General features: G+C 71.6%; 40 protein-coding genes and 1 pseudogene. 14 read left to right on the plus strand and 27 right to left on the minus strand.

From position 1 onward, the window contains the following. Window positions 1-43: 43 nt before the first annotated feature. On the minus strand, window positions 44-907 hold the full coding sequence (locus A6A25_RS36355) for a maleylpyruvate isomerase family mycothiol-dependent enzyme (RefSeq protein ID WP_241829105.1): 864 nt from the start codon (window positions 905-907) through the stop codon (window positions 44-46). A 48-nt stretch (window positions 908-955) separates the two neighbouring features. Beyond that, a complete protein-coding gene (locus A6A25_RS36360; RefSeq protein ID WP_143193642.1) occupies window positions 956-1,855 on the minus strand; it encodes a LysR family transcriptional regulator in 900 nt (299 codons plus the stop codon). Window positions 1,856-1,947: 92 nt separating this feature from the next. Between A6A25_RS36360 and A6A25_RS36365 the strand changes: the two genes are divergently transcribed. Further along, entirely contained in the window at window positions 1,948-4,086 is a 2,139-nt protein-coding gene (locus A6A25_RS36365; RefSeq protein WP_073898111.1) for a caspase, EACC1-associated type, read from the plus strand. On the opposite strand, the gene A6A25_RS36370 is transcribed toward A6A25_RS36365, so the two are convergent. Beyond that, window positions 4,079-5,233 (minus strand): DUF418 domain-containing protein, encoded by a 1,155-nt coding sequence (locus A6A25_RS36370; RefSeq protein ID WP_073898113.1) that lies wholly within the window; start codon window positions 5,231-5,233, stop codon window positions 4,079-4,081. The two genes, A6A25_RS36365 and A6A25_RS36370, sit on opposite strands and share 8 nt — an antisense overlap. A 67-nt stretch (window positions 5,234-5,300) precedes the next feature. Between A6A25_RS36370 and urtB the strand changes: the two genes are divergently transcribed. The 4 genes from urtB to urtE are packed head-to-tail and all read left to right on the plus strand — an operon-like array spanning window position 5,301 to window position 8,555. Beyond that, a complete protein-coding gene (gene urtB / locus A6A25_RS36375; RefSeq protein ID WP_274534378.1) occupies window positions 5,301-6,077 on the plus strand; it encodes an urea ABC transporter permease subunit UrtB in 777 nt (258 codons plus the stop codon). Then, window positions 6,074-7,114 carry an urea ABC transporter permease subunit UrtC gene (gene urtC, locus A6A25_RS36380; RefSeq protein ID WP_073898118.1) on the plus strand — a complete coding sequence of 347 codons (1,041 nt, stop codon included), beginning with the start codon at window positions 6,074-6,076 and terminating at the stop codon, window positions 7,112-7,114. Before urtB ends, urtC begins: the two co-directional genes overlap by 4 nt. After that, window positions 7,111-7,860, plus strand: coding sequence for an urea ABC transporter ATP-binding protein UrtD (gene urtD, locus A6A25_RS36385; RefSeq protein WP_073898121.1), 750 nt, complete (start codon window positions 7,111-7,113; stop codon window positions 7,858-7,860). Before urtC ends, urtD begins: the two co-directional genes overlap by 4 nt. After that, on the plus strand, window positions 7,860-8,555 hold the full coding sequence (gene urtE / locus A6A25_RS36390; RefSeq protein WP_073898190.1) for an urea ABC transporter ATP-binding subunit UrtE: 696 nt from the start codon (window positions 7,860-7,862) through the stop codon (window positions 8,553-8,555). Before urtD ends, urtE begins: the two co-directional genes overlap by 1 nt. A 7-nt stretch (window positions 8,556-8,562) precedes the next feature. Here urtE and A6A25_RS45060 read toward each other — a convergent pair whose 3' ends face one another. From A6A25_RS45060 to A6A25_RS36445, 12 genes and pseudogenes are all read right to left on the minus strand, one after another. After that, a complete protein-coding gene (locus A6A25_RS45060; protein WP_198932979.1) occupies window positions 8,563-9,783 on the minus strand; it encodes a hypothetical protein in 1,221 nt (406 codons plus the stop codon). Continuing rightward, window positions 9,780-10,538, minus strand: a complete 759-nt coding sequence (locus tag A6A25_RS36400; RefSeq protein WP_073898124.1) for a bestrophin-like domain — start codon at window positions 10,536-10,538, stop codon at window positions 9,780-9,782. Before A6A25_RS36400 ends, A6A25_RS45060 begins: the two co-directional genes overlap by 4 nt. Window positions 10,539-10,806: 268 nt before the next feature. Then, window positions 10,807-11,898 carry a hypothetical protein gene (locus tag A6A25_RS36405; protein WP_073898127.1) on the minus strand — a complete coding sequence of 364 codons (1,092 nt, stop codon included), beginning with the start codon at window positions 11,896-11,898 and terminating at the stop codon, window positions 10,807-10,809. Continuing rightward, window positions 11,895-12,218: a hypothetical protein gene (locus A6A25_RS36410; RefSeq protein ID WP_073898129.1), complete on the minus strand. Its 324-nt coding sequence runs from the start codon at window positions 12,216-12,218 to the stop codon at window positions 11,895-11,897. The genes A6A25_RS36405 and A6A25_RS36410 overlap by 4 nt, the downstream gene beginning before the upstream one ends. Further along, window positions 12,215-13,048, minus strand: a complete 834-nt coding sequence (locus tag A6A25_RS44420; protein ID WP_073898132.1) for a hypothetical protein — start codon at window positions 13,046-13,048, stop codon at window positions 12,215-12,217. The genes A6A25_RS36410 and A6A25_RS44420 overlap by 4 nt, the downstream gene beginning before the upstream one ends. Next, entirely contained in the window at window positions 13,045-14,115 is a 1,071-nt protein-coding gene (locus A6A25_RS36420; protein WP_073898134.1) for a hypothetical protein, read from the minus strand. The genes A6A25_RS44420 and A6A25_RS36420 overlap by 4 nt, the downstream gene beginning before the upstream one ends. Window positions 14,116-14,191: 76 nt before the next feature. Then, window positions 14,192-14,833, minus strand: a complete 642-nt coding sequence (locus A6A25_RS36425; protein ID WP_073898137.1) for a response regulator transcription factor — start codon at window positions 14,831-14,833, stop codon at window positions 14,192-14,194. Then, entirely contained in the window at window positions 14,821-16,350 is a 1,530-nt protein-coding gene (locus tag A6A25_RS36430) for a sensor histidine kinase (protein ID WP_143193643.1), read from the minus strand. Before A6A25_RS36430 ends, A6A25_RS36425 begins: the two co-directional genes overlap by 13 nt. Window positions 16,351-16,454: 104 nt before the next feature. Beyond that, window positions 16,455-17,753 (minus strand): FAD-dependent oxidoreductase, encoded by a 1,299-nt coding sequence (locus A6A25_RS36435; RefSeq protein WP_073898143.1) that lies wholly within the window; start codon window positions 17,751-17,753, stop codon window positions 16,455-16,457. A 217-nt stretch (window positions 17,754-17,970) separates the two neighbouring features. Continuing rightward, on the minus strand, window positions 17,971-20,205 hold the full coding sequence (locus A6A25_RS36440; RefSeq protein ID WP_241829106.1) for a fibronectin type III domain-containing protein: 2,235 nt from the start codon (window positions 20,203-20,205) through the stop codon (window positions 17,971-17,973). A 336-nt stretch (window positions 20,206-20,541) separates the two neighbouring features. Further along, window positions 20,542-20,859, minus strand: a complete 318-nt coding sequence (locus A6A25_RS46720; RefSeq protein WP_338013250.1) for a proprotein convertase P-domain-containing protein — start codon at window positions 20,857-20,859, stop codon at window positions 20,542-20,544. Between the two features lie 48 nt (window positions 20,860-20,907). Beyond that, window positions 20,908-21,708: pseudogene (locus A6A25_RS36445) on the minus strand (S1 family peptidase); the annotation flags it as partial. A gap of 218 nt (window positions 21,709-21,926) precedes the next feature. Between A6A25_RS36445 and A6A25_RS36450 the strand changes: the two are divergent. Both A6A25_RS36450 and A6A25_RS36455 read left to right on the plus strand, forming a co-directional pair. Next, window positions 21,927-22,499, plus strand: a complete 573-nt coding sequence (locus tag A6A25_RS36450; protein ID WP_073898148.1) for a TetR/AcrR family transcriptional regulator — start codon at window positions 21,927-21,929, stop codon at window positions 22,497-22,499. A gap of 242 nt (window positions 22,500-22,741) precedes the next feature. Beyond that, a complete protein-coding gene (locus tag A6A25_RS36455) occupies window positions 22,742-22,921 on the plus strand; it encodes a hypothetical protein (protein ID WP_143193644.1) in 180 nt (59 codons plus the stop codon). Between the two features lie 1,262 nt (window positions 22,922-24,183). Here A6A25_RS36455 and A6A25_RS36460 read toward each other — a convergent pair. The 7 genes from A6A25_RS36460 to A6A25_RS36490 all read right to left on the minus strand — a co-directional run bounded on the left by A6A25_RS36460 (window position 24,184) and on the right by A6A25_RS36490 (window position 32,227). After that, window positions 24,184-25,677, minus strand: a complete 1,494-nt coding sequence (locus tag A6A25_RS36460) for a hypothetical protein (RefSeq protein WP_143193646.1) — start codon at window positions 25,675-25,677, stop codon at window positions 24,184-24,186. Window positions 25,678-25,839: 162 nt separating this feature from the next. Further along, window positions 25,840-26,649, minus strand: a complete 810-nt coding sequence (locus A6A25_RS36465; protein ID WP_073898153.1) for a nitroreductase/quinone reductase family protein — start codon at window positions 26,647-26,649, stop codon at window positions 25,840-25,842. 423 nt (window positions 26,650-27,072) lie between these two features. Continuing rightward, window positions 27,073-28,380 (minus strand): ABC transporter permease, encoded by a 1,308-nt coding sequence (locus tag A6A25_RS36470; RefSeq protein WP_073898156.1) that lies wholly within the window; start codon window positions 28,378-28,380, stop codon window positions 27,073-27,075. Continuing rightward, a complete protein-coding gene (locus tag A6A25_RS36475; RefSeq protein WP_241829107.1) occupies window positions 28,377-29,114 on the minus strand; it encodes an ABC transporter ATP-binding protein in 738 nt (245 codons plus the stop codon). The genes A6A25_RS36470 and A6A25_RS36475 overlap by 4 nt, the downstream gene beginning before the upstream one ends. Continuing rightward, complete coding sequence (locus A6A25_RS36480) at window positions 29,111-30,094, minus strand: efflux RND transporter periplasmic adaptor subunit (protein ID WP_073898202.1); 984 nt, start codon at window positions 30,092-30,094, stop codon at window positions 29,111-29,113. The genes A6A25_RS36475 and A6A25_RS36480 overlap by 4 nt, the downstream gene beginning before the upstream one ends. A gap of 163 nt (window positions 30,095-30,257) precedes the next feature. Next, window positions 30,258-31,289 carry a GDSL-type esterase/lipase family protein gene (locus A6A25_RS36485; RefSeq protein WP_073898159.1) on the minus strand — a complete coding sequence of 344 codons (1,032 nt, stop codon included), beginning with the start codon at window positions 31,287-31,289 and terminating at the stop codon, window positions 30,258-30,260. Between the two features lie 275 nt (window positions 31,290-31,564). Then, window positions 31,565-32,227, minus strand: a complete 663-nt coding sequence (locus A6A25_RS36490) for a hypothetical protein (RefSeq protein WP_073898162.1) — start codon at window positions 32,225-32,227, stop codon at window positions 31,565-31,567. 153 nt (window positions 32,228-32,380) lie between these two features. Here A6A25_RS36490 and A6A25_RS36495 point away from each other — a divergent pair, with 153 nt between their 5' ends. The 5 genes from A6A25_RS36495 to A6A25_RS36515 all read left to right on the plus strand — a co-directional run bounded on the left by A6A25_RS36495 (window position 32,381) and on the right by A6A25_RS36515 (window position 36,105). Beyond that, window positions 32,381-32,752, plus strand: coding sequence for an ArsR/SmtB family transcription factor (locus tag A6A25_RS36495; protein ID WP_073898204.1), 372 nt, complete (start codon window positions 32,381-32,383; stop codon window positions 32,750-32,752). 132 nt (window positions 32,753-32,884) lie between these two features. Further along, window positions 32,885-33,064, plus strand: a complete 180-nt coding sequence (locus A6A25_RS36500) for a hypothetical protein (RefSeq protein WP_073898206.1) — start codon at window positions 32,885-32,887, stop codon at window positions 33,062-33,064. A gap of 132 nt (window positions 33,065-33,196) precedes the next feature. Next, the gene (locus tag A6A25_RS36505; protein ID WP_073898165.1) at window positions 33,197-34,210 is read left to right on the plus strand and encodes a GNAT family N-acetyltransferase; all 1,014 of its coding nucleotides are present in this window, start codon (window positions 33,197-33,199) and stop codon (window positions 34,208-34,210) included. A gap of 156 nt (window positions 34,211-34,366) precedes the next feature. Next, a complete protein-coding gene (locus tag A6A25_RS36510; protein ID WP_073898168.1) occupies window positions 34,367-35,527 on the plus strand; it encodes an L-histidine N(alpha)-methyltransferase in 1,161 nt (386 codons plus the stop codon). 5 nt (window positions 35,528-35,532) lie between these two features. Beyond that, window positions 35,533-36,105: a hypothetical protein gene (locus A6A25_RS36515; protein WP_073898171.1), complete on the plus strand. Its 573-nt coding sequence runs from the start codon at window positions 35,533-35,535 to the stop codon at window positions 36,103-36,105. A 127-nt stretch (window positions 36,106-36,232) separates the two neighbouring features. On the opposite strand, the gene A6A25_RS36520 is transcribed toward A6A25_RS36515, so the two are convergent. The 5 genes from A6A25_RS36520 to A6A25_RS45065 form a co-directional block, all read right to left on the minus strand. Beyond that, window positions 36,233-36,589, minus strand: a complete 357-nt coding sequence (locus A6A25_RS36520; protein WP_073898174.1) for a DUF6292 family protein — start codon at window positions 36,587-36,589, stop codon at window positions 36,233-36,235. Between the two features lie 111 nt (window positions 36,590-36,700). Then, window positions 36,701-37,213 (minus strand): hypothetical protein, encoded by a 513-nt coding sequence (locus tag A6A25_RS36525; RefSeq protein ID WP_143193647.1) that lies wholly within the window; start codon window positions 37,211-37,213, stop codon window positions 36,701-36,703. A gap of 547 nt (window positions 37,214-37,760) precedes the next feature. Continuing rightward, window positions 37,761-38,615 (minus strand): NAD(P)-dependent oxidoreductase, encoded by an 855-nt coding sequence (locus A6A25_RS36530; RefSeq protein ID WP_073898179.1) that lies wholly within the window; start codon window positions 38,613-38,615, stop codon window positions 37,761-37,763. 34 nt (window positions 38,616-38,649) lie between these two features. After that, window positions 38,650-40,140, minus strand: a complete 1,491-nt coding sequence (locus tag A6A25_RS36535; protein ID WP_073898182.1) for an amidase — start codon at window positions 40,138-40,140, stop codon at window positions 38,650-38,652. A 76-nt stretch (window positions 40,141-40,216) separates the two neighbouring features. After that, complete coding sequence (locus A6A25_RS45065; RefSeq protein WP_198932981.1) at window positions 40,217-40,390, minus strand: hypothetical protein; 174 nt, start codon at window positions 40,388-40,390, stop codon at window positions 40,217-40,219. 17 nt (window positions 40,391-40,407) lie between these two features. On the opposite strand from A6A25_RS45065, the gene A6A25_RS36540 reads away from it, so the two are divergent. Continuing rightward, window positions 40,408-41,052, plus strand: a complete 645-nt coding sequence (locus A6A25_RS36540) for a hypothetical protein (protein ID WP_073898185.1) — start codon at window positions 40,408-40,410, stop codon at window positions 41,050-41,052. Between the two features lie 469 nt (window positions 41,053-41,521). Next, a complete protein-coding gene (locus tag A6A25_RS36545; RefSeq protein ID WP_143193648.1) occupies window positions 41,522-42,454 on the plus strand; it encodes a hypothetical protein in 933 nt (310 codons plus the stop codon). Window positions 42,455-42,539: the final 85 nt, after the last annotated feature.

Consider the following 42,539-nt stretch of genomic DNA (forward strand, 5'->3'; position numbering starts at 1 on the left):
ATCATGATCTGCCGCACCGCTTCCCACAATTAGGAGACGCCGCCTAGTCGGTGGACAGCGGCACGGCGTTCGTCGGCAGCCGCACGGTGCACAGGAACGCGGGCAGCAGCCACGGCCGACGGCCGGTGACGCGCAGCTTGCCGGTCAGCGCGGCGCGCGTGCGGCTGACCCGGCCGAACAGGACCAGGTTCAGCACGGCCGGGTCGAACGTCAGGCGCACGTCGACCGGCCCGTCCGGGTCGAGCGACACCCGGCCCCGGTGCAGCACGAGCGTCCTCGGGGTGGTGTGGCGGGAGCGGAAGGCGACGGCGATGCGGCGGTCGCCGGTCGGCACGTCGCCGAGCACGCCGCCGGTGTCGTTGCGGATCATGCCGACGATGAACAGCTCGAAGAACACCGCGGCCTCGCGCGCCGGGATCGGCCACGGCGCGCCGACGCCGCGGGCGATGTCCCACCCGTGGACGAGCTGTTCGTTGACCAGGTGGGCGAGCACGCCCGCGACCGGCACCCGGGAGTCGCCCAGCCACGGCACCGTCCGGTCCGGGTCGGTGCCCGCGGTCGTCTCGAGGATCGTGGCCACCATCGACCGCAGTGTCGCGGCGAGCGTGGCGGGGTCGCGTTCGGTGAACCGCCGCAGTGCCAGGTCGTTCAGGTCGGCGACGGTGTCCACGGTGACGGCGGGGATGCGCGCGGCGAGGACGGGATCGGCGACCTCGGCGCCGTCCGGTGCCAGCAACGTGGTGTAGATGGAGGCGATGGCGACGACGTGCGCCGCCGTGTCGGCCACGGTCCAGTCGGGGGTGGCGAGCGCGCTCGGCTCGGCGGAGCGGACCAGGTCCGCGAACCGCCCGGTCACTTCGGACAGCACGTCCCGCACCACGGGCCACTGCTCGGAAACGTCAGCCACGGCAACTCCCCCAGTCGGCCCGCAAACCATAACAGTGTCAGGGTTCTTCTAGGTTGCGCTGCTCAGCCGCACCGTGGCGGCCACGAAGGCGTGCACCACCGGGTTGACGGTCTCCGACACCCACGCGATCGCGATCCGCAGCGGCTCGATGTCGGTGACCGGCCGCCACGCCAGGTCGGGGTGCGCGTAGTAGGCCGCCATCGACTCGGGGCCGAAGCACACCGCCGCACCGGTCGCGACGTGCTCCAGCATCTCGTCCACGTTGTCGTTCTCCGGTCCCCACACGGGTTCCCCGCCGTCCGGCCGCGGGTTGACCGCCCACCAGTCGACCCACTCCTTCGGCGCCTTGCGCGTCCACATCAGCGGCTCGTCGCGCAGGTCCGCGATGCCAACCGACTCCCGTGCCGTCAACGGGTGGTCACGGGCCAGGGCGACGTACCGGGCCTCGGTCGCCACCACGTGGGCGCGCAGGCCGTCGGTGTCCGCGGGCAGCCACACGAACGCCACGTCGACCAGCCCTTGCCGCAAGGCGTCCGGCTCGGCTCCCCAGTCGCACCGCTTCGGCTCGACCGTCACGTCGGGCCGCTGCTCGGCGAACGCCGCCCGGGCCCGCCGCGCCACGCTGCCACCGCCCGACACGACGAACCCGACCCGCAGCACGTTCGCCTCGGCCGCCGCCACCGACCGCACCACCCGCACCGCGTCGCGCCAGTCGTCCAGCGCCTTCCGGGCCGACGGCAGCAGCTCACCGCCCGCGGCCGTCAGTCGGACCTCCCGCCCGGTCCGCACGAACAGCTCGACGCCGAGATCGGCCTCCAACTGCCTGATCTGCCTGCTCAACGCGGGTTGCGAGACGTAGAGGTCACGGGCCGCCGCGGTGAAGCTCAACCGTTCGGCCACGGCCACGAAGTACCGCAGCACCCTGGTGTCCACGTCGAGAGGACTCATGCCGGAAGCGTAGGTGTCAGCGTCGTGAGCCCGTTCCGGTGATCGCGATGCGAATCGCGACAACCGGGAGCTGGGCTCCCTAATCTCGTCCTATGCGCCGAGCGTTGCTGATCGCCACCGACACCTACCGCGATCCGACCTTCGGTGCCCTGCGCGCGCCGCGCCTCGACGCCGCCGAACTGGACGCGGTCCTGAGCGACCCGGCGATCGGCGGCTTCGACACCGAGGTGCTGGTCAACGAGCCCGTCCAGCAGGTCCGCGAGCGCGTCGAGACGGTGCTCGGCCAAGCCGGGCGCGACGACCTCGTGCTGCTCTACCTCTCCGGTCACGGGGTCAAGGCGCGGCTCGGCGACCTGCACTTCGTCACCACCGACACCCGGCGCACCGTGCTCGCGACCACCTCGCTGGACGCGGCGTTCGTCCGCAGGCAGATCGACGACAGCCTGGCCGGACAGGTCGTGGTGTGGCTCGACTGCTGCTACGGCGGAGCCTTCCCCAGCGGGATGCTGCCGCGTGCGACCGAGGACGTCGACGTCGTCCAGCAGCTCACGGAAGGGCGGGGCTGCGCGGTCATGACCGCGTCCACGCACATCCAGTACGCCTACGAGCCGGTCGGCGAGCACGTCGACGACCGCGCTGAGCCGTCCGTCTTCACGAAGGCGATCATCGACGGCCTGCGGACCGGCGACGCCGACCTCGACCACGACGGCGAGATCAGCGTCCGCGACCTCTACGGCTACGTCTACGACCGCGTGCGCCGCACGAACCCCGACCAGACGCCGACGAGCAGCGGAACGCTGTCCGGCGACCTGCGGATCGCCTACGCGGGCACGCCGCTGCCCGCCGGGCTGCCGGACGAGCTGCGCCGGCTGCTGCGCAGCCCGGAGGACGGTTTCCGCCGGGCCGGCCTGCGGATACTGGACGACCGCGCCCAGGCCGGGGACCCGATCTCCCTCGCGGCCCTGCGCGCGCTGGAGGAGCGCGCCGACCACGCCCTCTCCCCTTCGCCCGGGACGTCGGCCCGACCCGCCACGGCCACCACGCCCGCACCAGCAGCCACCATGCCCGCACCAGCGGCCCCGGCACCTCCGGACAGCGGGCCGCCGGCCACGGAGGAGGCCGGTCGGTTGATCCGCATGCTGCTCCGGCGGACCGCGCCGGAGTTCCACGCCTCGGGCGTCGTCGGACGCGGGCACTCCCGGGTGGTGTTCAGCCACGACTCGTCCATGCTGGCCGCCGGCACCCGGGTGTGGAGCACCGACGGTTGGCGGACGATCTTCGACTTGCCCCACGACCACGTCGGGATCCTCGCGTTCAGTCCCGACGACCGCCTGGTCGTGGTCTCGGGTTCCGGGCGCCTCACCCTGTTCAGAACCGCGACGTGGGAACCACTGGCCGCCATCCCCTTCACCGAGCCCGTCGACCACGTGGGCTTCGACCACGACGGCACGCTGCTGGCGGTCACCGCGCAGCGCACCACCACGATCTTCCACGCCACCGGTGAGCACTGGCAGGCCCTCGACGAGCCGCGTTTCCGCGCGGTCCGCGACGCCCGGTTCTGCCCCGACACCCCGCGACTCGTGGTCGCGACGGACGACGGGCGCATCGAGCTGTGGGACACCCGGACCTGGACGCGGCTCGGTTCCACGACCCTCCGCGGCGTGCGGGTCGCCGCGGTGCGGTACGGGCTGGTGCTGGCCGCGGCGTCGGCGGACACCGTCGCGGTGTGGCGCACCGACACCTGGGAGATGGCCGCCTCCGCGCGCCTCGGCGACCCGACCCACCTCGGTCCGGTCGCGTTCGGGCCGGAGCTGAACGTCCTGATCTGCGACGGGTGGCACGGCTTGGAGCTGCGCGGCGTCGATGACGGGAAGACCTACCAGACGATCGCGAGCACTGTGCGGTCACCCGTGCTGAGCGGGGACAGGCGGTTCCTGGCAGGGCTCGCGCCGCAAGGGTCGCGCCGGAAGGGGTCGGAGGTCTGGGTCTGGGCTCGCGACCACGGGGAGGCCATCGGATTGGGGCCAGGGAGAACGCCACCCAAGGCTTCCACCGCGACGAGGAACGCGGTCCTGAGGTTGGTGGGGCGGTTCAGCGCGGTCGGTGGCGGGGTTTACGCGGCACTGGGCCTCCTGGCGAGCACCGAGTGGGCCACCGCGGCGGCCCTCGGCGCCGGCGGGGTGTTGGCCGCCGGCGCCTGGTGGGCGGTGGACCGGACGTGGATCACCTGACCCGGTCCGCCACTCCCGAGACCGGGACCGACCGTCGTTGCGGCACGCGGTAAGCCCAGTCCCACGCGGTTTCCACCGGGCCGCGCTCGAACCGCCGCATCCACCACGAGGCACCCACCACCAGCAGGACCGCGACCAGCAGCCACACGGCACCGGTGAACCAAGGTCCGAGGTGGCCCCACCGCTGTGCCAGGCCGAGGCCCCACTGGTAGCACAGCACCGACGCGAGCAGGTTCTGGGCGATGTAGCAGCTCATCGCCGACCGGCCGACCGCGGTGACGCCCCGGCGCACCCGTCCCGGCTCGGCCCGCATCCGGTTGACCAGCGCGGTGATCGCGCCGAGCAGGCCGAACGCGACCAGCGGCGCGCACACGTACCGGTCGACGGCGAACCAGTCACCGCCGGCGAGCGTGGTGGTGACGTTCAGCGGCACGCCGAGCCCGAGGCCCCACACCACCAGCCGCCGCTGGATCCGGGCGCCCCGCGCCGAGTCCTCCAGCGCACCGGCCTGGAACCGCCGCACACCGGCCAGGAACAGCAGCCCGCTCAACGGCAGCACCAGGAAACCCTCGGCGCGGAACACCGCGAGGTGCTCGACCCTGGCCCGCACACAATCCCACCAGCTGTCCGTGGTCAGCACGAAGCCGGGGTCGCCGGCGGTCGTGCCGCCGATCAGCAGCGCCAGCGTGATCAGGCCGACGATCGCCAGGTTCACCGAACCCAGCACCGCCATCCACGCGACCTGGACGCGTGGGCCGCGCCCCACCAGGTACGCGACCAGCACGGACACCACGGCGTAGAACATCAGCACGTCGAACTCGAACACCAGCACGTAGTGCAGCAGGCCCTCGAACAGCAGCAGCGCCGAGCGCCACAGGTACCAGCCGGGCCACCGCTGTCCCCGCCGCACGGCGGAGCGGTGCTGGATGGCCAGGCCGATGCCGAACATGATCGAAAGCAGCCCCAGGAACTTGCCGTTCGTGATCAGCTGCAGCAACGCCGTCACGGTGCCACCCGCGCCCGAGCCGAAGTCGGCCAGGAAACCCGTCACCCCTTGCGGGTGCGTGAAAGCCCACACGTTGGTCCCGAACGTGCCCAGGATCGCCACCCCGCGCAACACGTCCAGCGACGCGATCCGCCTACCCATGTCCGCCCCCCGATCCGTTTTCGCCACCGAACGTAGGACGAGGGGCGGTGCGCGATCGTCGGTGGGCGTGATCAACATGGCGCACGGCGAGTTCATCATGGCGGGCGCGTACACCGCGTTCCTGTTGCAGGGTGTCACCAGCCAGTCGTTCCTGATCGCGCTGCCGGTCGCGCTCGCGGTGGCCGGGCTGATGGGGCTGCTGCTGGAGTGGTCGCTGATCCGGCGGTTCTACGGCCGGCCGCTGGACACGCTGTTGCTGACCTGGGGCGTGAGCCTGGTGCTGCAACAGCTGGCGCGTGACCTCTTCGGCGCGCCCAACGTGCAGGTGACGGCACCGGGCTGGTTGGTCGGTGGCGTGGACGTGCTCGGCCTCCGACTGCCCTACAACCGGGTGTTCATCATCGGGTTGGCCGTGGTGTGCGTGGTCGGGGTGTGGCTGTACCTGACCAGGCTGCCCGCCGGTCGCCGGATGCGGGCGGTGGTGCAGAACCGGGAGCTGGCCGCGTACAGCGGCATCGCCACCGGTCGGGTGGACCGGTTCACGTTCCTGCTCGGCTCGGGGCTGGCCGGGGTGGCGGGTGTCGCGTTGACGCTCGTCGGCCCGGTCGGCCCGAGCCTGGGCACCTTCTACATCGTTGACGCGTTCCTGGTCGTGGTCGCGGGCGGGCTGGGCCAGTTGCGCGGCGCGGTGCTGGCGGCGGTCGCGCTCGGCTTCCTCAACGGCTACCTGGAGTTCTGGACGGACGCCAGCCTGGCGAAGGTGCTGGTGTTCGTGGCGATCATCGCGTTCCTCCAGGTCCGGCCGCAGGGCATGTTCGTGCTGAAGGGGAGGGCGTTGGTATGACGTGGGGTCGCATCTCCCTCGTGGTGTGCGTGGTGCTGCTCGCGTTGGCACCGTTGGCGCTGTCGCCGTTCCGCCTCGGGCTGCTGGCGAAGTACCTGTGCTTCGCGATCGTCGCGGTCGGCATCGCGTTGGCCTGGGGTCAGGGCGGGATGCTGACGCTGGGACAGGGCGTGTTCTTCGGCCTCGGCGGCTACGCGATGGCCATGTACTTGAAGCTGCAGGAAGCCGGGCCGGCCGGGTTGCCGGACTTCATGGTGTGGAGCGGGGTCGAGGAACTGCCCGCGCTGTGGAAACCGTTCGGCAACCCGGTGTTCGCGCTGGCGGCGGTGGTGCTGGTGCCCGGCCTGGTCGCGTTCCTGCTGGGGCTGCTGGTGTTCCGGCAGCGGGTGCGCGGCGCGTACTTCGCGATCCTGTCCCAGGCGCTGGCGGCGGCGTTCGTGATCCTGCTGGTCGGGCAGCAGGGGTTGACCGGCGGCACGAACGGGATGACGAACATCACCGGGTTCTTCGGGCTGGACCTCACCGACCCGAACGGGCAGCGGGCCGTGTACGCGATCGCGGCGCTGGTGCTGGGTGTGACGTTCCTGGTGGCGAAGCTGCTGGTGCGCAGCCGGTTCGGGCGGCTGCTGGTGGCGGTGCGCGACGGCGAGGACCGGGTGCGGTTCCTCGGCTACGACCCGGCCCTGGTCAAGACGATCACGTTCACCGTCTCGGCGGTGATGGCGGGACTGGCGGGCGCGTTGTTCGTGCCCGTCGTCGGCATCATCTCCCCCGCGCTGCTCGGGATCGTGCCGTCGCTGGAGCTGCTGGTCGGCGTGGCGGTCGGCGGGCGGTTCGTGCTGGCGGGCGCGATCGCCGGTGCGATCGCGGTCAACTACGCCAAGACGTTGTTCAGCGAGGACTTCGCCGAGGGCTGGCTGTACCTGCAGGGCGGGCTGTTCGTGCTGGTGCTGGTGCTCGCGCCGAAGGGGTTGGCGGGCGTGGTCGACTCGGTGCGGCACCGGTTCGGGCGCGAACCGGTGGAGGTGACGGCGTGACGGCACTGCTGGAGGTGCGCGGGCTGCGCGTGGTGTTCGACGGTTTCGCTGCTCTCGACGGGCTGGACTTCACCGTCGAGGAAGGCGAGCTGCGGTTCCTGATCGGGCCGAACGGCGCGGGCAAGACGACGTTGATCGACGTGGTGACCGGGCTGACCAAGCCGGCGGCGGGCAGCGTGCGGTTCGGCGGCCGGGAGCTGGTGGGTCGGCGTGAGCACCACATCGTGCGGCTGGGTGTCGGCCGCACGTTCCAGACCGCCACCGTGTTCGAAGAGCTGACCGTGGTGGAGAACCTGGACCTCGCGGACAGCTTCCGACTGCCGCTGCGGTCGTTGCTGCGGCGGCGGCGCGGGGTGTCCGACGCGGTGGCCTCGGCGTTGGAGGCGGCGGACCTGACGGCGTTGGCGGACAGGCCCGCCGGTGTGCTGTCGCACGGCCAGCGGCAGTGGCTGGAGATCGGGATGCTGCTGGTGCAGCGGCCGAAGCTGTTGCTGCTGGACGAGCCGGTGGCGGGCATGAGCCGGTCGGAACGGGAGCGGACCGGTGAGCTGCTGCACCGGATCGCTTCGACGCACACGGTGGTCGTGGTGGAGCACGACATGGAGTTCCTGCGACGGTACGCGCGCAAGGTCACCGTGATGCACCAGGGGCACGTGCTGCGCGAGGGTTCGGTCGCCGAGGTGCAGGAGGACCCGCGGGTGCGCGAGGTGTACCTGGGGCGGGCCAAGGGGAAGGCGGTGACGTGATGCTGTCGGTGTCCGGGGTGGACGTTTCCTACGGGCGGGCGCGGGTGCTGTTTGGCGTGGGGCTGGAGGTGCCCACCGGGTCGTTGGTGTGCGTGATGGGGCGCAACGGGGTCGGCAAGACGACGTTGCTCAAGACCGTGATGGGCACGTTGACGCCCACGGCCGGTCGCATCACGTTCGACGGTAGGGACATCACGCGGATGGCGACGCACCAGCGCGTGCGGGCGGGCATGGCGTACGTGCCGCAGGGCCACGTCTCGTTCCCGCAGCTGACGGTGTGGGAGAACCTCCAGGTCACGGTGGAGGCCACCGCGCACCGGGACCCGGCGGCGGTGGACGAGGCGCTGGACGTGTTCCCGGCGTTGCGGCAGTTCTTCAAGCGGCCGGCCGGGTTGCTGTCCGGCGGGCAGCGGCAGCAGTTGGCGATCGCGCGGGCGTTGATCACCCGACCGAGGTTGTTGCTGCTGGACGAGCCGACCGAGGGCATCCAGCCGTCGGTGATCGACGAGATCGAGGCGGCGATCGACCGGCTGCACCGGGAGGCCGGGCTGACCGTGCTGCTGGTGGAGCAGTACCTGGACTTCGCGGTGCGGCTGGCCGACAGCTTCGTGGTGATGGACGCGGGCGAGGTCGTGCACGCGGGCGCCGCGGCGGAGCTGCACGACGAGGAGGTGCGCCGGATGCTGGCCGTCTGACCCGGGGTTACCGCCGCCTGCTCGCGGCTTGGCGGGCGAGGGCGCCCGCGGCCAGGATCAGGATCATCACGGCCAGGCCCCAGCGGCGCTGGTCGCGGACGGCGTTGTTGGTCGGCGCCAACGTCTCCACCCGCCGGTCCGGCACCTCGATGTCGGCCGGCGGTGGCGGCTGGGGCGGTTCCGGCGGCACCGGTAGCTCCGGCGGCGGGGGTGGCGGCGGCGCGGGTGGCGGGGTGATCCGCGGCGGCGGGATGTTCGGCGGCGGGACCGCGGGTGCCGGGCGGATCGTGGTCGTCGTCGTGGTGGTGGTGATTCGAGGTGGTGTGGTTGTCGGTTGTGGTGGCGGGGTCGTCGTGGTGGTGGTGATTGTCGTCGGCGGGCTGGGGGTTGTCGTCGTGGTGCGTGTGGTGGTGGTCGTCGTCGTCGGTGGAGTGGTGGTGGTTGTTGTCGTCGTGGTCGTTGGGGTGGTGGTTGTCGTGGTGGGGGTGGTGGTCGGCGTGGGGATGTCCGGCAGGCAGCCCGACGAGTCGATGGTGTGCAGGGCCTGGCGCGACGAGATCTCGGTGACCACGCCGGAGCCGTCCAAGGCCACCCGCCACAACGTGCTGCGACCGCCGTGCCGGTTGTTGGTGGCGTAGAGCGCCCCGTCCGGTGCCACCGTCACCGCGCCGTAGCCGCCGCCACCGGGCAGCCGGCCGACCCCGGGCACCGGCCTCGTCCTGCCGGTGCGCGGGTCGATGCTGACCACCACGCCGTGACCGTGCTCGCGCGTGGCGACACCGTAGAGCAGGCCGTCGGCCGGGTTGAGGTCGAAGTCGTCGACCGTCACCCCGTGCCACGGCCACAGCCACGCCTCGTGCACGACGAGCCCGTAGGTCGGGCTGCCCGGGTCGATGTCGACCGAGTGCAGCCACGGCCCGGACCGCACGACCAGCCGCTCGCCCACCACCGCGCCCGCCGTCGCGTGCAGCAGCACGGGTGACGGGCGCGTCGGCTTGCCGACCACCCGGCCGGTCCGGTCGAGGGCGACGAGCCTGCCGCGCTGGTCCACGCCGTAGACGAGGTTCTGCCGGGCGGAGAAGCCGATCGCGTTCAGCCGCACGTCGAGGGTGGTGAGCGAAGCCGTCTCGCCGGACGGGAACCGCACCCGGAAGACGGTCGAGGGGCCGTGGGCCCCCGCCTCGACCTGGATGACGGTGCACACGACCTGCTCGAACGCTTCGATCATCCGAATCGCTCCACGGCGGCCTCGAACGCGTCCGGGCTCACCCCGGCGCCACCGCCGAACGGGTTCTGCAGCTGGTAGGTCGCGTACAGCAGCAGCGTGATGGTCGCGGCGAGGGTGGCCACGATGAGCACGTGCGTGCGGATCCGCGGTCCGCCGAACAGCAGCGGCAGGCCGACGGCCAGCACGCTGCCCGCGATCAGCACGAACCACACCACCGAGCTGACCCCGCCACCGGCCGCGTCCAGCCGTTCCTGCCTGGCCTGGTACACCTGCCACAGCTGGTTCGCGGCCTCGGTCTTGCGGTCGACCTGCCACTCGTCGTCCGCGGGCGCCTCGGCCACGACCTGCCGCAGCCGGTCGAGCTGCGACCAGCCGCTCGACTCGAACGACGTGCCGGCCACCATGCCCGGCCACTCGTCGTCGATCACGGTCTGCGCGTACGCGCGGGACAGCTCGCGCACCTCGGCACCGGCGCCACCGCCCAGCGTGTCGCTGGCCCACGTGGCGGCGACCAGCCCGTCCGCCTCCCGGTACGCGGCGTCACCCGCCTGGTTGACGGCGTCGAAGAGGGCGATGAGCACGAACGCCACCAGCACCGCGTGCAGGCCGCCCACGATCGTGAACACCTGGCCCGCGGCCTCGTTGTTCGCCGAACGGCCTTCCAGCTCGCCGTACCGGCGGATCAAGTAAGCCATGACGGCGGCCACGACGGCCGCGCCGCCGACCCACAGCAGACCTGTGAGGTAAATGCTCATCGACACCCTTTCGTCCCTCGGATGAATTCCACAGATCCGCCGATTTCACTCACACGCAAGCTAGTGATCGACCCGATCCGGTGAGAAGAACGTTCATCCGAGTGCCGGGAAACGCCAATCTGTCAGGTGACACACTCACCTCGCACCACGATGAACGCCGGTGCGAAGCCGCTGAACTGCGGTGAAATCCAGCCTATCGAGCTAATTACCTAGCCCGATCGAGGGGTTTGCGTCACGACAGACCGTCGCCGTCTCCCAGGGTAATAGCTCAACCCGCGAACAGCAGGGCCAAACCACCGGAGGTGTAGCCGACCATGAGCACCAGCAACGGGACCTGACCGGTCAAGTGCTTGCTCGGGGGCAGCAGCCGCAAGGTGCGGTCGTGCGCGGACACCACCGCCAGCAGGTGCCCGGCCAGCACCGCGCCCACCTGCACCGACGCCACCAGGACGGGTGAGGCGAGGGTGTCGTCCGGCTCGAAGCCGGTGGCACCGAACAGCAGTGCGACGGCGCGCTGGCCCTCCACGGCCAGCAGCGAGAAGTAGTGCGCCACGACGTACCCGGCCACGATCGGCACCATCGAGTGGGCGAGCTGCCCGCCGAACGACCGGCACGCGAGCAGGTAGCTGCCCGCGACCAGCGCCACGGCCGCCACCAGCCCGGCGGTGTCCGGCACGGACAGCCGTTCCCAGGTCGGGGTGGAGCCGATGCTGTCGAACGCGGTCGAGCCGAGCAGCACGGCCACCACCGCGACCAGGCCGGGCCGCACGGGCGTGGCGACGAGCGCGCGGAACGGGTTGCCGCGCAGCGGCGACAGCCTGCCCAGCAGCGTCGAGAACACCTCGAACCCGTCGGCGTGCTCGAACCAGGTGCGGCCGAACACCACACCGCCCGCGACGTTCACCACCGCGTACCCGACCAGGAACCACGGCAGCGCGTCCGGCGTCACCAGTTCGACCCAGGTGAACGCGAGCAGGCCGAGCGCGGCGGGCCAGTGGCCCAGCCGTTCCGGGTAGGCGCGGCCGAGCGTGGCGAGGGCGGCCAGGCGCAGCGGGTTGAGCACCCGCCACACCGGCCCGAGCAGCATCGACAGCACCGCCACGCCGACCCACAGCAGCACGAACACCAGGTGCGGCCACGCCTGCGCGGGCACGAGCGCCAGCCCGACCGCGACCAGCAGCCGCACCGGCCACCGGTCGCGGTCGGGACCCGGCTCGGCGGCGGTGAACCGGGGCTTCGTCCACAGCAGACCCAGCGCCAGGAACGACGCCAGCAGCGCGACCGCCGCGCCCTGCAGCACCAGGTCCAGCGGCAGCGGCAGGTCGTGCCGGGCGCCGACGCCGTGGGCGAGAGCGGTCACCGCACCACCAGTTGCACGAGCAGCGTGTCGGGGTGCGCCTCCACGTCGAACGTGCCCGTCCGGTCCACGGTGAACTCCAGCACGGCCGGTTTCCCGCGCTCGGCCTTGGCCAGCACGTCGACGCCGTGCACGTGCACGTCCACCGGTTCCTCGCTGGTGACGGTCAGCTCGACGGCCTGCCCGCGCACGGCCTCCACCCGCTGCGGCGACGCCTGGTCGACCGACAGCCGCAGCACCAGCGGTTCGGCCGGGGGCGGGGCTTGCGGCGCGGACGAACAGCCCGCGAGCAACGCGAACAACAGGGCGAAGAGGGTCCTCATGGGGTGGAACCAGTCCTTCTCAGGTAGTCGAATCCGCCCGCGGCCAGGCCGAGCCCGCCGCCGAGCGTGAGTGCCACGAGCAGCCGGTCCACCTCGGCCGGACCGGCGAACGGCAGCTGGGAGAACCGGAAGCTGTCGAAATCCGGTATCCCCGCCACCACCAGCATCGCGCCGACGACGGCCGCCACGAACGCGGTCGCGGGCTTGCGCCGGACGGCCGCCACCACGGCGACGACGGTCAGGGGCCACGCGACCAGGCCCACGCCGCTCGCGCCGAGCAGCAGCGGCACGAACGACTGGCCCGTCACGGCGAGCGTCGAGCCGACCGCGTGCCAGACGTGCCCCGCCGTCACCACGACCACGCCGACCGCGAGCAGTGCCCGTCGCCTGCCCAGGAAGTAGCCGCCGAGGGCGAGCGCGAGCGTGATCAGCAGCCACCACAACGGGTTCGGGCCCGGCGTGACGTCCACCCGGCCCTTGATCACCGACGTGCCGAGCGGGATTTCCCAGTGCGGCGCGGTGGTGCGCTCGTCGCGGAAGCGGTAGGTCTCGCCCGGTCCGATCACGTGGTCGGCGACTCGGGTCCCATCGTCGGCCCCGCCGACTCGGGTCCCATCGTCGGCCCCGCCGACCGTGACCGGGTCCGTGCCCCCGTTGCGGACCTCCAACTGGGTGCCGTGGTTGACCATCGCCGCGGTCACGCCGGGCAGCGGCGGGTCGATCCCGGTGACCTCGCTCAAGTGGTCCTGCGGCGTGAGGCCGCCGGCGTGCGCGTCGGCCGGGGTCGCGGTGGCGACCAGCAGGACGAGGGCGAGCAGCAGCGCCCTCACCGGCGGACGGTCGGCACGAGCACCACCGCCATCAGCAGGCCGTGCAGCGCGGCCATGATCGGCGCCCCGGTCCACATCTCGGTGACGCTCGGCGTCGTGCCCTGGTCGATGATCGCCGACGCGAAGTACACCGCCCACGTGACGAACGAGGCCGCCGCGCCGAAGATCCGGTACTCCTTGAGCCGCTCCTCCGACGGCCGCAGCTTGCGCAGCAGCACGTCGATCACCACGCCGGACACGATGAACCCGATGGCCGTGCTCATATTCGTGTAGGCGGCCGTCGCGGTGCTCAGGCCCATCACCACGACCGCCAGCGTGGTCGCCGTGCCGAACGGCAGCCGGAACCGGCGTGCGGCCAGCAGCAGGGGCATGATCATGATGATGTTGGTGAGCACGATCGCGGCGGCCAGGTCGTCCGCCCGACCGGAGCCGCCCGCGCCCTTCTCGAAGGTGAACGCCCTGATCACCTGCTCGCCGGTGTAGCCGGACGCGTCGGCGAAGCTCGCGAACAGCAGCACCAGCGAGGTCGCGAACGCCAGCGCCAGCCCGGCCGGCAGGAACCGCCGGAACGACGGGCTGACCACGTCCCGGTCGCTCCACAGCGTGCGCAGCGGCGTGGTCAGGATCATGATCATGGTCGAGATCAGCACCAGGTGCGTCGGGCTGAACAGGATGTCGATGCCCTGCTCGATGCCGATGAACGTGTGCCACAGGTAGTCGCCGACACCCGCCGCGGCGAACACGGGCAGCGCGAGCACCGCCGGGCCGTAGCCGACCGGCACCGCGTCCAGCCCGCGCCTGCCCCGCTGGTAGTTGCCCCACAGCACCCACAGGATCCACGCGCCGGTCGCGGCGAACCCCGAGTAGAACACCGCGTGCCACGGCGTGAAGAACGACTCCAGCTCGGGCACGTTCGAGTGCGCCCACGCGTCGAGGAACAGGCCGATCGAGAACCAGGTCCCGAGCAGCACCGTGATCAGGTCCGTGCGGTAGCCGGCCCGGGGTCGTCCGCTCGTCGTCGAACCCCCGGCCACCGCGTCGACTTGTACTTCGCGCCCCAGTGTCATGGGGCAAGCGTGGCGTCGGCGAGGTGTGCGCCGGAATCGTGCCACCTCTACCGCGTGGTGCGGTTAACCGCACCTTTCAGGCGTTGAGGTAGCGCAGGACGGCGAGCACGCGGCGGTGGTCGTGCGGGCTCGCGGACAGGTCCAGCTTGGTGAAGATGCTGGTGCAGTGCTTCTCCACGGTCCGCTCGGCGATGTACAGCCGCTGCGCGATGGCCTGGTTGGTGCGCCCTTCCGCCATCAGCGCGAGCACGGCCCGTTCCCGCTCGGTCAGCCGGTCGTCGCTGTCGTCGCGCCGCCGCACCAGCAGCCGGCTCACCACGTCCGGGTCGAACGCCGAACCGCCCGAGCCGACCCGGCGGATCGCGGCGGTGAACTCGGCCAGGTCCGACACCCGGTCCTTGAGCAGGTAGCCGACGCCGTCCGCGCCCGCGTCCAGCAGCTCGGCCGCGTAGCTGACCCGGACGTACTGCGAGAGCACGAGGACACCGGTCGCCGGGTACTGCCGCCGCAACGCCACCGCCGCCCGCAGCCCCTCGTCGGTGTGCGTCGGCGGCATCCGGATGTCCACGATGGCCACGTCGGGCCGGTGCTCGTCCACCGACGCCACCAGCGACGGCGCGTCCTCCACCGCCGCCACCACCTCGAAACCGGCCTCGGCGAGCAGCCGCGCGAGCCCTTCGCGCAGCAGCGTCGAGTCCTCCGCGATCACGACCCGCACGGCAGCACCACCCGCAGGCTCGTGCCCGTCTCCGCCGCGCTGACCACCCGCATCGTCCCCCCGTTCGCTTCCACCCGTTCGCTCAGGCCGCGCAGGCCCGTGCCGTGCACCGGGTCCGCTCCCCCGCGCCCGTCGTCGTCCACCTCCACGACCAGCCGCCCGTCCGCGCCGCGGATCACGACTTTCGTCCGGGACGCTTCGGCGTGCTTGGTGACGTTCGCCAGCGCTTCGGCGACAACGTAGTACGCGGTCGTCTCCACCAGCGGCGGCACCGCTTCCGGCAGGTCCAGCGTCAGGTCGACCCTCGGCTCCGCCAACGCCGTCAGCTCGCGGACCGCGCCCTGCAGGCCCCGTTCGGCCAGCACCGGCGGGTGAATGCCGTGGCACACCGCGCGCACGTCCTCGATGGTCGCCAGCACCGCCTGCTTGGCCTCGGCGGCCAGCGCCCGCGCGCGTTCCGCCGGCACGGTCTCCGCCAAGCCCAGCGTCATCACCGCCGACAGCAGCCGCTGCTGGACGCCGTCGTGCAGGTCGCGCTCCAGCCTCCGCCGCCCGTCCTCGGCCGCCCGCAACACCTTCGCCCGGGACTCGGCCAGCTGCCTGACCTTGGCGCGCAGCTCGGCGGTGAGCCGTTCGTTCTCCAGCGCCAGGCCGACGGCGGCGCACGCGGCGTCCACGAGTTCCAGGTCCAGCACGGGGTCGTGCAGCAGCACGGCGACCGGCGCGCCACCCCGATCCACCCTGGTGTGCACGGAGTCCAGGGCGACCGGCCGCCCGTCCACGTCCACGTACCGCTCCTGCTCGGCCACCCAGTACGCCACCCGCAGGCCCGGGTCGTGCAGCGTGGCGGCCAGCGCCTCCTGCACCCCGTCGTGCCTGCTGTCACCGCTGAGCCGCACCACCAGGTCGGCCACCTCGCCGCGGTCCATCCGGCGGCGCAGCAACCCGGCCAGGTAGGCGAACGGGATGCCGCTCAACGCCAGCATCAGCACCACCAGCGGCGGTTCGAGGCCCGCGCGTTCCACCGGTTCCCACACCACGAACGCGGTGATCGCCACCGCCGCCGCGCCGAGCATCGCGGTGAGCGTCCGCCGTTGCGCCATGCTGCTGACCCGCCAGCGGTGCAGTTGCAGGCCCAGCATGGACAGCCCGATGACCGCGGTGACCGCCGTCTCGGCCCCGATGACCGCCGCCGCCCACGGTTGGCGCTCGAACTCGAACGCCACGCCCAACACCAGGCTCTGGCCGTACCCGGCGGCCACGGCCGACCGCCGCGGTCCCGTGCGCAGCCTGCCGGTCGGGAACGCCAGCAACGCGTGCCCGAGCACCGCAGGCCACAGCTTGCAGGCCAGCAACACCAGGAACGACCCGTCGTCGATCGTGTAGTCGAGCAACCAGCCGACACCGACGAGCACGAACAACAACCCGATCCGGTTGCGCGGCTGCACCCGGCGACCGATCACACCGGCGGTCACGAAAACAGCGCTCACCGCGAGCATCGCGGACGGCAGCAGCATGGTCACCAAGGTAGCCGTTCAGCGGCCACCTCAGACTCACCTGCTCGCGGGCCACCCACTTCCGGCCCGCTCACTCCCCCCCGGCCGGTCGGGTGCGGCGAGGCTCAGCTGCGGCGCAGGCCGCCGATCAGGACGCGGGCCAGCACGTCGGGGCGCAGGATCGCGGACGGCGGTTGGAGCAGGCCGATCGTGCGGATGAACGCGGTGGCGGCCACCGGGTCGTGCTCGGCGACCCGTTGCATCCGGGCGACGTACCGGTTCAGCACCTTGGTCGACACCGACCGGTGGCCGGTGATCTCCGGCAGCGCCAGGTCACCGAGCGCGTTGAGCTGCCACACCGGGTCGATGATCTTGCCCGCGGCGCGGAAGAACCGTTGTGCCAGGTCGGTTTCGCCGTCTCGCAGGCACTTGCGCAACGCTTCGGATTCCAGTGCCGCGACCGTCATGCCCTGGCCGTAGATCGGGTTGAAACTGCACATCGCGTCACCGAACACCAGCAGGCCGGGCGGGAACCGCCGGAGCCGTTCGTAGCGGCGGCGCAGGCTGGCCGGGAACCGATGCGTGCGGATCTCGGTGAGCGGTTCGGAGGCGGCGACGGCGTCCAGCACGTCCGGCGGCGCGGACCGCTTGAGGAACGCCAGGTAGCCCGACTCGTCGGTCGGCGGGTGGTCGCCCGCCATGCCGACCTGGGTCACCATCCACTGGCCGTGCTCCTGCGCGGCGAACGCGAACCCCGTCGGCCGGCCGGGCACCGGGCCCACGAGCACCAGCTTGTCCCGGAACGGCGTGGCCGGGCGGACCAACCGGCTCACGTAGAGCATGTTGACGTCGATCCGGTCCTCGGCGGGTGTCGGCAGGCCGAGGGATGCCAGCCACGATCTGGCGCGTCCCGATCTGCCCATCGCGTCGATCACGAGGTCGGCCCGCAGCACCTCCTCCGTGCCGTCACGGCTGACCCTCACACCGGTCACCCGACCGTGCTCGACGACCGGGCCGAGCACGTCGCAGCCGGGCACGAGCTTCACGCCGGGCAGGTCGGCGAGCCGTGCGCGGACCGCGCCTTCGAGCATCGGCCGCGTCGCCTGGATGTCCGACGCCCCGGTGACCGCGCGCACCATGGTGTGGCCGGCGAGGACGAAGCGCGCATCGGCGTTGAACCCGACCGGAATCGCGCCCGCAGCGACCAGTTCGCCGGTCAGCCCGGGGAACATGTCGTCGAGCGCCTCCTTGCCGCGCAGGAGGATGGTGTGGAAGTGCCTGGCCTGCGGCACACCACGCCGATGCCCGACGTCCGCCGGAAGTGGATCCCGGTCGACCACCGTGATCCGGTCGTAGGAGCCGACCAGCGCCCGTGCCGCCAGCAGCCCGCCCATGCTCGCACCCAACACCACCGCATCCGTCATTCGGCGACTGTGACAGGGAGGGCGGCCCCGGGACTTATTCGGCTGTGCGCAGGACTTATTCGGCTGTGCGCACGTGGTCACCTGGTCCGAGGTGGGTGTCGGCGGCGGGGAGGCGTGGGCAGGGCGCGGTGGGCGTTGCGGCGGGGTGGTTGCGGTGCGCGGTTGCCCCGCCGGGAGGTGCGGTTCCCGGCGGGGCCACGCGGTCAGGTGGTGGGCGTCAACGCCGGGGGCGCGGTGACAGCTTCACCTCGATGGTGTTGCCCGGTCCCGAAGTCACGCCGCTGATCAGGCCGGTGAGCGGGCCACAGCCGGTCAGCGCGGGCAGCGTGTACGTGCCCACCAGGGTGCCGCCGGCGAGCGGGTCGAAGCCGGGCTTGGACTCCAGCGGGATCGAGGCCGGGGTCTTGGTGCGGCAGTCCTGGCTCGTGCTGATCGGGATGCCGAGCACGGTGATGTGCGGCAGCTTCACCGTCACGCTCGACGTCGACTTGAGCACCCCGCCCGCCAGCGTGCCGGTGCTCTTGGCAGCCTGCACGAACTGGATCTTCGCCTGGACCGGCACGAAACCGAAGGCGCGGAACCGGCCCGAGGTCGGGTCGATCGTCAGGTCGGCGTCGAACGCGCCCGTGGCGAGGTTGAGCGTGGCGTCGATGCCGCCGGCCAGCGCGACCGTGCCGTTGGCCGCCTTGATCTTCGTGCTGCCGGCCAGGCCGTAGCCGTACTCGACGGTCGGCGGACCCTGGCTTGCCTTCGTGCGGACCTTCAGGCCGGCGGTCGTGGCCGATGTGTTGCCCGCCGCGTCCTTCGCCTCGACCGTGAACGTGTACTCGGTGTCCGGGGCCAAGCCGTTGACGGTGGCCGTGGTCTCGGTGGTGGGGACCGACGAGGCGCCGTTGCGGACTTCGTAGCCGGTGACGGCGACGTTGTCGGTCGAGGCGTCCCAGGCCAGCGTGACGCTGTTCTCGGTCTGGGCGGTGGATCGGAGGTTGGTCGGGGTGGTGGGCGCTTCGGTGTCCGGCAACGGCGCGGTGCGGACCTTCAGGGCGGCGCTCGCGTCGGAGGTGTTGCCCGCGGCGTCCTTCGCGACCACGGTGAAGGTGTGCTCGGTGTCCGGCACCAAACCGCCAACGGTCGCCGTCGTGCCCTCCACGGTGGTGGCGAGCGTGCCGCCGTTGTAGACGTCGTAGGCGGTGACGCCGATGTTGTCGGTGGCGGCGGTCCACGACAGGGGGACGCTGGTCGGCGTGGTCTCACCGGCGGTCAGGCCGGACGGTGCGGCGGGTGCCTCGGTGTCCGCCGCCGGGACGACCGTGAACGTGTGCAGCACCGTGCGCTGGGCCGGGTCGACCGGCGTGCAGTCCGCGACGAACGTGCCGAGGCCGGTGTCGGAGCCGTCGGCACGCTTCGGGGTCATGGTGAGCACGAGGTCGTGCACGGACAACGTGGCCGTGCCCGGCTGGTCGAACCGGAGCGCGGGCGCGGTGCCGGCGGCGTTGATGACCAGGTCGCCGCTGACCGGGATGGGCTGGTTCGGCACGGCCGTCGGCACGGCCACGGCCTGGTGGTTCCCCGGCGACCTGACCAGCGACGTCGCGACCGCCGTGCCCTGGATGGTCTCCGCGCCGACGAGCCGCAGCCCCTGGGTCGCGGTCGGTCCGGCGTTCGACACGGCGGTGATGGCGATCTGCGGGGTGAAGGCGCCGACGCCGATCTCGGCCGGCAGGTCCGTGTCGATGTCGACGGTGACGTTCTGGTTGCCGATCAACGGGAACGGGCAGTTGTAGACCTGCCGCAGCGGCGGCGTGCTGCCCGTGCCCGCCGGTACCTCGGGGGTGACGGCCGTGCCGGTGACGGTGTAGGTCTGCAGCACGGTGTCCTGGTTCGGCGTCGGCGTGCAGTCGGCGACGAACGTGCCCAGTTCGGTCGGCGTGCCGTCGGCCCGCAACGGGGTCATCTCCAGCACCAGGTCGGTCACCTCGACGGTGGCCGTGCCGGGTTGGTCGAAGCGCAGGCCGGGCGCGGAGCCGGAGGCGTTGAGCACGAGGGCGTTGCCGACGGCCGGGATCGGCTGGTTCGGCACGTCGGCGGCGACCTGGACGGTGAGCGTGCCCTGGTCGCCGGGCGCGGTGACCTTCGAGGTGGCGCGGGCCGTGCCGCGGATGGTCTCGGCGCCGACGAGCCGCAGGCCCTGGGTCGCGGTCGGGCCCGCGTCGGACACGGCGGTGATGTCGAGCTTCGGGGTGAACTCGCCGGCGGCGACCGTGCCGGGCTGGGTGGTCTCGATGTCGACCGTGACGTTCTGGTCGCCGATCAGGGGGAACGGGCAGGTGTAGGTCTGGGTGAGGTCGCCCTGCGCGGCCGAGCCGGTGCCCGCGCCGATCGCGAGGCCGGCGACGACCGCGGTCGTCACGACCGCCGCGCCGAGCCTGGTCAGTGGTCTGCTGTGTCTCACGGAAACGTCCTCCCTGACGCCGAGCGCGCACGCCGGCAAATGAGGGGCAGGGTTGGAATGGTTCGCAGACGTGCTGCGAGAGGGAAATTAACCGCGTCGCAACACTTGCGCAAGGCTGCTGAATGACCATTCTCAGCCAGGACGAAAAATTGTCATATGCGGACAATTACCTGGCCGATGACCTGCACAGACGAGACACCAGAACGATTCCGGGACGAAACCGTGCGGTTAGCGCTGGCGAGCACATTTACCGACTGGCTTTCGGCATCCAGATGACAAACCGCGCGCCGAGTGCTCGGCGCGCGGTCGTCGGTGGTGCGGGTTCTCGCGTTCGGGTCAGAAGGTGAGCCGCCAGGCGTCCACGTAGCCGGTGTCCTGGCTGAAGACGTCCTGCACCTTGAGCCGCCACGTGCCGTTGGCGACCTCGGAGGAGGCGTTCACGAGGTAGGTGGTGGCCACGTTGGGGGTGCTGGAGCTGCTGGAGTTCTTCAGCCGGTAGGTGGAGCCGTCCGGCGCGACCAGGTCGATCACGACGTCACCGCTCCACGTGTGCTTGATGTCCACGCCGACCTTCAGGGCGGACGGCGCGTTGCCCGTGACGCCGGAGACGGTCACGTTGCTGTAGACGGCCGCGCCCGCGTCCGGGATGGACACGTTGGTGAGGTTCTCGAAGACCTTGCCGGGCTGCTGCGGCGTGCCGCCGAGGTTGACGACCGCCTGGTTGATCGCCGCGGCGAAGGTGCTGACCTCGGTGTAGACGCCGGGGTTGCCCGGCCGCGCGCACCCGTTGCCGTGGCTGACGATGCCGACCTGGATCCACGCGCCGTTGTTGTCGCGGCGGAACATCGGGCCGCCCGAGTCGCCCTGGCAGGTGTCGACACCGCCCGCGGGCAGGCCCGCGCACAGCTCGGCGGCCGGGATCAGGTCCGCGTAGTAGGCGCCGGAGTTCTTGCACGTGGTGTCGTCGATGTAGTCGACGTTCGCCTTGAGCAGGTAACGGGACTGGGCGCCGTCCTCGTACGTGGCGCCCCAGCCGGCGACGGTGAACACGCCGGTGTTGTAGGCCGTCGTGGTGGCGATGGGCAGCAGTGCCGCGCCGGTGATCGGGCTGGCCAGCTTGATGATCGCCCAGTCGCCGCCGGTGGCGGTCGCGTACGTGGGCGAGCGGTGCACGTAGGTCGACGTGCGGGTGATGCGCGACGTGTCCTGCAGGTCCGCCACACCGTAGGTGGCGGTGATGGAGGTGTTGTTGCCGGTGCGGCTGACGCAGTGCGCCGCCGTCAGCACGAGCTGGTCGGTCAGCATCGACCCGCCGCAGCCCATCGACAGGCGGACCATCCAGGGGAACTCTCCCTTGGCGGCCTGGGTGCCGCCGACGACCATGGGCGTGGGGGTGCCCGTGTCCGGCGGCGGCGGAGCGGCGACCGCCTGACCGCCGAAGGCGGCCAGCACGGCGACGATGCCCACCCCGAGGGCAAGCGTCTTTCTGACGGAGTCGCGCACGGTTGATCCTTCCCGCGCCCGGCCGAGGTTTGCGGACGCAGGGTGGCCGGACGTCGAGATCGCTGGGAACTATCCAGCCGGCCCCTCTGCCGGCGACTCATCGTCCTCGGTGGACCGTCCGCTCACAAGCCGTCGATCGACGGGTCTTGTGCGCTCTGGCCGGTGGTGTGGCGTGCTCGCGGGTTGACTCCGGGCGGTGTGAGTGGTTGATTACACTCATGCCTGCAGGATCGGGCGAACGTCGCCTGTCGACCGCCGAGGAACGTCGTGAGACGGTCCTGCGCACCGCTCTGGGCGCGTTCGCCGCCCGCGGCTACTACGGCACCACCACCGGCGAGGTCGCGAAGTCCGCCGGGATCTCGCAGGCCTACGTCTACCGGCTGTTCCCCGACAAGGAGGCGTTGTTCCTCTCCGTGGTGGAGCACTGCTTCGCGCGGATCCGGGAAAGCCTCGCCGACGGTGTCGCGGCGGCCAAGGGCAGCACGCCGGAGGCGGTCCTGCACGCGATGGGCGACGCCTACGCGCGGTTGATCTCGGAGGAGGACACGCTCCTGCGGGTCCAGATGCACGCCCAGTGCGCGGCGATCTCCGAGCCCGCCGTGCGCGAGGTCGTCCAGCGCGGGGTGGCGCGGACGGTCGAGTACGTGCGCGGCATGTCCGACGGCAGCGAGGAGCAGGTGCAGGACTTCTTCGCACGCGGCATGTTGTGCCACTTGGTGGTGGCGGTGGACGCGGACGCGGTCGACGCGCCTTGGGCGAAGACGTTGGCCAAGGGCATCCGCCACTACTGAGTCCGGTGTGGGGTTGGCGCGGTCGGAGCAAGTGGCTGATCAGACCTGACTTGGTGGCGTCCGTTCTGGTGATGGGCGACACTCCCGAACGTGCCTGCGACGGAGTTCGGCCGTTTCCGTTTCGGCGCCCACGTGGCCGGTGGCCCGAGCGAACCAGACACGGCCGCTTCCGGAAAGGACTTTCCCGTGCGGCAGTGAGTCGACGCGGCCTCCCGGTGGTCGGGGGCGTCAGTGTGACGGACGTGGACGTCCACTACCTGGACGGCACGTGGGTCGGCCGGCACCGGGGCGCCCACTTCGTCGGCAATCCGACGTGGACCACCATCAACCTGCGCACCCGCGCTGAGCTTCAGCGCACCCGCCACCTCGCCGCCAGCTCCTGGCTCGCCTCTCAGTCGATCCCGACGGCGGGGACCACTTAGGACCGACTTGCACCCCCAGCCGCACCGCGCAAAATAGAACCACCGTGCCGCCCTCGCACCAGCCCACTGTGGCCGGGGCGCACCGATGATCACCCCGATGGGTGACAACGCCGGGAAACTTTCCGCGCACCATCGACGTTGCCGGGTAAGAAGGAGGCGGCAAGGCACGGCGCGCGGCATGTGGGCAGCCCCTACCCCAGACCTGCGGTCCGCTTGCGATCGTGGCAGCTCAGGCCACAGCTCGGGGACGGTTACAGCTCGACTCGTCCGCAACCGAGAGCTCGAAACGGCCGCGAGCGAGAGCTCGGGAGTGCACGCAGGCGGGAGTGCACGCAGGCGGAAGCGGACGCTGGTGGTGGCGCGGGGTTACGCACGCCGGTCGCGCCACCGGATCGCCCGCCTGGAAGATCGCGCCCGTCTGGGATCGCCCCTAGGTCGTCGCCGGGCCGCCGCGCGGTTGGTCGCTGAGCTGGACGGCTTGGTCGATGCGCTGGATGAGGGCTGGGTTGGTCGGCTGGACGAGAGGTGGACCGGCGGGGCGGGTAGATCGCTTGCGGCGGGCGGACCGGCTGGGCGGTGGATGAGGTCGGTGGACGGCTGGGTTGGTCGAGCTGGGATCAGTAGGGCTGGGTGGACATCGACGGTGGGGTGGCTGGACGGTGGGGTGGCTGGACGGTGGGGTGGCTGGACGGTGGGGTGGCTGGCGGCGGAGCGAGGAGTCCGGGAGGTGGGAGGCCGTTGGCGGCGGGATGAGCTGGCGGGCGCGAGGTGAGGGCACGGGTCGACGGCGGCGCGAGGGAAGCGCGGGCGGGCGGTGGTGTGAGGAGAGCCGGGGCTGGGCGGGCGGTGGTGTGAGCACGGTGAGTCGCGAGGAGGGTGCGAGGCGCGCAGCCGTCGGCGACGAATGAAGCGGCTGTCGTCGGCGACGGATGAAGCTGCGGTGCGCGCGGCGGATGCGAGGCGCGCAGCCGTCGGCGACGGATGGAACGGTTGGCGTCTGCGGCGGATGAAGCGGCTGTGCGCGCGGCGGGTGTGAGGTGGGTAGCCGCCCTTGGGAAACGCGGCGCGCGCCACCCGAGCCGTCAAACCCCGGTGCCTCGCCCGGACCGGCGGACCGCAACGACACCGACAAACTCCACACGACGACGCCCTCGACACGACCAGACGATCTCGTCGAGGGCGTCGTCGTTGATCAATCCGCCAACAGCATCCCGTGTGGAGGGAGGCGGGCCGTTGGGGTGGTTGAGTGGGTGTGGTTTGGGTTAGCCGTTCGGGGTGGTGATCACGGCGAACTTGGCCCTCAGGGCGGCGTAGCGGGATTCCAGGTCGGTCAGGATCGTGTCGATCGGCACGTAGTTGTTCAGCTCACCGGCGTAGCAGACGCCGTGGCGGGCTTGTTGGCTGCCTTCCAGGATGCCCAGCGCGGTGTGGTCGACCTGGCTGAACAGTGGACCGCCGCTGTCACCCGCACGGGCGCAGATGTCGGTGTTGATGCCGACGTCGGTGGACAGGACGCGACCGCAGCGGGTGCCCACGAGGTAGCCCGCGCCGGCGCCGCTGTCGACGATGCCCGGGTAGTCGACCGAGCTGGCGCCGGAACCGGACGCGCACACCACCCAGCCCGCCTTGACCTCGGACAGCGGGTGGATACCGGTGATGTACTCGTCGACCGACGTGGCCTGCTCGCCGCACGGGGTGTCGGCGTTGCTGTCCGCGCCACCGTTGCGGCAGTACTTGAGGACGCGGTTGCGGCCCGTGTGGTTCTCCAGCCACGTGTGGCGGGTCGGGGTGTCGACGTACAGCACGGCCGCGTAGTCGTACGGGTACGAGTTCTTCTCGATGCCGTGCTGCTGCAACACGGGCACGCCGTTGTGCTGCGTCGGCGTGTTGTTGGTCTTGGTCGCCATGCAGTGGCCCGCGGTGAGCACCCATGCCTTGCCGGGGTGGCCGCCGCCGGTGGAGCGCAGGTTGAAGCCGGCCGTGCAGCCGCCCCACGTGCCGTTGTCCCGCTTCATGTCCAGCCGCAGACCGCCGCGCATGGGGCCGTGGTTCACGCAGGACAACGGGTGGCACACGCCGACGTCGGGGTAGGTGGCGGACATCGGCTGCGGCTTGGGCAGGACCTTCGCCCGCACCGCCACGCCGGAACCGCCGGACCTGCCGGAACCGTCGGGCTCGCCGGTCTCGTCGGCCAGCGCCCGCCGTGCCGCGTCAGCCTCCTGGGCCGCCGATGCCTTCTCCCGCGCGACCCACGAGCGCTCCCACAGGACGACCTCGTTGTCACGCTCGTTGACCGCGGGCAGGTACACCGCGTCGGCTCCGGCGCCGACCTTGGCGGCGATCCGGTCCTTGGCGGCGGTCAGGTCGGCCAACGAGTGCCGCACGGGCTGCGTGCGGACGTGCGCGCGGTCCGGCAGGTCCTTCAGGTGCCGGTCCGCGGCGGCCGGGTCGGTCATGGCCACCACCAGCTCGCCGGTGGTCTGGTCCAGCCACATGCCGCCGTACTCGGCCGGGTTCTCCGCGCGCAGCACGCGGTCCAGCCGCACGGCGTCGTTCTGCAGTTCGAGCCGGCGCAGCGCCTCCCGCTCGCTGACGCCGTAGCTGTCGACGAGGTACCGCACGGACTCCGCGACCGCCGCCGGGTTCAGCGTGGTGCGGGCCGACGGCGCGGCGGTGGCTCCCCCGGTCGCGCTCAGCGCGGTCGCCGTGACGACCAGCGAGGCGAACAGGGCCCCCAAGCCCCTTGCTCTACCCACGGACATCTCCTTGCTCGGTGGATCGGGAACATGAGTATTCAACCTGATGTGGACTGGTCACTTCGGTCGAGCCGGCGAGGACGGGTGGTTCTACTCACTACATGTCCTGGCGCGGGCGATCGGTTGTCACCGACGGCGCTGTGTCACCGGATCGGTTGACGATCACGCGTCGAGGAACGGGATCAGCTGTTCCTCCTCATAGGTCAGGTGTGCCTCCAGCTCGTCGATCAGCCGGTCCACGTCGGTGCGCAGCGTCGTGGCGTCACCGCGTTCGAGGGTCTGCTGGAGCTGTGCCAGCAGCGCGGCGAGGTGCTCGTGCTCGGCGCCGAGGCGGTCGAGGGTGGGTGTCAGTTCCGGGAACCGCTCGCGCAGCGCGGGGAACGTGCCGGTGTCCTCGGCCGTGTGGTGGAACCGCAGCCCTTGGCACGCGGTCAGGCAGTTGACCTTGAGCTGGGCGCCGAGCGTCCGGGACGAGGCCACTTCACGGCGGATGGTGGCCAGTTCGCGGCGGAACGCGTCGTGCACGAGCTTGAGCGCCGCGCCCCAGCTCGACGCGTTCGGCGGGCCGCCGGACACCTGCTTCAGCGCCACCACGGGGATCCGCCGGGTCGTCTTGGCCTGGTACTCGGCCCAGCCGGGGTCGGACTCGACCGCGCGCGCCCACAGCTCGTCGCGTTCCGCGCCGTCCAGCACGGTGGCCTCGGCGTCGTAGGTGAAGACGCCGTCCTCGACCTGGACCACCGGGTTGGCCACCAGGTTGTGGAACCAGTCGGGGTGCCGTGGTGAGCCACCGGCGGACGCGATGACGACGATCCGGTCGCCGTCGGGCAGGTAGCCGACGGGGTTGGTGTGCCGGGCGCCGGTCCGGGCGCCGGTCGTGGTCAGCAGGATGAGCCTGCCTCCTTCGAAGGGTCCGCCGACGCGGCCCGCGTTGGCGCGGAACTCGTCGATCACCTGCTGGTTGAAATCCATCTGCGGTTCTTCTCCTGATTTTGGGCATGACCGGATCACCACGGGTGAATGGCGCCGTGGTTTTCGGTGAAGGTTTTGTGGAGGCGCGCGGCCGAAGCGGTCCCCGGGACGGGGATCGCGGTATGAGGGCGAGCGCGGATGTGCGCCGAAGCGCTGGTGTGGGAGAACGGGTGCGTCGCGGCTACCTGCGCGGAAACCCGGGAAACCCTGGCGTGCGGCGGGCCTCTGGCCCACCCGGCGGTCAAACCTTGGCCGGGTGACTCTCTCGCTGATGGCCCATGGCCGACCCGGCAGTCACGGGCGTGAGCCTATCCGGCGAATGCGCGGTCGGGCAACTCCGGTGTTTGTGCGGCGATCGGTGACGTGCGCGGTCTTCCTTTTCTGCGCGGTGACGGGCGGGGAGTCGGCTTCGACGCACCGGGCTCAGGCGCGCATGACCGTGGCGATCGGGATGCGCGCCGCCCGCAGCGCCGGGACGAGGCCGCCGAGGATGCCCGCCACCAGGCCCGCGATCACCCCGGCCACGCCCGCCTGCCACGGGAACGCCGTGCCTTCCAGCGACGGGAACTGCGAGCCGAACAGGGTCAGCGCGACCTGGAGTCCCACCACGCCCGCGCCGATCGCCAACGCCGCGGTGAGCAGGCCGGTCAGCAGCGTCTCGGCCAGCACGATGCCCGCCAGCAGCAGCCGGGGCGTGCCGACGGCCCGGCGCAGCGCGAACTCCTCGACGCGCTCGCCGACGGTGGCGAGGCCGACGTTGAGGATGCCCGCCACGCCGATCAGCAGCACCAGCGCCGCCATGCCGAGGAAGATCCAGCGCATCAGCGCCAGCTCGGTGGACCTCTGCTTCAGCGTTTCCACCGTGCTGACGTGGATCTGGTCGGCGGGCGTGCCCGCGGCGACCAGCCTGGCGCGCAGCACGTGCTCGACCTCGACCGCCGACGGCGTCATGAGCACCTGCAGGCCGGGTCCCGACCTGGTGCCGCTCAGGCTGGTCGTGGGGAGCCAGTTCATCAGCTCGTCGGAGCGCACGTAGGCGGTGGGCTGGAAGCCGCCGTCGTCGATCACGCCGATGATCCGCGGTGTCGGGTTGGCCGTCGCACCGTCGACCCTCATCTCGGCGGGCACGTGGTAGCGGGTGAAGGCCTTGGCGGCTTCCTCGTTGAGCACGAGCCCCGGCGACAGCGACGGTTGCCCGCCGAAGTCGAGCCACCGGCCCTGGGACGGGCGGAACGGCCGGAACTGGCGGATGTCGCCGGTCAGGCCGACCAGTTGCAGTTCCACCGCCTGGCCGGGCGGTGCGCCGCTGGTGCCGTCGTCGATCGGGTAGCAGCCGTTCGCGTCGCACATCATCGACGGGCCGTAGCCGCCGGGCTGGTCGATCGGCCCGCCGCCCTCGTTGATCGGCTTCACGCCGGGTTCGCCGATGATCGCCCGCGTCATGGTCATCGCGACCGCGTCGGTGCGGCCCTCCAGCACCTCCAACGCGACCGGCACGGTCTGGCCCTCCGGCGACAGGTACATCTGCCGGGTGCCGTCCTTGCCCTGGTACAGCTCGATGTCGGCGAGCATGGCGCGGTTCGCGATCTCCGCGCCCGCCTGCACCACGACGACGGCGAGGACGCCGAGGAACAGGCTGACCATGGACAGGAACGTGCGCAGCTTGCGGGCCCGGATGCCCTGGCCGCCGATGATCAGCGAGGCCCGGAGCCTGCCGGAGAGCCTGATCACGCGACCACCCGCTGTCCGGCGGGGCGCAGCAGGCCGTCGGACAGGTGCAGCACGCGGCCCATCTTCGCCGCGTGGTCGTGGTCGTGGGTGACCAGCACGAGCCCGCAGCCCACGTCGGTGGCCTGGCGCAGCACTTCGACGACGAGGTTGCCGGTTTCGGTGTCAAGAGCGCCGGTCGGTTCGTCGGCGAGCAGGATGCGGGGTTCGCGCACGAGGGCGCGGGCGATGGCGACGCGTTGCTGTTCACCGCCGGACAGGCGGGGTGGCTTGTGCTTGGCCAGGTGGGCGATGCCGACGCGTTCCAGTGCCGCCAGGACCTTGGCCTTGCGCTTGCGCCGCGGCAGCCAGCCCTGGCCGTTGACCAGTGCCATGGCCACGTTCTGCGCCGCGGTGAGGTGCTTGAGCAGGAAGAAGCGCTGGAACACGAACCCGAACTCGGCGCTGCGCAGCGCGGCGGCCTTGCGCTCGGGGATGCGGGTGATGTCCCGCTCGCCCAGCAGGTACCGGCCGTCGTCGGGCCGGTCGAACAGGCCGATGAGGCTGAGCAGGGTGCTCTTGCCGGAGCCGGAGCGGCCGAGGATGGCGACGCTGTCGCCGGGGTGCACGGTCAGGTCGACGCCCGCGAGGATGGTGCGCGGCTGGTCCTGGCCCTTGAGGGTCTTGGTGACGCCGGTGAGGTGGATCAGCGGCGGTGCCGCCGGGGGTGGTGGCACGAGCAGGGGTGACGTGGTCACTTGCCGGCCCCCGACGGGATCGGGCCGCCCGCGGGTTCGCCCGGTGGCAGGTTCGGGCCGGGCACGGCGAGGGTCTCGTCGCCGGTGAGGCCGGACTTGATCTCCACGACCTTGCCGTCGGTGAGGCCGAGCACGACGTCGGTGGTCTGCTTGGAGCCGTCGGCGGCGACCACGTCGACCTTGCCCTTGCCCTGGCCGCCGGCGACCGCCTCGACCGGGACGACGAGCGCGTTCCGGGCGGACGCGGTGACCAGTTCGAGGGTGGCGGTGGCGCCGTTGATCAGCTTGACGTCGGCGGGCGCGGTGCAGACCAGGCGCAGGCCGGTCGGTTCGGAGGAGTTCTCGGGCGCCTGCGGTTGCCGCTGCTGTGGCGGTGCGGGCGTGTTGGCGCCGGTGGCCTCGGTGTCGGGCTCGGATTGCGCGGGCGGCGGCGCGGGGACGGTGCCGACGGGCAGTGCCGCGATCGTGCCGAGCAGGGTGCACGGGAACGGGCCGGGGCCGTTCTTGATCTGCGCCTGCACGGTGCCCTGCGCGGCGTCGGAGACCTGGTAGGCCTGCTCGCCGTCGAGGTCGGCGACGATGCCGTAGCCCGCGTACTTCGCCGACGCGATCGGCATGCCCGCGGTGACCTTGGCGCGGTCGTCGACCAGGCGTCCGCCGAACGTGGAGCCGGCGGGCACCTCGACGTTGGTGGGCTTGCCGTCCAGCCAGACCGTGGCGATCCGGGTCGGCTTGGTCGGCGTGCCGGTCGGTTCGGGCACGGTCCAGTAGCGCACCTCGCCCGCGACCGGCGCGACGATGCCGAACAGCGGGTTCATCGTGACCTTGCCGGTGAGGCTGACCTTGTTCGACAGGTCCTGCCTGGTCGGCTTGGCCGTGGTCTGCACGGTGCCGCGCGGCGCCAGCTCGGGGTTGAGCGGCTCGGCGCCGGTCGACGTGCACGCGGCCGCGGTGAACACCGCCGCGACCAGTCCGCACACGCGGACGAACGTATTCTCGGACACCGGTCCCCCCAAAGCGATTCCCCTATCCGGTCTCGCCAACTTACCCATATGACGCCGGCGGGATCATCGGGGTTGCGCGGCAACGCCGAAACCGCTCCCACCCCGGCCGGGGTGGGAGCGGTTCGTGGTGGTCAGGGCGTTATGCCACGGCGTGCAGGTTGCCGTCGGCGCCGGCGAGGCAGCGGGCCGAGCCGGTGCCGCCGTTGACGAACTCGGTGAGGCAGCGGCCGAGCTGCGCGTGGGCGGCGGCGTTCGGGTGGAACGACTGCTGGGCCAGGTGCAGGCCGATGGCGTCCAGGCCACCGGTCACCAGCGCGTACGGGTCGACGGTCAGCCTGCGCTGCCACTCACCCGCGGGGCTGTCGCCCTTGCTGCACGCCTCGCGGTTCTCGGTGGCGCGGGAGAGGTCCAGGAACTTCACGCCCGCCCGGGTCGCCACGCCGCGCAGCGCCTCGGACAGCTGCGGGACGGCGACCGTGCGGCCGTAGGCGGCGTCGGCGAGGCGCAGCGGGCAGCCCTGCGGGCCGTGGAGGTAGCGGTCCATCTTCTCGGTCACCGGCGAGGCGTAGGAGGTGAGGATCAGGTTGTAGGACGAGCCGGCGTACCCGGCCTGGGTCATGGCGGTGCGGACGTCGCGCAGGGCGTTCTCCACCTTCGGCGCCATCCCGGCCAGCCTGCCGGGCCACTCGCGTTCCAGCGTCGAGCGGCAGCTCGGGCCGAACGGGTTCACCCAGGCGGCGACGCAGTCGACCATGGTGTCGGCGAACCGCACGTCGTCGTTCGCGCCGACCTGCACCACGACCGTCGTGACGCGGTACTGGCGGGCGATGTCGATCAGCCGCCGCGCCTGGGAGCCCTCGGTGTAGTGCACGGTGTCGGCCAGCGACACGTTCGCCGAGTCGGCGCCCGAGCAGGCCAGGTTGAACGTCCGGTCGGCGAGCTGGGTGCGGTGGACCATGGCCTGGGTGGAGCGGTGGCACCAGTTGCCGTTCTGGCCTTCGGTGCCCGGTTCGTAGGACCCGGCGCCCTCGCCGGACATCGCGCTGTCGCCCAGGGACACGACGGCGGTCTGCCGGTCGTCCACGGCGGCGGCCGTGGTGGGGAGCGCGAGGAAGGTGGAGCCGGTGAGCAAGAGCGCGCCGACGACGGCGCCAACCTGTTTCCGCGACACCGCAGGCCTCCAAGGTGTTGCCGCCGAACGGACGTGATCCGACCGTAGGGCGCGCGTAACGTGCCGACAACGTCCGATCGGCTGCTTTGGCCGGGCCTTCGGCTGTCCGCAGGCCGGGTCGCGGTCCGGTGGCGTTCGTCCACAAAGGAACGTGATGGCGATCGGCCCGAGGTGCTCGGTGTCCGGTACACCTCGGCCTCTTCGGAGGAGTCGGTCGACCCGCTGTGGGCCCCGCCGCACCCCCGGTCCGGCGGCGGGGTCCACAGCTCATCGGATCAGCCCAGCCAGGGGCTGAAGTGGTCGGCCACGACCGTGGTCAGGCCGCCCACGCTGAGCCGTCCGTCGACCTCGATCACGCGCAGCCCCTGCTCCCGGGCCTTCTCCACCACGTCCTCGGCCAGCAGGCGGTCCCGTTCGAGCCGGTTCGCCTGTGCGCGTTCCGGGTCGCTCACCGCGGCGGACACCTGCGCCGCCCTGGGCAGTTCACGCAGCCGGCGTCGCCGGAACGCCTCGGTCGGCACCAGGAACACGGCCTGCCGCGGGTCGGTGAGCAGCGGCGCGACGAGTTCCGGCCGCAGACCCCACCCCTCGGCGACGAGCGGACGGCCGCTGGACAGGGCGCGCAGGTCGTCGAGCACCATCCCGAAGCGCTCGGCGTGGCCGCGCTTGGTGTTCTCGGCCATCTCCGCCGGTGACGGGCGCACCCACGTCGAGTCGGGGTCGTGCGCGTGCAACGTTTGCCACGCGTGCCGGTAGGGGTAGCGGCCGGCGTGCGCGAGGGCGCGGTCGTAGTGGCCCCGCGCGTCGTGATAGTCGTAATGGTAGGCGGTCAGTCCGAATCGGCGCGAGAGCAGCCACGCGACGGTCGACTTGCCCGCCCACTGCGCTCCGCCGATCCACAGGACAGTGCTGAGTTCACCTGAAGGTCCCCACCTCATGGTGGACAGGGTGACGCCTGCGAACCGCCGGAACAAGTCTTGTTTTTGCTGGTCAGAGATGGTTTAGTAGTTGTTGTCGGTTGAAGGTCCCCACCTCGGGCCGACACGGCGGAGTTGGCTCGCGACGGGTTCGCGCTCATTAGAGTGGGTGGCATGCACACCGCGTTGTCGGATTTCGACATGCCCAACGACGAGCAGGTCCACCTGGCCGCCGAGTCGTTCCGCCTGCTCGCCGACCCGACCCGGATCAAGGTGCTCTGGGCGCTGCTGCAGGGCGAGTCGTCGGTGGCCTGCCTCGCCGAGCTGGCGGGGGCCGCGCCGACCGCGGTCAGCCAGCACCTGGCCAAGCTGCGCCTCGCGGGTCTGGTGAAGGGCCGCCGGGAGGGCACGTTCGTGTACTACTCCGCGGCCAACGACCACGTGAAAGCCCTGTTGGCCCAAGCACTCTTCCACGCCGACCACGTCGACCGCGGCCTGACGCCCGCCGAGGACGCCGGGCCGGGAGCCGACCACCGCGGGCAGTGACCGGCGAGTTCACTCTTACGCAGCAACGAATCGGGCATATCAGTGCAGCTCACCGGGTATCCGGAGGTCCCCACCCGGTTCGACGAGGAGCAGGATCATGGGCACCTCAACCTTCTGTGTCGGGAGGTCGTGATGGCGCAGTCGCGGGACCTGATCGACATCCGCAGCGGAGACCTCTTCCACCAACCCGTCCCGTACGGCCTGGTGTACCCGACGTGCACGGCGGACGGTGAAGCGCCGCCCAGCCAGCGCGGCCGGACCTGGGAACACCTGGCCGCGTCGGGCCGCGTGCTGCAACCGGTGTCCCGGTGAAGCGCGGCGGCCGTTCCCCGAGGGGTCGTGGGCAATCGCCCGCGGCCCCTTTTTCGTTGCCGGAAACGGAAATCGGGCGACGGCGGTGCGGCGACCGGGATAGCGTGACCGCACAGGGGTGAAGGGGGCGCGGTGGAGTCGTTCGACCCGCATCACGCGGACGAGGCGGACCTGGCCGGGTACTTCCGGGTGGTGCGGGACAGCCACCTCGTCGACGAGGACCGGCCGGGTGAGCCGGTGCCGACGTTCGAGGACGTGGTCGCACGGCTGCGCCGGCCGTTCCCGGGTGTCGGTCCGGCGGGGCACTGGGTGGTGCGGGACGCGGGCGGGATCGTGGCGTTCGGGTACGCGCGGTTCCCCGAGGAGGAGAACAGCCACCTCGCGGTGGCCACGGTGGTCGTGCACCCGGAGCACCGCCGGCGGGGTGTCGCCACCCGGTTGCTGCGCGCGGTGCTGCCGCGGTTGCGGGAACGCGGGCGCACCGTGATCGAGGACTGGCGGCTGGTGGAGGGCCGTCCGGGCACGGACTGGGCGCTGCGGCTGGGGTTCCGGACGGTGCGGGCGTTGGCGCCCATGGTGATGGCGGTGGCCGACGCGGACCGGGCGCGGTGGCCGGTCGAGCTGCCCCCGGGGTACCGGGTCGAGCGGTGGATCGGCGCGGCGCCGGAGCGGGTCGTCGCCTCCTACGCCGCCGCGCGCAGCGCGATCCACGACGCGCCGATGGGCACGACCGAGTTCGCGCTTCCACAGTGGACGGTCGAGCGGGTGCGGGAGAACGAGGCGGAGCTGCGCGCCGAGGACGTGGAGCAGCGGGTGGTGGCGGCCGTGCACGAGGCGACCGGCGAGGTCGTCGGGCTGACCGAGGTGGTGTTGCTGCCACGCGAGCCGCACACGTCGCACCAGGGCGACACGGCGGTGCTCGCCGCGCACCGGGGTCGCGGGCTCGGTTCGGCCCTCAAGGGCGTGATGGCGCACTGGCTGGTCGAGGACCACCCCGACCTGGAGCACATGCACACGGTCACCAACGCCGACAACGAGCACATGATCCGGGTCAACCGCGAGCTGGGCATGACCGCCGAGCGCACCGAGCTGGTGGTCGCGCACGACGTCGATGCGCTGGCGGCCCGCCTCACCGACCGGGGCTGATGGCCGCCAGGCACACCGCGCGGTCCGGCTACAGGCGTCCGGCTGGGCGGAACCGGCCCCCGCGTGGTCGCCGACTCACCGGCCGTAGCGAAAAGCGGTCTGGTTGTCGGTGGTGATCGGTAGGCTTCGCGGGCGGACCACGGCGGAGGAGGTCGAGTGACGGCGAGCGACGGGCAGCTGGTCGGCGACCTGGCCAGGGCCATCGACGAGTCGGACTTCGCCTGGTCGCTGGTGCTCGTCGGCGAGGACCAGCGGGACAAGCTGGCCGCGTTGACCAGCGACCTGCTCGGCAAGCCGTCGTCCAACGGCGACGGCAAGCAGATCAGCTCCGGCTACGCCTATTGGGGCATCGGGCCCACGATCGCCTGGGCGCACGCCTGCGCCGACCCGTTCTACCTGGTGATGAAGCAGAGCCTGGACTCGTTCACCCGCCGGTGGGGCCGGGTGCGCGGCCGGATCGGCCAGGGGTTCCACCACGTCAGCTTCGGCGTCGGCACCGGGCACAAGGACCGGCTGATCCTGGAGCACCTGCTGGAGCGCAACCCGGGGCTGCTCTACCTGCCCGTGGACATGAGCTCGGAGATGCTGCGCCTCGGCACCCAGGAGGCCACCCACCGCGTCGGCCTGCGCGGGCACCGGGTGGTGCCGGTGCAGCTGGACTTCTCCATCACCGACAACCTGGCCGAGCTGCGGCAACTGGTCCACCGGCTGGTCGGTGACGAGCCGGTGCTGTACTCGCTGCTGGGCAACACGCTGGCGAACTTCGACCACGACGACGAGCTGCTCGCCAACCTGACCGCGCTGGCCCGGCCGCAGGACCTGTTCCTGCTGGAAGTCGCCACCACCGAGGCGTTGAACGACGACCTGGCCCGGGACGCGGTCGAGGAGTACGCCCGCAGCCGCGCCTACCGCGAGTTCGTGACCAGCGCGTTGCTGCACAACACCGACCTGACGATCAACGTGGACGCGGTGCAGTTCCGCGGCTCGGTCGAGGGCGACCGGGCGTTGAAGGTGAAGGTCGTCTACCAGAACCAGACCGGCGACGACATCCTGATGATGCTGCCGGACCGGACCAGGGTGGCGTTCCCGGACCGCGACACCATCCGGCTGTACCTGACCCGCAAGTACGCGCGCAAGGCGTTGGACCCGATCGTGCGCGCGGCCGGGATGCGCAAGGTCACCGGCACGCACTCCGACTTCGCGGTGCCGCGCTCGGCGCAGGGCTTCGGGATGGACCTGCTGCTGCTCGCGCCCGGTGAGCCGGTGCCCGCGCCGCGGCCGGACGACGACGTGGCCCGCGTCATCTGGGAGAACTGACGCCGATGACCCGCATCGCGATCACGGCGCTCACGTTCGGCGCGCTCGCGGTGGCGATGGCGCTGGGGGTGAGCTGGTTCGTCGTGTCGCCGCCCGGTGAGCGGTGGGAACCGGCGGTGAACTCGTTGGCGCTGCTCGCGGGCATCACCGGCATCTTCGCCGAGCGGTGGGCGTCGCAGCGCGAGCAGCGCAAGCAGGCGCTCGACTCGATCAGGCTGGAGATGGCGCGCAACCGGGAGACGCTCGACGGTGAGGCGTTCAGCGCGTCCGGCTCGCGCGGCAGGCGGGTGTACCCGAGGCTGGTGCAGTCGGCGGTCGACTCGGCGTTGTCGTCGGGTGCGCTCAGCCCGCACCGGGACGCCGAGCTGATCGACCTGCTGCACCGGTGGCGCACGGCCGTGGCGTCGGTGAACCGGCGGTTGGAGCTGACCGAGATGCTGGTGTTCACCAGCCCGTCCGACGAGAACGCCGAGCGGTTCCACGCCGCCCTGCACAGCGCGAGCAGCTTCTTCCAGGGTGTGCGGACGCTCCTGGACGAGGCACAGGCCACCCTCGGCGGGCCACCTGCGCGGCGTTGACGCTGGGCGTTGCGCTGGGTGTTCTTGCGCTGGGTGTTCTTGCGCTGGGTGTTCTTGCGCTGGGTGTTCTTGCGCTGGGTGTTCTTGCGCTGGGTGTTCTTGCGCTGGGTGTTCTTGCGCTGGGTGCTCAGCGCGCGACCAGGAGCTCGCGGTCGTCGTGCACGAGGTCCAGTCGATCGACCCACCGCGCCACCGCCACGGGCTCCGGCCGGGCCGGGCCACGCAGCCTGGCCAGCACGAACGGCGGCTCGGCACTGTCGCTCTCCACCGCCACCGACCAGCCGCGGCCCTCTTCCCACAGCAGTGCGACGTCCCGATCGGGGAACCCCGGCAGGTGACCGTCGAGGGCGAGGTAGGCACCCAACCGCGGGGTGTCGGCCTGCACGCACGAACACTCACCGCTCAACCCGAGCGCCCGCGTCACGTCCGAGACATAGGCCAGCAGCGCGCGTACCGCGCTCTCGTCATCGATCTCCCAGTCCATCACGCATCACCATCCCCGCCCCCGGAGGTTCGCTGGTCCACGCCGACCACGCGGCGCGATCCGGGGTAGCCCGATCGTGGGGTTTCGAAACCCGGACGTTCGGATTTTTTGTCAGGGACGTGGCGTGCCGACGGCGATCCCGGCGATGTCGTCCAGGTACGCCGAGGTGAACCCACCGGCCACGTTCTCCGCCTCGGCGATCACCACCGTCACGCCGTCGACCAGGTCGGAGTCGTAGTTGTGCGCGGTGAACGGGACGTCCGCGATCCTCAGCAACGAGCCCGACAGCGGCGTGATGTCACCCGTCCCGTGAATGTCCTCGACCCGCTTGAACTCCCGCGCCTTGTCCCGGTCGTCGAACTCCACCCAGGCCACGAGCACGACCGCCGTCCCACCCCTGTCGTCCGTGACGGTGAACAACATCCGGTCGAGCGCCACGCACGGCACCGCCTTCAACAACTCCCGCACCTGCCCGAACGAGTGGGACACGCACTCACCGTCCGCCCGAGTCACCCGATCGACCACGCGGAGCCCGGCGTCGCGCCACATCTCGTCCGGATCGTCCGGCACCAACCCACCGGCCCCCGCCGCGACCGCCCCGGCCAACGCCGCGGCAGCGATCACCCCACCCGACCCCACACCGCCCACCTCCACCGACCGGCACCCGACACCCACTGGTACCCGGTTCGACGGTAGCTCCCACCTGCCGGCCCTGGACACCCCCGGCCCCAGCAACCCTCAGCCCCTGCCCAGCCCCGACCCCAGGCACTCACTACCCGCCCCAACCCGACCCACGACGGACCCGCACCCACCGGGCCCCGAACCCGCGGTGGGCCTGCGCCCGCCACGCCCTGCCCCGCACCCACCGCACCGGGCCCCGCACCCGCGGGGCCTGCGCCCGCTACGCCCTGCCCCGCAGTGGGTCTGCGCCCGCATGCTCTGCTGTCGCGATGGGTCTGCGCTTGCCGTGGACGCGCGCGGCATGGGCCCGTCGCTGCTCATCGACCTCCAGCGCCCGCCTCAGACCACCCGCAGAGCCTCCGCCGACACCACTTGGACCCACCTGCCCACGCCTCCCCGCCGCCGGGCCGGCCGTTTTCTCCGGCTAACGTGAGAAATGCGATTTGGGTTGTCAAAGGTTGCACTCTTCGCCCAGAGGGGTGACACCCGATCAAGGCCCGAAAGCCTCGATCACGGCCGCCATGTCCGCCCCCTCCCCCACCCGCTCCGCGGCCACCCGGTACTGGTCGTGCAGCACCCGCATCAGCCGATCGTCGATCCCCGCCGCCGCCATCGCGGCCAGGATCAGCTCGCTGTCCTTGACCGCCCCGTCGACCCCGAACGACGGCGGGAACTCGCGGTCGATCATCGAGCGGCCCTTGACCTGCGCATACGTGCTGTCCACGGGGCCTCCGGCGATCGCCTCGAGGAACGCGTCGGGATCGAGCCCCAACCCTCGCGTCAACGCCACGGCCTGCGCGGTCGCGGCGGTGATCGAGAGGACCCACGAGTTGGCCGCCAGCTTCAGCCGCTGCCCATCGCCGGCACGGTCACCCGCCCACACCGTGCGCAGCGCGATCGCGTCGAACACGGGCGCGACGACGTCCCGCAACCCGACCGGCCCGGCCGCGAGCACCGTCAACTTCCCCTGCTCCGCGGGCGCACGAGTACCCAGCACGGGCGCGTCCACGAACGGCACGCCGTACGTCGCGGCCAGTTCCGCCAAGTGCTCCACCCCGGCCAACCCCACCGTGCCGCACTGCACCCACACCGCACCGTGCCCGACCGACGGCAACGCCTCGGCCATCACCCCCGCGGTCGCGTCGGCGTCGAACAGCATGGTGATCACGACGTCCGCGCCGACGACCGCGCTCTTCGGGTCGTCGGCGACCACCGCACCCTCGTCGGCCAGCGGACGCGCCTTGGCCACGCTGCGGTTCCACACCACGACGTCCACCTTGGACCGCAGCAGGCTCCGCGCCATCCCGGCGCCCATCAGACCCGTGCCCAACACCACCACGCGCATGGCCCCAAGATTCCACCACGGACGGTGGACCGCATCAGGAGGCCAGGTAGGTGGGTGCCCGACGGGCCCGCGCGGCCTGTTCGAACGCGGCGGCGAAGCGCAGCACGGTCGCGTCCGCCCGGTGACCCGCCATGAACGACACGCCGATCGGCAACGGCCCCGCGAACCCGGCGGGCACGGTCGCGTTCGGGTAGCCGGACACCGCCGCGGGCGTCGAGGAACCCAGCTCGAAAGCGTCACCGGTGCCGTACTCGGTCCGCCACGCCGGTCCGTTCGTCGGGGCCATGATCACGTCCAGCCGGTGCTCGGCGAGCACCTCGTCGATCGAACGGCGGGCGAGCGTGGTGGCGGTGCGGCGCTGGTCGGCGTACGTCGGGTCGGTCACCGGCGGCGCCTTCGCCGCCTCGACGAACAGCTCCTGCCCGAACTTGCCCAGCTCCACCGGGTCGGCCTCGTTGAACGCGATCAGCTCGGTCAACGTCCGCGGCACGCCCGGCCGGGTCTTCAGGTACCGCTCCAGGTCGTGCTTGAACTCGGTGATCAGCGCCGGGAACTCGGCGGCCTCGACCTGGTCCTGGTACGGCAGCTCGACCTCCACCACCACGGCACCGGACCGGCGCAGCACGTCCACCGCCGCCTGCACGACCCGGTCGGCTTCGGCGTTGCGCCCGGCCTTGCGCCACACGCCGACGCGCTTGCCGTGCAACGTCGCCGAGCCGAGGTCCGACGCGTAGTCGACGCCCTTGCCTTCCAGCGCGGACATCAGGATCGCCGCGTCCACGACGTGCCGTGCCATCGGGCCGGCGGTGTCCTGGTGGGACGAGATCGGCACGATGCCGTCGCCGCTGACCCGGCCGAGCGTGGGTTTGAGGCCGACGACGCCGTTCTGACCGGCGGGGCAGACGATGGAGCCGTCCGTCTCGGTGCCGACCGCGACCTGAGCCAACGACGCCGCCACGGCCGCGCCCGAGCCGGACGACGAGCCGCACGGGTTGCGGTCGAGCACGTAGGGGTTGTTGGTCTGGCCGCCGACCGCCGACCACCCGGAGGTGGAGGACGTGGAGCGGAAGTTGGCCCACTCCGACAGGTTCGTCTTGCCCAGCACCACGGCGCCCGCGGCACGCAGGCGGCGCACGAGTTCGGCGTCGTCGCGCGGTGGCACGCGCAGGGCGCGGGATCCGGCGGTGTTGCCCAGGTCCTTGGTGTCGATGTTGTCCTTCAGCAGGACCGGGATGCCGTCCATCGGGCCCTTGGTGCGTCCCTGCCTCCGTCGGCGGTCGCTCTCGGCGGCTTGGGCGAGCGCTTCGGGGTTCACCGCGACCACCGCGCGGACGTTGCGGTCGATCGTGTCGATGCGGCGCAGGTAGGCGCGGGTGAGGTCGACGGAGGTGAGGGTGCCCGCGTCCATCCGGCGGATCAGGTTCGGGATGGTGGCCGCGTCCAGGTTCGGGACCGGGCGGGTGCGGGCGTTGGCGGGCGGTGCGATGACGAGCACGCACAGCAGGGCCGCGAGCAGGGATCGCATGGTGGTAGCCCAGACCCGGGGACCGGTCCCGGTCAACCCGCCGTTGGTCGGCTGCTTCGGTTCCGGGTGTTGTGGATCAGGTGCGCGCGTCGCTTTCCCGGGCGGCGGCTTCGCGGACGCGGGCGTGCAGGCGTTCGCGGATCTCGTCGGGTGTGTAGGCGCGGCGCTTGCGTTCCGCGCGTGCAATCACCACTCCGGTCGCGGCGACACCCGCGACACCGGCCAGACCGAGCAGCTTCCACCAGCGCATCTGCCTAGGCTACCGGGATGGCTGGAACGAAGATCGGTCTGGACGAGGCGGTCGAGCTGACCCGTACCGGTGACGTGTGGTTGTTCCGCGGCAGCTCGGTCGCCGACCGCGCGATCCGCGTGACCACGAACAGCCCGGTCAACCACGTGGGCATGACCGTCGCCGTCGAGGACCTGCCGCCGTTGATGTGGCACGCCGAACTGGGCCGCTCGCTGCCGGACGTGTGGACCGGCACGCACCACCGGGGTGTGCAGTTGCACGACTTGCGGGAGGCGGTGCTGGTGTGGGCGCGCAAGTACGGGCAGCGGGCGTGGCTGCGGCAACTCGACCGGGCGACGACACGTGAGGAGGACGATGCCGTGCTGAAGACGGTGGCGCGGCTCAACGGGACGCCGTTCCCCTCCACGGCGCGGTTGGCGACGCGGTGGCTGCGGGGGCGGTTGCCGAACTTGCGCGGGTCTTCTTCCGAGGCGGCGTCTTTGGAGACGGCGTATTGCGCGGAGGTGGTCGCGGTGACGTACGAGGCCATGGGGCTGCTGCCGTCGGGGCGTCGGGCGAACTGGTACGACCCGGGGCGGTTCTGGAGCGGGGACGAGCTGGACCTGTCGGGGGATGCCCGGTTGGGTGAGGAGATCGCGGTGGAGATCCCGGTAAGTGAATAAGGACTGCTCGACTCACTCGACTGGGCGAAGAATGCAACCTTTGACAACCCAAATCGCATTTCTCACGTTAGCCGGAGAAAACGGCCGGCCCGGCGGCGGGGAGGCGTGGGCAGGTGGCGGGGAGGCGCTCGGTGGCGTTCGGTGCCGTTCGGTGGCGCGTCGGTGAGCGGCGGGCGGTCGCGGGGTTTGGCGGGGGTGGGCTTCATGCGGTGAGGGGTCGGTGCGGTGGATGGCCCGCGCGCAGCGACGCGCCGGTGGCCGCGGGGTGGGTGGTCTCGGTGCGGTGGCAGGTCGTCGGTGGCCGGGGCGCGGGTCCTCGCGCGGTGGTGGGTCGGTGGTGGGGTGCGGATCCACACGCGGCGGCGGACGGGTGGCGGGCGCGCGGATCCACACGCGGCGGCGCGTCGGTAGGTGGTGGCTTCGTTGAAAAGGGGCGTGCTGGGATGGGTTCCGCCCTACCATTCGGTTGGTGAACAAGCGTTCGAGCGTGGCGTTGGTCGCTGTCCTGTTGACCGGGTGCGTTGCGGAGGCCGGGGTGCCGCAGGCGGCGCCGGAGACCGGGTTGTTGGGTGCTCTGACGGGGGTTCGGGCCACTGCCGAGTCGTCCGTGCTGGTCGAGTACGGCGATGTGGCGGCGGTGCGGGCGTTGGTGGGCAAGGACGGCGAGCGCTTCCGCGGCCTGCAGGGTTACGGGTACTCCGATCTCGCCGGGCGCAGTCGGGTGTTGCCCGAGCTGGTGGGTTTCGACCCGGCGGAGGCCACGACGGCGTTGCGGGTGGGGCAGCCGCCGACGTGGGCGGCTGTGTTGCGGATGGATGTGGACGTGGCGGCGGTGGAGGGGAAGCTCGCTGGGTTGGGTGGGCGGCGGGAGGCTTCGGGGACTTGGGTCACCGGGGAGGACAACGAGATCGACCCCGACGGGCCGTTGGCGGAGGCCGGGATCGTGACCGGGTTCCAGCGGGTTCGGGTGGAGTCGGGGGCGGTGCGGCGGTCGGCTAGCGGGGAGGCGTTGAAGTGGGTCACCGAGGCGCCCGGGGACAAGTCGTTGGCCGACGACCCGATGATCGGTGAGCTGGCGCGGTGCCTGGGTGAGGTGTCGGCGGCGATGATCAGCAAGCCGAAGAGCGGGTTGCCGGTGGCGGCGGGGGTGCGGACGACGCCGGACGGGGAGGCGACCGAAGTCGTCTGCGTGCCGGACGAGAACCCCAAGGCGCTCATGGACCTCGTGCGGACGAACCTGGAGTCGGCGCCGTGGGCGGAGGTGCTGGCCGGTGCGTCGGTGGAGCAGCCCGCCGACCAGACCGGGGTGGTGCGGGTGCTCGCGCCGACCACGTCGGGTGCCCGGGTGGGTCGGGTGCTCGCCGCGTTGCAGCGTGGTGAGCTGTCGACGTTGTTCGACTGAACCCCGCCAACGGTGATCGTGGTCGGCGCACGCGCACGGCCTAGGCGGCGTCTCCTAATTGTGGGAAGCGGTGCGGCAGATCATG

The organism is Saccharothrix sp. CB00851 (genome assembly GCF_001905065.1).
Lineage (GTDB): Bacteria > Actinomycetota > Actinomycetes > Mycobacteriales > Pseudonocardiaceae > Actinosynnema.

What these genes read in the sequence shown, in the direction of transcription:
- A6A25_RS36360 (WP_143193642.1), bottom strand. Translation starts at nt 1,855, where the DNA reads ATGAGTCCTCTCGACGTGGACACCAGGGTGCTGCGGTACTTCGTGGCC.
- A6A25_RS36365 (WP_073898111.1), top strand. Translation starts at nt 1,948, where the DNA reads ATGCGCCGAGCGTTGCTGATCGCCACCGACACCTACCGCGATCCGACC.
- A6A25_RS36370 (WP_073898113.1), bottom strand. Translation starts at nt 5,233, where the DNA reads ATGGGTAGGCGGATCGCGTCGCTGGACGTGTTGCGCGGGGTGGCGATC.
- urtC (WP_073898118.1), top strand. Translation starts at nt 6,074, where the DNA reads ATGACGTGGGGTCGCATCTCCCTCGTGGTGTGCGTGGTGCTGCTCGCG.
- urtE (WP_073898190.1), top strand. Translation starts at nt 7,860, where the DNA reads ATGCTGTCGGTGTCCGGGGTGGACGTTTCCTACGGGCGGGCGCGGGTG.
- A6A25_RS45060 (WP_198932979.1), bottom strand. Translation starts at nt 9,783, where the DNA reads ATGATCGAAGCGTTCGAGCAGGTCGTGTGCACCGTCATCCAGGTCGAG.
- A6A25_RS36400 (WP_073898124.1), bottom strand. Translation starts at nt 10,538, where the DNA reads ATGAGCATTTACCTCACAGGTCTGCTGTGGGTCGGCGGCGCGGCCGTC.
- A6A25_RS36410 (WP_073898129.1), bottom strand. Translation starts at nt 12,218, where the DNA reads ATGAGGACCCTCTTCGCCCTGTTGTTCGCGTTGCTCGCGGGCTGTTCG.
- A6A25_RS36420 (WP_073898134.1), bottom strand. Translation starts at nt 14,115, where the DNA reads ATGACACTGGGGCGCGAAGTACAAGTCGACGCGGTGGCCGGGGGTTCG.
- A6A25_RS36430 (WP_143193643.1), bottom strand. Translation starts at nt 16,350, where the DNA reads ATGCTGCTGCCGTCCGCGATGCTCGCGGTGAGCGCTGTTTTCGTGACC.
- A6A25_RS36435 (WP_073898143.1), bottom strand. Translation starts at nt 17,753, where the DNA reads ATGACGGATGCGGTGGTGTTGGGTGCGAGCATGGGCGGGCTGCTGGCG.
- A6A25_RS36450 (WP_073898148.1), top strand. Translation starts at nt 21,927, where the DNA reads ATGCCTGCAGGATCGGGCGAACGTCGCCTGTCGACCGCCGAGGAACGT.
- A6A25_RS36465 (WP_073898153.1), bottom strand. Translation starts at nt 26,649, where the DNA reads ATGGATTTCAACCAGCAGGTGATCGACGAGTTCCGCGCCAACGCGGGC.
- A6A25_RS36490 (WP_073898162.1), bottom strand. Translation starts at nt 32,227, where the DNA reads ATGAGGTGGGGACCTTCAGGTGAACTCAGCACTGTCCTGTGGATCGGC.
- A6A25_RS36495 (WP_073898204.1), top strand. Translation starts at nt 32,381, where the DNA reads ATGCACACCGCGTTGTCGGATTTCGACATGCCCAACGACGAGCAGGTC.
- A6A25_RS36500 (WP_073898206.1), top strand. Translation starts at nt 32,885, where the DNA reads ATGGCGCAGTCGCGGGACCTGATCGACATCCGCAGCGGAGACCTCTTC.
- A6A25_RS36515 (WP_073898171.1), top strand. Translation starts at nt 35,533, where the DNA reads ATGACCCGCATCGCGATCACGGCGCTCACGTTCGGCGCGCTCGCGGTG.
- A6A25_RS36520 (WP_073898174.1), bottom strand. Translation starts at nt 36,589, where the DNA reads ATGGACTGGGAGATCGATGACGAGAGCGCGGTACGCGCGCTGCTGGCC.
- A6A25_RS36530 (WP_073898179.1), bottom strand. Translation starts at nt 38,615, where the DNA reads ATGCGCGTGGTGGTGTTGGGCACGGGTCTGATGGGCGCCGGGATGGCG.
- A6A25_RS36535 (WP_073898182.1), bottom strand. Translation starts at nt 40,140, where the DNA reads ATGCGATCCCTGCTCGCGGCCCTGCTGTGCGTGCTCGTCATCGCACCG.
- A6A25_RS45065 (WP_198932981.1), bottom strand. Translation starts at nt 40,390, where the DNA reads ATGCGCTGGTGGAAGCTGCTCGGTCTGGCCGGTGTCGCGGGTGTCGCC.
- A6A25_RS36540 (WP_073898185.1), top strand. Translation starts at nt 40,408, where the DNA reads ATGGCTGGAACGAAGATCGGTCTGGACGAGGCGGTCGAGCTGACCCGT.